48 protein-coding genes, 1 tRNA gene and 1 pseudogene (1 of these 50 cut by a window edge) are annotated in these 57,262 nt (G+C 71.3%); 26 read left to right on the forward strand and 24 right to left on the reverse strand.

Going from position 1 to position 57,262, the window contains the following annotated elements; translation table 11 throughout:
* Positions 1-246: 246 nt before the first annotated feature.
* Positions 247-426, forward strand: a complete 180-nt coding sequence (locus ACXN5W_RS19860; RefSeq protein WP_473159831.1) for a hypothetical protein — start codon at positions 247-249, stop codon at positions 424-426.
* A gap of 24 nt (positions 427-450) precedes the next feature.
* Here ACXN5W_RS19860 and ACXN5W_RS19865 read toward each other — a convergent pair whose 3' ends face one another.
* Complete coding sequence (locus tag ACXN5W_RS19865; RefSeq protein ID WP_473159832.1) at positions 451-1,098, reverse strand: peptidoglycan recognition protein family protein; 648 nt, start codon at positions 1,096-1,098, stop codon at positions 451-453.
* 309 nt (positions 1,099-1,407) lie between these two features.
* Here ACXN5W_RS19865 and ACXN5W_RS19870 point away from each other — a divergent pair, with 309 nt between their 5' ends.
* The 3 genes from ACXN5W_RS19870 to ACXN5W_RS19880 all read left to right on the forward strand — a co-directional run bounded on the left by ACXN5W_RS19870 (position 1,408) and on the right by ACXN5W_RS19880 (position 4,303).
* Complete coding sequence (locus ACXN5W_RS19870) at positions 1,408-2,844, forward strand: cellulose binding domain-containing protein (protein ID WP_473159833.1); 1,437 nt, start codon at positions 1,408-1,410, stop codon at positions 2,842-2,844.
* Between the two features lie 235 nt (positions 2,845-3,079).
* Entirely contained in the window at positions 3,080-3,487 is a 408-nt protein-coding gene (locus ACXN5W_RS19875) for a hypothetical protein (RefSeq protein WP_473159834.1), read from the forward strand.
* 423 nt (positions 3,488-3,910) lie between these two features.
* Positions 3,911-4,303, forward strand: coding sequence for a cupin domain-containing protein (locus ACXN5W_RS19880; RefSeq protein ID WP_473159835.1), 393 nt, complete (start codon positions 3,911-3,913; stop codon positions 4,301-4,303).
* Between the two features lie 25 nt (positions 4,304-4,328).
* Here ACXN5W_RS19880 and ACXN5W_RS19885 read toward each other — a convergent pair whose 3' ends face one another.
* Together ACXN5W_RS19885 and ACXN5W_RS19890 are read right to left on the reverse strand one after the other, a co-directional pair.
* Positions 4,329-5,216, reverse strand: coding sequence for a helix-turn-helix domain-containing protein (locus tag ACXN5W_RS19885; RefSeq protein ID WP_473159836.1), 888 nt, complete (start codon positions 5,214-5,216; stop codon positions 4,329-4,331).
* A 347-nt stretch (positions 5,217-5,563) separates the two neighbouring features.
* Positions 5,564-6,694: a glycoside hydrolase family 12 protein gene (locus ACXN5W_RS19890; protein ID WP_473159837.1), complete on the reverse strand. Its 1,131-nt coding sequence runs from the start codon at positions 6,692-6,694 to the stop codon at positions 5,564-5,566.
* A 300-nt stretch (positions 6,695-6,994) separates the two neighbouring features.
* On the opposite strand from ACXN5W_RS19890, the gene ACXN5W_RS19895 reads away from it, so the two are divergent.
* Both ACXN5W_RS19895 and ctaD read left to right on the forward strand, forming a co-directional pair.
* The gene (locus tag ACXN5W_RS19895; protein ID WP_473159838.1) at positions 6,995-8,101 is read left to right on the forward strand and encodes an FAD-dependent monooxygenase; all 1,107 of its coding nucleotides are present in this window, start codon (positions 6,995-6,997) and stop codon (positions 8,099-8,101) included.
* Between the two features lie 133 nt (positions 8,102-8,234).
* The gene (ctaD, locus tag ACXN5W_RS19900; RefSeq protein WP_473159839.1) at positions 8,235-9,983 is read left to right on the forward strand and encodes an aa3-type cytochrome oxidase subunit I; all 1,749 of its coding nucleotides are present in this window, start codon (positions 8,235-8,237) and stop codon (positions 9,981-9,983) included.
* 239 nt (positions 9,984-10,222) lie between these two features.
* Here ctaD and ACXN5W_RS19905 read toward each other — a convergent pair whose 3' ends face one another.
* From ACXN5W_RS19905 to ACXN5W_RS19920, 4 genes are all read right to left on the reverse strand, one after another.
* A complete protein-coding gene (locus ACXN5W_RS19905) occupies positions 10,223-11,521 on the reverse strand; it encodes an MFS transporter (RefSeq protein ID WP_473159840.1) in 1,299 nt (432 codons plus the stop codon).
* Positions 11,522-11,650: 129 nt separating this feature from the next.
* On the reverse strand, positions 11,651-12,232 hold the full coding sequence (locus ACXN5W_RS19910; RefSeq protein WP_473159841.1) for an isochorismatase family protein: 582 nt from the start codon (positions 12,230-12,232) through the stop codon (positions 11,651-11,653).
* The gene (locus tag ACXN5W_RS19915) at positions 12,229-13,527 is read right to left on the reverse strand and encodes a nicotinate phosphoribosyltransferase (protein ID WP_473159842.1); all 1,299 of its coding nucleotides are present in this window, start codon (positions 13,525-13,527) and stop codon (positions 12,229-12,231) included. The genes ACXN5W_RS19910 and ACXN5W_RS19915 overlap by 4 nt, the downstream gene beginning before the upstream one ends.
* A gap of 158 nt (positions 13,528-13,685) precedes the next feature.
* Positions 13,686-16,529, reverse strand: a complete 2,844-nt coding sequence (locus ACXN5W_RS19920) for a LuxR C-terminal-related transcriptional regulator (RefSeq protein WP_473159843.1) — start codon at positions 16,527-16,529, stop codon at positions 13,686-13,688.
* A gap of 340 nt (positions 16,530-16,869) precedes the next feature.
* On the opposite strand from ACXN5W_RS19920, the gene ACXN5W_RS19925 reads away from it, so the two are divergent.
* From ACXN5W_RS19925 to ACXN5W_RS19935, 3 genes are all read left to right on the forward strand, one after another.
* On the forward strand, positions 16,870-18,372 hold the full coding sequence (locus ACXN5W_RS19925) for a P-loop NTPase family protein (protein WP_473159844.1): 1,503 nt from the start codon (positions 16,870-16,872) through the stop codon (positions 18,370-18,372).
* 91 nt (positions 18,373-18,463) lie between these two features.
* Positions 18,464-18,754 carry an ATP-dependent Clp protease adapter ClpS gene (gene clpS, locus ACXN5W_RS19930; protein WP_473159845.1) on the forward strand — a complete coding sequence of 97 codons (291 nt, stop codon included), beginning with the start codon at positions 18,464-18,466 and terminating at the stop codon, positions 18,752-18,754.
* Positions 18,755-18,860: 106 nt separating this feature from the next.
* Positions 18,861-19,355 carry a DUF2017 domain-containing protein gene (locus ACXN5W_RS19935; RefSeq protein ID WP_473159878.1) on the forward strand — a complete coding sequence of 165 codons (495 nt, stop codon included), beginning with the start codon at positions 18,861-18,863 and terminating at the stop codon, positions 19,353-19,355.
* Between the two features lie 24 nt (positions 19,356-19,379).
* On the opposite strand, the gene ACXN5W_RS19940 is transcribed toward ACXN5W_RS19935, so the two are convergent.
* The gene (locus tag ACXN5W_RS19940) at positions 19,380-20,240 is read right to left on the reverse strand and encodes an aldo/keto reductase (protein ID WP_473159846.1); all 861 of its coding nucleotides are present in this window, start codon (positions 20,238-20,240) and stop codon (positions 19,380-19,382) included.
* 81 nt (positions 20,241-20,321) lie between these two features.
* Between ACXN5W_RS19940 and ACXN5W_RS19945 the strand changes: the two genes are divergently transcribed.
* Genes ACXN5W_RS19945 through ACXN5W_RS19955 form a run of 3 tightly spaced genes read left to right on the forward strand, consistent with a single transcriptional unit; the run spans position 20,322 to position 22,175 of the window.
* A complete protein-coding gene (locus tag ACXN5W_RS19945; RefSeq protein ID WP_473159847.1) occupies positions 20,322-20,810 on the forward strand; it encodes a M67 family metallopeptidase in 489 nt (162 codons plus the stop codon).
* A gap of 58 nt (positions 20,811-20,868) precedes the next feature.
* Positions 20,869-21,201 (forward strand): MoaD/ThiS family protein, encoded by a 333-nt coding sequence (locus ACXN5W_RS19950; protein ID WP_473159848.1) that lies wholly within the window; start codon positions 20,869-20,871, stop codon positions 21,199-21,201.
* Positions 21,202-21,209: 8 nt separating this feature from the next.
* A complete protein-coding gene (locus ACXN5W_RS19955; protein ID WP_473159849.1) occupies positions 21,210-22,175 on the forward strand; it encodes a PLP-dependent cysteine synthase family protein in 966 nt (321 codons plus the stop codon).
* A gap of 58 nt (positions 22,176-22,233) precedes the next feature.
* Here the strand turns inward: ACXN5W_RS19955 and ACXN5W_RS19960 are convergent, their stop codons facing one another.
* Both ACXN5W_RS19960 and ACXN5W_RS19965 read right to left on the reverse strand, forming a co-directional pair.
* Complete coding sequence (locus ACXN5W_RS19960) at positions 22,234-22,857, reverse strand: LysE family translocator (RefSeq protein WP_473159850.1); 624 nt, start codon at positions 22,855-22,857, stop codon at positions 22,234-22,236.
* A gap of 179 nt (positions 22,858-23,036) precedes the next feature.
* A complete protein-coding gene (locus ACXN5W_RS19965) occupies positions 23,037-23,732 on the reverse strand; it encodes a hypothetical protein (RefSeq protein ID WP_473159851.1) in 696 nt (231 codons plus the stop codon).
* A 266-nt stretch (positions 23,733-23,998) separates the two neighbouring features.
* Between ACXN5W_RS19965 and ACXN5W_RS19970 the strand changes: the two genes are divergently transcribed.
* The 4 genes from ACXN5W_RS19970 to rdgB all read left to right on the forward strand — a co-directional run bounded on the left by ACXN5W_RS19970 (position 23,999) and on the right by rdgB (position 27,415).
* Positions 23,999-24,745: an MBL fold metallo-hydrolase gene (locus ACXN5W_RS19970; protein ID WP_473159852.1), complete on the forward strand. Its 747-nt coding sequence runs from the start codon at positions 23,999-24,001 to the stop codon at positions 24,743-24,745.
* A 104-nt stretch (positions 24,746-24,849) separates the two neighbouring features.
* Positions 24,850-25,989 (forward strand): glycosyltransferase family 4 protein, encoded by a 1,140-nt coding sequence (locus ACXN5W_RS19975; RefSeq protein WP_473159853.1) that lies wholly within the window; start codon positions 24,850-24,852, stop codon positions 25,987-25,989.
* A gap of 80 nt (positions 25,990-26,069) precedes the next feature.
* Positions 26,070-26,798 (forward strand): ribonuclease PH, encoded by a 729-nt coding sequence (rph, locus tag ACXN5W_RS19980; protein WP_473159854.1) that lies wholly within the window; start codon positions 26,070-26,072, stop codon positions 26,796-26,798.
* Positions 26,795-27,415 (forward strand): RdgB/HAM1 family non-canonical purine NTP pyrophosphatase, encoded by a 621-nt coding sequence (rdgB, locus tag ACXN5W_RS19985; protein ID WP_473159855.1) that lies wholly within the window; start codon positions 26,795-26,797, stop codon positions 27,413-27,415. The genes rph and rdgB overlap by 4 nt, the downstream gene beginning before the upstream one ends.
* Positions 27,416-27,541: 126 nt before the next feature.
* On the opposite strand, the gene hutH is transcribed toward rdgB, so the two are convergent.
* From hutH to ACXN5W_RS20025, 8 genes are all read right to left on the reverse strand, one after another.
* Positions 27,542-29,128, reverse strand: a complete 1,587-nt coding sequence (hutH, locus tag ACXN5W_RS19990; RefSeq protein ID WP_473159856.1) for a histidine ammonia-lyase — start codon at positions 29,126-29,128, stop codon at positions 27,542-27,544.
* Entirely contained in the window at positions 29,125-30,294 is a 1,170-nt protein-coding gene (hutI, locus tag ACXN5W_RS19995; RefSeq protein ID WP_473159857.1) for an imidazolonepropionase, read from the reverse strand. The genes hutH and hutI overlap by 4 nt, the downstream gene beginning before the upstream one ends.
* Before the next feature lie 67 nt (positions 30,295-30,361).
* Entirely contained in the window at positions 30,362-31,807 is a 1,446-nt protein-coding gene (locus ACXN5W_RS20000; protein ID WP_473159879.1) for a formimidoylglutamate deiminase, read from the reverse strand.
* Positions 31,804-33,021: an allantoate amidohydrolase gene (locus ACXN5W_RS20005; protein ID WP_473159858.1), complete on the reverse strand. Its 1,218-nt coding sequence runs from the start codon at positions 33,019-33,021 to the stop codon at positions 31,804-31,806. Before ACXN5W_RS20005 ends, ACXN5W_RS20000 begins: the two co-directional genes overlap by 4 nt.
* 11 nt (positions 33,022-33,032) lie before the next feature.
* A complete protein-coding gene (gene hutU / locus ACXN5W_RS20010) occupies positions 33,033-34,712 on the reverse strand; it encodes a urocanate hydratase (RefSeq protein ID WP_473159859.1) in 1,680 nt (559 codons plus the stop codon).
* A gap of 215 nt (positions 34,713-34,927) precedes the next feature.
* Positions 34,928-35,773 carry a MurR/RpiR family transcriptional regulator gene (locus tag ACXN5W_RS20015; RefSeq protein ID WP_473159860.1) on the reverse strand — a complete coding sequence of 282 codons (846 nt, stop codon included), beginning with the start codon at positions 35,771-35,773 and terminating at the stop codon, positions 34,928-34,930.
* 55 nt (positions 35,774-35,828) lie between these two features.
* Positions 35,829-37,073 carry a DUF1501 domain-containing protein gene (locus ACXN5W_RS20020; RefSeq protein ID WP_473159861.1) on the reverse strand — a complete coding sequence of 415 codons (1,245 nt, stop codon included), beginning with the start codon at positions 37,071-37,073 and terminating at the stop codon, positions 35,829-35,831.
* A gap of 1 nt (position 37,074) precedes the next feature.
* On the reverse strand, positions 37,075-38,346 hold the full coding sequence (locus ACXN5W_RS20025) for a DUF1800 domain-containing protein (RefSeq protein WP_473159862.1): 1,272 nt from the start codon (positions 38,344-38,346) through the stop codon (positions 37,075-37,077).
* 503 nt (positions 38,347-38,849) lie between these two features.
* On the opposite strand from ACXN5W_RS20025, the gene ACXN5W_RS20030 reads away from it, so the two are divergent.
* From ACXN5W_RS20030 to ACXN5W_RS20050, 5 genes are all read left to right on the forward strand, one after another.
* Complete coding sequence (locus ACXN5W_RS20030) at positions 38,850-39,905, forward strand: glycosyltransferase (protein ID WP_473159863.1); 1,056 nt, start codon at positions 38,850-38,852, stop codon at positions 39,903-39,905.
* Entirely contained in the window at positions 39,889-41,085 is a 1,197-nt protein-coding gene (locus ACXN5W_RS20035) for a glycosyltransferase (protein WP_473159864.1), read from the forward strand. The genes ACXN5W_RS20030 and ACXN5W_RS20035 overlap by 17 nt, the downstream gene beginning before the upstream one ends.
* Positions 41,061-42,320: a glycosyltransferase family 4 protein gene (locus tag ACXN5W_RS20040; protein WP_473159865.1), complete on the forward strand. Its 1,260-nt coding sequence runs from the start codon at positions 41,061-41,063 to the stop codon at positions 42,318-42,320. The genes ACXN5W_RS20035 and ACXN5W_RS20040 overlap by 25 nt, the downstream gene beginning before the upstream one ends.
* An 83-nt stretch (positions 42,321-42,403) precedes the next feature.
* On the forward strand, positions 42,404-43,507 hold the full coding sequence (locus ACXN5W_RS20045) for a glycosyltransferase family 4 protein (RefSeq protein ID WP_473159866.1): 1,104 nt from the start codon (positions 42,404-42,406) through the stop codon (positions 43,505-43,507).
* On the forward strand, positions 43,507-46,269 hold the full coding sequence (locus ACXN5W_RS20050) for an O-antigen ligase family protein (RefSeq protein WP_473159867.1): 2,763 nt from the start codon (positions 43,507-43,509) through the stop codon (positions 46,267-46,269). The genes ACXN5W_RS20045 and ACXN5W_RS20050 overlap by 1 nt, the downstream gene beginning before the upstream one ends.
* Here the strand turns inward: ACXN5W_RS20050 and ACXN5W_RS20055 are convergent.
* The 3 genes from ACXN5W_RS20055 to ACXN5W_RS20065 form a co-directional block, all read right to left on the reverse strand.
* Positions 46,266-47,018 (reverse strand): hypothetical protein, encoded by a 753-nt coding sequence (locus ACXN5W_RS20055; RefSeq protein WP_473159868.1) that lies wholly within the window; start codon positions 47,016-47,018, stop codon positions 46,266-46,268. The two genes, ACXN5W_RS20050 and ACXN5W_RS20055, sit on opposite strands and share 4 nt — an antisense overlap.
* A 756-nt stretch (positions 47,019-47,774) precedes the next feature.
* The gene (locus tag ACXN5W_RS20060) at positions 47,775-49,190 is read right to left on the reverse strand and encodes a sugar transferase (protein ID WP_473159869.1); all 1,416 of its coding nucleotides are present in this window, start codon (positions 49,188-49,190) and stop codon (positions 47,775-47,777) included.
* Between the two features lie 104 nt (positions 49,191-49,294).
* The gene (locus tag ACXN5W_RS20065) at positions 49,295-50,371 is read right to left on the reverse strand and encodes an LCP family protein (protein ID WP_473159870.1); all 1,077 of its coding nucleotides are present in this window, start codon (positions 50,369-50,371) and stop codon (positions 49,295-49,297) included.
* A gap of 216 nt (positions 50,372-50,587) precedes the next feature.
* On the opposite strand from ACXN5W_RS20065, the gene ACXN5W_RS20070 reads away from it, so the two are divergent.
* On the forward strand, positions 50,588-51,448 hold the full coding sequence (locus ACXN5W_RS20070; RefSeq protein ID WP_473159880.1) for an MOSC domain-containing protein: 861 nt from the start codon (positions 50,588-50,590) through the stop codon (positions 51,446-51,448).
* Between the two features lie 72 nt (positions 51,449-51,520).
* On the forward strand, positions 51,521-52,570 hold the full coding sequence (locus tag ACXN5W_RS20075) for an expansin EXLX1 family cellulose-binding protein (protein WP_473159871.1): 1,050 nt from the start codon (positions 51,521-51,523) through the stop codon (positions 52,568-52,570).
* Between the two features lie 200 nt (positions 52,571-52,770).
* On the opposite strand, the gene ACXN5W_RS20080 is transcribed toward ACXN5W_RS20075, so the two are convergent.
* Both ACXN5W_RS20080 and ACXN5W_RS20085 read right to left on the reverse strand, forming a co-directional pair.
* Positions 52,771-54,126 (reverse strand): MFS transporter, encoded by a 1,356-nt coding sequence (locus ACXN5W_RS20080; RefSeq protein ID WP_473159872.1) that lies wholly within the window; start codon positions 54,124-54,126, stop codon positions 52,771-52,773.
* Positions 54,127-54,367: 241 nt separating this feature from the next.
* A tRNA-Leu gene (locus tag ACXN5W_RS20085) sits at positions 54,368-54,449 on the reverse strand.
* Positions 54,450-54,524: 75 nt separating this feature from the next.
* On the opposite strand from ACXN5W_RS20085, the gene ACXN5W_RS20090 reads away from it, so the two are divergent.
* Positions 54,525-54,665, forward strand: a complete 141-nt coding sequence (locus ACXN5W_RS20090; RefSeq protein WP_473159873.1) for a hypothetical protein — start codon at positions 54,525-54,527, stop codon at positions 54,663-54,665.
* 652 nt (positions 54,666-55,317) lie between these two features.
* Here ACXN5W_RS20090 and bcp read toward each other — a convergent pair.
* Entirely contained in the window at positions 55,318-55,794 is a 477-nt protein-coding gene (gene bcp, locus ACXN5W_RS20095) for a thioredoxin-dependent thiol peroxidase (RefSeq protein ID WP_473159874.1), read from the reverse strand.
* A gap of 171 nt (positions 55,795-55,965) precedes the next feature.
* Here bcp and ACXN5W_RS20100 point away from each other — a divergent pair.
* Both ACXN5W_RS20100 and ACXN5W_RS20105 read left to right on the forward strand, forming a co-directional pair.
* Positions 55,966-56,643, forward strand: a pseudogene (locus tag ACXN5W_RS20100) (energy-coupling factor ABC transporter permease); the annotation flags it as partial.
* A gap of 251 nt (positions 56,644-56,894) precedes the next feature.
* On the forward strand, positions 56,895-57,262 hold the 5' portion of the coding sequence (locus tag ACXN5W_RS20105) for a PDGLE domain-containing protein (protein ID WP_473159875.1). Its footprint extends 37 nt past the window's final position; only the first 368 of its 405 coding nucleotides appear in the window; the start codon lies at positions 56,895-56,897; its stop codon lies beyond the right edge, outside the window.

Below are 57,262 nucleotides of genomic sequence, written 5' to 3' on the forward strand. Positions count from 1 at the left end.
CCCCCCCCCCCCCCCCCCCCCCCCCCCCCCCCCCCCCCCCCCCCCCCCCCCCCCCCCCCCCCCCCCCCCCCCCCCCCCCCCCCCCCCCCCCCCCCCCCCCCCCCCCGCCCCGGTACGGCCGGTGCTACCGGCCGGCATTGAGGTGGAAGGCGCGCTCCTCGGCCTCCTGCCGCGCGGTCAGGAGCCGCGACCGCGGGGCCGTGCCATCCTGGAGGCGGATGGTCGCCCGTCTGGGAGGTGGGGTGCATGACCGGGGAGCAGGCCGGGCGTGAGCGATTCACCGACGATGAGGCCGCGTTCCTGCGGCACGTACGGTTCGGGGAGTTGCCACCCCGGGTCCGACCCGAGGACCGGGTCGAGTCGACCGAGGCCGAGGTCCGGCCGAACCAACCGGACCCCGAGCCACAGTGGATCCCCCAGGGCTGACCGGGACGGATCGCGACGTCCGGCTCAGCCGATGGCGGCGGCCACGGCGGAGCGCAGTTCGGGCAGCCGGTCGTGCAGCAGCCCCGGGCACTGGGTGGAGTTGAAATCCAGGTGGCCGTAGATCTCGCTGGCCGGGATCGCGTACTGCTGGCAGGTGAAGGCGCAGAACAGCACCAGACTGTTCCAGAGCGCGGCGGGTGGCTGCACGTCCAGATAGGTGCCCTCGTTCTCGATGCCGATCGCCTGGTTGTTCTGGCCGACGCAGTGCGCGCCCTGCACCATCGTCTGGCCGTGCAGCAGCGCGTACAGGCTGCCGTGCCGGCCCTCGGTGAGCCAACCGCCACGGCTGTTGGTGAAGTGCTGACCCGAGTCGAGCCACCCGTTGGTGTCCATGTGCAGGTTCTGGATGTCGCGGGAGTTGGCGTAGGCGTGCGCCAGGCTGTAGTCGGTGGAGTTCGGGAACGCGGTGTGATGAATGATGATCTTGTTGGGCCGGTTCTGCAGAACCGTCACGTCGGACGAGGGCGGGCGGGCGTTCCAGGTCGCGCAGTTGGCGATGGTCGGCTGGTTGACGGTCGCGAGCGCGGGTCGGGCGCTGAGCGGGACCGCCGCCGCGCCGGCCAGCAGCGCGGCGCCGCGCAGCACCGCGCGGCGGGGGAGCGGAACGGACATGGTGGCCTCCAGGAGTACGGGATGGGTGGGCCGGTCCCGTCCGCCAGCGGCGGGAACCTGGCCACCGTGCCGGCCTCGACGACGCCGGCGGCAGGTCGGCGGTTCGCAAACTTCCTACGGCTCTGATCGGTTGATTGAAGTTTATTGACGTACCAATCGCAGTCAATAGTGTCGATGTCGGGAGTGTGCTGATCGCCGCCGTTGACAGGAACCGGAGGTGGTGATGCCATAGGCGAGCGCGGATGGCCAGGTAGTGGCGCGGGCACCACTGCCACCCCTGTCGCTTCATCCTGCTCTGGAAGGCACGTCATGTCTGCGTACCCGAATCTGGCCGGCGCCCGCCGCCGGCCGCATCCGCTGCTCGCCGGCCCGGGACGTCGGTCCTATCTCCTGGTCGCGGCGGCCCTGCTGACCGTGGTGGTCGTGGTGTCCGCGCTGCTTCCGGCCCGCCGGGTCGACGCCACGGTCCCGCCACCCACCTCGCCGGTGACCGGCAACGCCACCCACTTCGACGCCCTCGGCGCGCCGTACGGAGGCTGTGGACTGCCGCAGTCCGTTCTCGACGCCCCGGACTTCGTCGCGCTCAACGTGTACAACCTGCCGGGCGACTACTCGTCGTACCCGATGCGGCCGTTGCCGGCCTCGCAGGCGGACAAGATCGGCCTGTGGGACAACGGCCGGAACTGCGGCCGGTTCGTCCAGGTCAGCATCGGCGACTACTGCACCGGCACCAACGACGGGGCGCCGGGGCAGGCGTTCTGCCGTAACGGCTCCTGGGTCGCCGACAAGTACAACGGCGCGACGCTGACCATGGTGGTGGCCGACAGCTGCGGCGACGGCAACGCCTGGTGCCGGGACGACCCCTATCACCTGGACCTGTCCACCGACTCGCTGAACCGGTTCGTCAAGAACGGCGCCCCGGTCGGTGACGTGAACCCGACCCACTGGAACAACCGGCACGTCTCGTGGAACTTCATCTCCGCGCCGAACTACACGGGCGACATCAAGGTCGGCTTCCTCCAGGGATCCCAGCCGTACTGGACCGCCGTCGCGGTGTCACACCTGGCCAACGGCATCCACGGGCTTGAGTACTTCACCAACGGGGCGTGGCAGGGCGCGCAGCTGGACAGCGACATGGGCCAGGCGTTCCTGGTCAACCCCACCACCTCGGGCGGCACCGACTACCGGATCCGGGTCCGGGACATCACCGACAGCCTGATCAACAATGGCCGCGAGTACCGGTTCAGCCTGCCCTCCTCCTGTGGCGGGCGGTGCTCGGCGGCGTACACCCCGGTCGCCTACACGACGTCGGACGGCACCGGACCGACGGCGAGCCCGACCCCGACGGCGAGCCCGACCGCGGGTCCGACCCCGACCGCGACGGTGGGTCCGACCGCGAGCCCGACCGCGAGCCCGACCGCGAGCCCGACCCCCAGTGGCCCGGCGGGTACCTGTGCGGCGAGCTACCGGGTGGTCAGCTCGTGGTCCGGGGGCTTCCAGGCCGAGGTGACCGTCGCGAACAACGGCTCGGCGGCCAGCGCCGGCTGGAGCAGCACGGTGACGTTCCCGGGCAGCCAGCGGCTGGCCAGCGCGTGGAACGCGACGGCGACCCAGTCCGGGCAGCGGATCGTGGCGGACAACGCCGGCTACAACGCTGCGATCCCGCCGGGCGGCCGGACGACCTGGGGGATGCTGCTCAACGGCACCGCCGAGTCGCCGTCGGGCCTCAGCTGCGTCCTGCGCTGAGCCCGGCCGCCGTCCCACTCGTCGTGGAGCCCTCGCCCGTCGGGCGGGGGCTCCGCGCACTGACCGGCGGGACGCGGCGGCCACTCGGGCTATGTCCATGATTGGACAGGTGTTCGAGCTATGCGTTCTGACCTGCGTTGATTACCGTGAGTAGCGCGGACGTAGCCGATTGTTCATTGAGTGGACGAGCCGGTCCGCGTCACCTCTCGTAGACGGATCAGCGAGGAGTAACACCATGTCCGAATCCAGCAAGAGCGAGAAAATCGCCGAGCAGCCCGAACTGACCGCCGCGGAGGCCGGGGAGGCCAGCCTCACCCTCGTCCCCGCGACCAGCGTCGGCATGCCGCCGACCGCGCAGGTGTTCTGGGCAGTGGTCAACTCCAACGGCACCCTGGCCCGGGGCTTCGGCGTCGTGTCCGCCACCCGGCTGGCCGTCGGCCAGTACCAGATCGTCTTCAGCCACGACGTGACCCGGTCCGCCTTCGTCGCCTCGCAGGGCTTCACCGGCAGCGTCGGGGTACCGCTGGACGGCACGGCCGTCGTGGTCGGCCGGGCCGGTCTGGCCACCGGGGTCTTCCTGGCCACGTACAACCAGGCGGGAGCCCCCGCCGACCGCGCCTTCCACCTGGCGGTGCTGTCCTGATTCCTGATTCCACCCCTGGAAAGGCGGCCCCGCGACCTCGTCGCGGGGCCGCGCCGGGTGTCCGGGCTGTCGCGCCGGGTGTCCGGGATGTCGCGCCGGCCGCAGCCGGGCGGCCTGGCGGGTCGGGGACCGGTGGGTCGAGGATGGGCGCCGTGCCGACCGTGCTCCGGTGACCGGCGGGTGGTGCCGGTTGCCACACGCAGAGCGCGCGGCGCCGCTTCCCGGGGAAACGTCGCCGCGCTCTGGCCGTCTCCCACCAACGCAGCCATCCGGCGGTACACCGATGGGGACCTGGCTCGGTCGGTACGGGTGACCCGCATCGGCCTGTTCCACACAGTCCCCGTGGGCGAGTGGGTCTAAACCTCACCGAACCAACCCGGATCGCGGGCGTGGCCGGCCGTGGGCAGGGGTATGACCGGCGTCATGGAGCATTACACGATCGCGACCGTGGCGGAGACGAGTCCGGACTTCCGTCGGGTGCTGTGGACCGGTCAGCACACCCAACTGGTCATCATGACCATCCCGCCGGGCGGTGAGATCGGCGAGGAGGTCCACGAGGACACCGACCAGATCCTGACCTTCGTCAGCGGCACCGCCGAGGCCCGGGTCGACGACGAACGGCGCCCGGTCGCGGCCGGTGACCTGGTGGTCGTACCGGCCGGACACAGGCACAACTTCGTCAACACCGGTCCCAACCCGGTCATCCTCTACACCGTGTACGGTCCGCCCGAGCACGCCGACCAGGCCGTACACCACACCAAGGAGGAGGCCGACGAGCTGGAGGCGGCCGGCCGGGACGAGCCGCCGAGTTCCTGACCCGACACCGGTCTTCGCCGTCGGTTCACTCGTACGTCTTCGCGGTGTCCGCCAGCAGTGTCCGGGACGCCGCCTCGTCCAGCGCGGCGCCACGCAACCCGGCCCACGCCGTGTCGTACGCCTCCACGTCGGCGGCCTTGTCCAGGTAGGACGCGGCGGTCAACCCCTCGTGGTACACGGTCGGCGGCTCCGCCTCGCCGGTGTCCCGGGCGGCGAAGGTGAGGATCGTGAAGGTGCCGCCGGCCGTGGCTGCCGCGTGCAGCCCGGCGTCGAGCGGCACGATCCGCACCGACACGGTCCGCCGCTCGGCCAGCTCCAGGATGTGCCGCAACTGGGCGCCCATCGCGGGCCGGTCGCGCAACGACCGGCGGAGCACCGACTCGCTGAGCACCACCTCCAGCTTCGGCGGCGGTGGGTTCCGCCGGGTCAGCGCCGCCTGCCGGTGCAGGGTGACGGCCACCATCCGGCGGATGGACTCGTCCGGCAGCGCGGGCTGGGTGACCCGCAACGCCTCCGCTGCGTACGCCTCGGTGCGCAGCAGCCCCGGCACCACCTCGGGGGCGTACGTGCGCAGCCGGTTGGCCGCCGCCTCCAGCCCGACGTACAACTCGAACCAGCTGGGAATCACGTCCGCGTACGTGTGCCACCAGCCCCGGGTGCGGGTCTGCTTGGCCAGTGCCATCAGCTCCTCGGTCACCCCACCGGGCGCGGAGTAGACCCGGCACATCGCCTCGACGTCGAGGGAACGCATCGAGACCATGCCGCCCTCGATGCGCCACAGCTTGGGCGTCGACCACTCCAGCGCGTCGGCGGCCGCCTTGACGGTGATGCCGGCGTCCTCTCGCAACTGTCGCAGTCGGCGGCCGAGCTGCCGTCGCGGCACGGTGGAGCCGGCATCCGTGACCGTCGGCATGTCGCCACCCCCGAGAAGTGAGTAACCGATTGCTCTCGCTATGTAACCGCACTTCTCGTCAGCGATCAATGGATGGCTGCGCCGATAATTGTCCACAATAAAATTTCGGAAGCTCCCGGGTCGCTTCGCCGACGCCGAGCACTGTGGATCGTGGCCACCCTCGCCGGGCCCGCGTACCGCCGGTGAAGTGGAGCGTGGCCGTTCGCACCGGCCGTGGTTTGTGGAAGACGCCCGCCCCGACCGGGTGTCGGGATGGGCGGACGGCGGCACCGGCCGGCCCCGGGTGGGGCCGGCCGGTGATTTTCGGGCGAGGCGCCGATCTGCTGCGACGCCGGTCGCTGCCGGGGTCAGCCGTTGGCGCAGGAGGTGCCGTTGAGCGAGAAGCTGCCCGGGGACGAGTAGCTGCCGTTCAGGTTCCCCTGGTAGCCGAAGCTCGCCGAGCCACCCGGCGGGATGGTGCCGTTGTAACCGACGTTCCGGGCCGTCACCGTGGATCCGTTCTGGCTCACCGTGGCGTTCCAGGCGCTGGTGACCTGCTGGCCGGAGGGCAGGTTGTAGGTCAGCGTCCAGCCGTTGATGGTGCCCGACCCGGTGTTCGCGACCGTCACGTCCGCGGTGAAGCCGCCGTTCCAGGCGTTGGCCTTGTACGTGACCCGACACGAGCTGTTGCCCGGCGGCGGGGTGGTCGGTCCGCTGGTGGGCCCGCTGGTCGGCGGGGTGCCGCCGTTGACGCTGGCCGAGAAGCTGTTGACCGCGAGCCCGACCCCGCCCTGCCACGGCTCGAAGCCGGCCTGGATGCTGGTCAGGTACCAGTCATTGTTGACGGCGCCGCGGTTGCGGACGTCGACCAGGAAGTCCAGCACGTTGAAGTTCATGCTGCTGATCGGCGACGACGCGACGTACGAGATCACGTTGTTGGAGCCGTTGCTGCCGCGCCACACCTGCCAGCTGTGCCCGGCCAGGTTGGTGTTGCCCACCACCGAGCCGATCGGCTGGATCGAACCCTGTCGGTTGAGCCAGATCATCACCTCCATCTGGTTCACCCCGTCCTTCTTGGGCGACGGGTCCAACCAGATGTCGTACGAGGCGTCGTAGATGGCCCCGCTCACGTAGTTGTAGCTGATGCTGCTGTTGGCGCTGCCGATGCTGCCCAGCCGCATCGGCAGCGGCGAGCCGGGCGAGCAGTTGGTGTAGTGGCAGCCGAGGAAGATCGACGGGTACGACACGGGTGCGCCGTTGGTGGGGGCTGATCCCTGCTGGCTGGAGATGCTGAAGCCGGATCCGGTGACGTTGATGCACTGCTGGGCCGAGGTGCCCCAGCGGTTGTTCTGCACGACGTACCGCCCGCCGACCGTGGTCGAGCCGTACTGCTCGCAGATCTGGGTGTCAGCGGATGCCGGGCCGGCGGTGACGATCCCGACGAGACCGCCCGCAGCGAGCAGGCCGGCCGCCAGGATGGCGCGAATCGGACGTCTCATGACGCTCCTGGAAGATAGAAGGTCCGAAGAGCTGGGAGCGCTCCCAACCCTTGCATACATTTACATGCTTGAAACTAGATCGCAACCGCCTGGCCCTGGTTGCGCCACCCGATCGGCCGGGCTCGATCGCCTGCCGGATTGTCCGGCCCGCCGGCCGAGGGGTGGTGACCTGGCCGAACGCCGTGACGGGTGGTCGGGGCGCGGCTCAGGGCGGCCGAACCGGCGCTATTCAGGAACGATCGCATAAAGTAGCCTCTTGCCTTCGACGAGTATCGACCCTCGCGAAAGGTGTCGGCTGCGATGATCGAGTCCACCCTGCGCGTCCTCGTCGTGGGAGCCGGCATCGCCGGACTGGCGGCGGCCCGCGCACTCCGGCTCGCCGGGTTCGATCCCGAGGTGGTGGAGCGCAGCCCCGCCCCGAACTGCGGCCCGGAGGGCATCTTCCTGCCCGGCAACGCCGACCGGGCCCTGCGGGACCTGGGACTCGATCTGCCGCTGCGCCGGCTCGGCCGGGTCATCGAGCGGCAGCGCTTCCTCGACGCCTCGGGCGGGCAGCTCTGCGAGGTCGATCTCTGCCGGCTCTGGGCCGGGGTCGGCCAGTGCCGGGCACTGCCCCGTACCGAACTGCACCGGGTGCTGCTCGACGGCGTCGGGGGAGCGGTCCGGCACGGTGCCGAGGTGTACGCGCTGTGCCCCGGCCCCACCGAGGTCACGGTCGTCTTCACCGACGGCACCAAGCAGGCGTACGACCTGGTGGTCGGCGCCGACGGGCGGCGGTCGCTGATCCGCGCTCTCGCGGCCCTCGGCGGACCGCCGCGGCCCACCGGTCAGGTCGGCTACCGCGCGGTGGTGACCGGCGGGCCGGTGGTCCGGGACTGGACCGCGGTGCTCGGCCAGCGGGCCGGCTTCCTGATCATCCCGATGGGAGCGGGCCGGCTGTACTGCTATGCCGACGAGGCCGCCACCACGGTCCCGGCCGACCCGTCGGCCCGGCTGCGGGAGGTGTTCGCCGGCTACGGCGGTCCCGTGCCGGCCGTGCTGGACGCGCTGGGTGAGGTGCGGGCGGCGGTCACCGAGGAGCTCGACCTCGGCCACTGGTCGCAGGGCCGGGTCGTGCTGGTGGGCGACGCGGCGCACGCCACCGCGCCGACCCTCTCGCAGGGCGCCGCCATGGCCGTCGAGGACGCCGTCGTGCTGGCCGCCGCGCTGCAATCCGCGCCGGGGGTCGAGGAGGCACTGCGGGCGTACGAGGCCCGCCGGCGACCCCGGACGAGGTGGGTACGGGACCGGACCCACGACCGGGACCGGACCCGCAACGTGCCACCGGCGCTGCGCGACCCGGTGCTACGCGGCAGGGGCGACCAGATCTTCCAGGCCCACTACCGGCTGCTGCTCGACCCGGCCTGACCCGGTCACCCGTCGCCCACCCGTCGCCCACCCGGCGAAACGGGGCCAGTCCCGGAGGACTATCCTCGCTGCGAGGTACGCCCAGTAGGTCCGTAGCGTGCCGAGTGGGACGAACGAGAACCGGAGGCCACTCGTGACCACCGTCGCACCGAAGCCGATCGTGACCCGGCCCTGGCCGGTCCGGCAGCAGGTCAAGGGATCTGCCCTCACGCGGCTGCTGCGTACGACGGACGCGAAGCAGATCGGGATCATGTACATGGTCACCGCTTTCGCGTTCTTCATGATCGGCGGGTTCATGGCCCTGCTGATGCGCGCCGAGCTGGCCCGGCCGGGCCTGCAGTTCCTGTCGCCGGAGCAGTACAACCAGCTGTTCACCATGCACGGCACGATCATGCTGCTGTTCTTCGCGACGCCGATCGTGTTCGCCTTCGCCAACTTCGTCACGCCGTTGCAGATCGGCGCGCCGGACGTGTCGTTCCCCCGGCTGAACAGCTTCGCCTACTGGCTCTACCTCTTCGGCGGCTCGCTCGCGGTGGCCGGCTTCCTGACTCCGGGCGGCGCCGCGGACTTCGGCTGGTTCGCGTACACGCCGCTGAGCGACGTGGTCAACTCCCCCGGGGTCGGCGCCAACATGTGGGTGGTCGGCCTGGCCATCTCGGGTCTGGGCACCATCCTCGGCGCGGTCAACATGATCACGACCATCCTGACCCTGCGCGCACCCGGCATGACGATGTTCCGGATGCCGATCTTCACCTGGAACATCCTGGTCACCAGCCTTCTCGTGATCATGGTCTTCCCGCTGCTGGCCGCCGCGCTGTTCGCGCTGGCCGCCGACCGCATCCTGGGCGCGCACGTGTACGACCCGGCAACCGGCGGGCCGCTGCTGTGGCAGCACCTGTTCTGGTTCTTCGGCCACCCCGAGGTGTACATCGTGGCGCTGCCGTTCTTCGGCATCATCACCGAGGTCATCCCGGTGTTCTCCCGCAAGCCCGTGTTCGGCTACAAGGGTCTCGTCGGCGCGACCATCGCCATCGCCGCCCTGTCGATGAGCGTCTGGGCGCACCACATGTTCGCCACCGGCCAGGTGCTGCTGCCGTTCTTCAGCTTCCTCAGCTACCTGATCGCCGTGCCGACCGGCATGAAGTTCTTCAACTGGATCGGCACCATGTGGAAGGGCCAGCTCAGCTTCGAAACCCCGATGCTCTGGGCGATCGGCTTCCTCACCACGTTCCTCTTCGGCGGCCTCACCGGCGTGCTGCTGGCCAGCCCGCCGGTGGACTTCCACGTCTCCGACTCGTACTTCGTGGTGGCGCACTTCCACTACGTGCTGTTCGGCACGATCGTCTTCGCGGTGTTCGCCGGCATCTACTTCTGGTTCCCGAAGATGACCGGCCGGATGCTGGACGAGCGCCTCGGCAAGGTCCACTTCTGGTTGACCTTCCTCGGTTTCCACACCACGTTCCTGGTGCAGCACTGGCTCGGCAACGAGGGCATGCCGCGGCGGTACGCCGACTACCGGCCGGAGGACGGGTTCACCACGCTCAACACGATCTCCACCGTCGGCGCGTTCATCACCGGCATCTCCACCCTGCCGTTCCTGTACAACGTCTGGAAGTCGTACAAGACCGGCCCGGTGGTCGAGGTTGACGACCCGTGGGGCCACGGCAACTCGCTGGAGTGGGCCACGAGCTGCCCGCCGCCGCTGCGCAACTTCGACCGGATGCCTCGGATCCGCTCCGAGCGGCCGGCCTTCGACCTGAAGTTCCCCGAGCTGGCCGCCGGCCACCAGTCGGTCGCCGGACCCCCCGAGGGTGGCGCCAAGCCGCTCAGCTCGGAGTCCGACGGCGGCGCCCGGTACGAGGAAAGCTCCCACAACGCCTGACCCCGCATGCGGCGCCGCTGACCCTGACGAGATCTTGGATTTCTGTTGCCCTGATAGGGGCACAAGAAATCCAAGATCTCGCCGTTTACGGGCTCCCGCCTGGCGTGGTCGCGTCTCGGGTCGGCCCGGGAGCCGGGTCGGGCGGGTCGAGGTGTTCGGTGGGGAGCCGGGTCGGGTGGGCCGAGGTGTTCGGTCGGGAGCCGGGTCGGGTGGGCCGAGGTGTTCGGTCGGGAGCCGGGTCAGGCGGGCGTGCCGATCTGCTCGGCCTGCCCGGCTGGGCCGGTGGTGGGCGGGTCGGCTTGCCCGGCCGGGTCCGCAGTGGTCGGGTCGGCGGTGGGTGAGTCCGCGTTGGCCGGGTCCGTGGCGGCCGGCCGGAGGCGGCGGCGCGACAGGGGGACGGCGGCCAGGGCGACCGCGAGCAACCCGACCGCTCCGGTGGCCGCGAAGCCCCAGACCGGGGCGGCGGCGTCGATGACCACGCCGGCCAGCGGGGCGCCGAGGGCCAGACCCACGGTGATCGAGGAACCGTGCAGGCCCATCGCCTCGCCCCGGACCGGGGATGGCACCAGCCGGCTCACGGCGTCCGCGCTCGCGGCCAGGGTCGGCGCGCAGAGTGCGCCGGCGGGGACCAGGGCGAGGCACAGCAGCCACCACTGGTGACCGCCGAGGCCGACCGGGATGGTGAACAGGCAGAGCAGTCCGGTCAGCAGGGCCGGCGGGAGCGAGCGGTGGACGGCGCCGTACGCGAAGCCGCCGACCAGGGAGAACACCGCCCACAGCGCGAGGACCGCACCGGTCCAGCCGACCTGGTCGGCGGCCCGCAGCACGGCCACCACGGCCACGTCGGTGCCGCCGAGCACCAGGGTGCTGGCCGCGCTCAGCACCAGCACCCCGACCAGCCGTCCGGTCAACCACTTCCGGCGGGGAATCCGTACCTCGGTGGTGGCCGGTTCGCCGGCGGTGCGGACGGGCGGGTCGAGCAGCAGCATCGCGATGCCTGACGCCACCACGCCGGCCCCGACGGCGAGCATGGTCACCCGGGCGGACCCGGCGGTGGCGAGGAGCACCGCGAGGGCCGGTCCGATCATGAACGACAGCTCGACGGACATCGAATCCAGCGCGTACGCCTGGCGGCGGTGCGCCTCGGGGGCGAGCGCGGCCAGGGACTGGCGTACCACGGAGAACACCGGCAAGCCGCACAACCCGCCGAAGAACGCCGTGACCAGCAGCATCGGGTACGGCATGGCCTGCGCGGTGGACCAGAACACCGCCTCGGCCGCCGTCGTGACCAGCAGCATGATCCGCAACCCGCGCCGGTCGACGAGGCGACCCAGCAGTGGTGCCCCGATGGCGGCGCCGACCGTCATCGCGGTGCCGACCAGCCCGGCCGCGGCGTAGCCCCGGTGCATGTCGAGCACGACGTGCAGGGTGAGGGTGACACCGGTCGCGGTGGCCGGGATCCGGGCGAACATCGCCACCAGCAGCAGTGGGCGGATCCCGGGCAGCGCGAGGACGGAACGGTACGGGGCGAGGGTCATGGTCTGTGGTTACCTCCACCGGCCATCATCGCCGCCCGGTACGACACCGGCACCGCCGGAGTTACCCAGCTCACCCGCTGTCGGCGGGTGAGCCGGGGGAGAGGTCGACGGGTGTGCCGGAGGGGGCGGTCAGCCGGCGTCGACCAGCGGCGTCCCGTCCAGGGTGACCCCCGCCGCGGCCAGTTCGGCCAGCGCCGCCTCGGTGCTGTCGGCGGCCACGCCCGCGGTCAGGTCGAGCAGCACCGTGGTGTCGAAGCCGGCCCGTACGGCGTCCAGCGCGGTGGCCCGGACGCAGTGATCGGTGGCGATACCAACCACGTCCACCGCGTCGACGCCGTGCCCGCGCAGCCAGTCGGCCATCGACTCACCCTCGGCCGTGTGCCCCTCGAAGCCCGAGTACGCGGCCGCGTACTCGCCCTTGTGGAACACCGCCTCGATCCGGCCGGTGGCCAGCTCGGGGTGGAATTCCGAACCCGCCGTGCCGACCACGCAGTGCTGTGGCCAGGACGTCCGGTAGTCGGGCGGATCCCCGAAGTGGCCGCCCGGGTCCACGTGGTAGTCCTTGGTGGCGACGACGTGCGACCACCGCTCCACCGGGGCGGTCAGCAGCCGCGACACGGCGGCGGCCACCGCCGCGCCACCCGCCACCGCGAGGGAACCACCCTCGCAGAAGTCGTTCTGGACGTCGACGACGATCAGACCTCGACTCATCGATCCACTCCCTCCGCCGGTACCACGGTGACCGGAATCGCCGGATCACCGGTGGACAACTTCAATCCCTCCCAGGGGATCGAGATCAGGCACTGCCGTAGGTGGTCCCGGGCGGCCGTGAGGTCGACCGGCGGGACCGGTTCACCGCCGATGACGTACGACCGTTGCAGCATCCGGTCGCCGGGCCGGTGCTCGGGCACCCCCTGGGACACCACGATCTCCTCGGTGGCGGTGCCGGTCGGTTTGTGCCGCCGGATGGCGACCTTGCGACCGCCGACCGTGGCCTTGTGCTCCGACCGCTTGACGACCGGCCGGCCGTCCACCTCCACCAGTTTGTAGACCAGGCTGGCGGTGGGCGCGCCCGAGCCGGTCACCACGGAGGTGCCGGCGCCGTACGAGTCGACCGGTTCGGCCGCCAGCGCCGCGATGGCGTACTCGTCCAGGTCCCCCGACACGATGATCTTGGTGTCGGTGGCCCCGAGCGAGTCGAGCAGCTCGCGGGACTGCTGCGCGATCACCGCGAGGTCGCCGGAGTCGATCCGGACCGCCCGCAGCCCCGGGCCGGCCGTCGCGATCGCGTTCCGGATCCCCTCCGCGATGTCGTACGTGTCGACCAGCAGCGTGGTGTCGGGGCCCTGCGCCTCGACCTGGGTGGCGAAGGCCGCCTTCTCGTCGTCGTGCAGCAGCGTGAAGGCGTGCGCGGCGGTGCCGGCGGTCGGGATGCCGTACCGCTGGCCCGCCGCGAGGTTGGAGGTGAAGCTGAAGCCGGCCAGGTACGCGGCGCGGGCCGCGGCCACCGCCGCCTCCTCGTGGGCTCGTCGGGAACCCATCTCGATCAGCGGCCGGCCCCGGGCCGCGGTCACCATCCGGGCCGCCGCGGCGGCCACCGCGCAGTCGTGGTTGAGCACCGACAGCACCAGGGTTTCCAGCACCACCGCCTCGGCGAAGGTGCCGGACACGGTGAGGATCGGCGAACCGGGGAAGAACAGCTCACCCTCGGCGTACCCGTCGATGTCGCCGGTGAACCGGTAACCGGCCAGCCACTCGGCGGTGCGGTCGTCCACCACCCCGGTCGCGCGGAGGTGGTCCACCTCCGACCCGTCGAACCGGAACTCGCGGATCAGGTCCAGCAACCGCCCCGTACCCGCCACCACGCCGTACCGGCGACCGGGCGGCAGCTTACGGGCGAACACCTCGAAGACGCACCGGCGGTCCGCCGTGCCGTCCCGCAGGGCGGCGGCGACCATGGTCAGCTCGTACCGGTCGGTCAGCAGCGCGGGTCGATGTGTGATCACCACCCCAGCTTAGGTCGTACCCCGGACGGTCCCGCCGGCCCGCCGGCCCCGGGGGATGATCCCGCCGCCCGCCGCCCGCCGCCCGCCGCCCGCCGCCCGCCGCCCGCCGCCCGCACGGTCGGGGTGGGTCGCGGAGCTGCCGGGTCGGGACCCACCGGCTACGCCGGGTCGGTCCGGCCGGACCGACCGTTCCGGTCGGGCAGCGCGCGCAGCGCGGCCGGCAGTTCGCCCCGACCGCCGACACCCAGCTTGCCGTACACCCGCTGGAGGTGGTTCTCCACGGTCCGGGTCGACAGGTACAGCTGTTCGGCGATGCTCCGGCTCGGGACGCCGTCGGCGGCCAGCACGGCGATTTCCCGTTCCCGGTCGGTGAGCAGCGGCTGCCGGCTCCACAGGGCGGGGGTGCGGACCAGGTCGCAGCGTTCCAGCAGCTCACCCAGGCGTACGTTGGCCTGGTTCGCCAGCGGCGACCGTTCCTCGCGCAGCCGGGCCACCCCGGCCGCGGCGGCCTCGGCGGCGAACAGGTTCAGCCCGGCGGCGGCGAAGTCGTCGGCCACGCCCAGCAGGTCCGTCCCGGACCGGTCGAGGACGGCCCGGGCGTGCCGGGCCAGCAGCGACGGCAGCGAGCCGTCCACGACCTCGGTCAGCGCCGCCAGCCGGCGGGCGACGGTCGCCCGTTGCCGCCGGGCCCGGCCCCCGGACCCGCCGTCGGCGCCGACCCGGCCCCCGGACCCGCCGTCGGCGCCGACCCGGCCCGCGGGCCCGGCGTCGGTGCCAGCCCGGTCCGCGGGTTCGATGTCGGTGCTGGTCCGGTCCGCGAGCCCGCCGTCGGCGCCGGCCCGGTCCGCGGGCCCGACCTCGGCGTCGGCCCGGCCGAGCCGGACCAGGTCGTGCAGGGCGTGGATCTCGTGCCCGGCGAACCCGTCGGTCCACAACTGGGCCACCAGGGCAGTCAGCACCTCGGCTGCGCCGTCGAGGTCACCCTCGGCGGCCAGGACGGCCGCGCGGGCCTGCTCCCGCCAGGGCCGGAGCACGGCCATGCCGGGCATGTGCGCCGCGTCCGACTCGGCCATCGCCTCGACCGCCTGTGGCAGGTCGCCGCGCAGGGCTGCGGCCTGCGCCCGCTCCGACTGCGCCAGGCTGGTGTACGCGGGGCTGTTGGCCAGCACCGCGCAGGCGCCGAGACTGGTCCGCAGCGCCTCACCGGTCTGGCCGCGCAGCCGGGCCACCTGGGCCCGCACGATCGACAGGTACCCGGTGCCGAGCCGGAAGTCACCGGCGTCGGCCAGGTCGGCGAACTCGTCCGCGGCGATGGCGTCGATGCCCGCCAGGTCGCCGGCGAGCAGCAGCCCGGTGCCCCGGGCCAGTTCCAGGGCGAGTTGGAGGTACGGCATGTCGCCGCGCCACTGCGCGGCGTCGGCCGCCACGCCGGCCACCGCCCGAGCGCTCAGCTCGAAGTGGCCCTGCGCGGCCTGCAGGTGCGCGACGGTGCACCGGGCCAGGTCCCGGGCCGCCAGGGTGGCCGCCGGCCGGTCCAGGATCGCCCGACCGATCCGCATCGCCTCGACGTAGTCCATCCGGTGCAATCGCATGATCGCCTCGAAGGAGCGCACCCGGGCCTGGTCGGCCGGATCGGTCAGCCCGGCAGCGGCGGCGGCCACCCGTTCCACGGTGGACTCGTCCCGCAGCACCCAGTAGGAGATCATGCCCCGCACGGTGATCTGCCGCGCCCGCCGTTCGTCGGTGTTGACCAGGGCGGTTGCCGCGTCGAGGACCTCGATCGCCTCCTCCGGCTGGTCGCTGAACATCAGGATGGTGGCGAGCAGTTCGGCGGCGTCGTATCCGCCGTCGGCCTCCATCGCGGCCCGGGCCAACCGGGCCGCCAGCGGTACGTCGTACTGGCCGAACGCCTGACCGGCGGCGGCCAGCAGCAGCGACGGCACCTGTGCGGTGCCGGAGTCCAGCCGCCAGACGGCCACCCGCAGCAGGTCGTCCCGCCGCCGGGCGCCGGCCGCCTCGACCAGATCCGCGAGCCGGGCCTTCAACCGGCGAGTACGGGTCACCGGGCAGCGCTGCCGGACAACCTCGCCGTAGAGCGGATGGGCGAGCCGGACGTTGAACCGTCGGTCGTGCTCGACAACGGTGATCAGCGAGCGTTCCTCGGCCAGTTCCACGTCCCGCGGGTCGGTCGCCCGGTTGAGCAGTTCGAGGCCGATCGGCTCGCCCAGCGCGACGAACTCGATCACGGTCTGCACGCCCCGGTCGAGCCGGCCGATGCGGGCGTCGATCAGGTCGTTGAGGTTCGGCGCCAGCTCCAGCCGGCCGGTCCAGCGCCAGACCCCGTACGACTGGGTCAGTTCGTTGCCACCCTGCGCGGCGATCACCAGTTCGCGCAGCAGCAGGGCGTTGCCGGCGGAGAGCCGGTGCAAACGGTCCGCGGAGGCGGTGTCCACCGGCCCGCCCAGGATGGCGGTGAGCAGCGCCTGCGTGTCGGCGAGGCCGAACGGGGCCAACTCGGCGTGCTCGACCAGATCGTCCGTCCACAGTGCCCTGATCGGCAGCGGCACCTGCTCGCCGTTGCGCAGGGTGCCGAGCACGGTGGCGTCCTCGGAACGGGCGATCAGGTAGACCAGGGCCGCCGACGACGGGTCGAGCAGATGGGCGTCGTCGATGGCCAGCACGATCGGCCGGCCGGCGGCCTGCTGGTGCAACGCGTCGACCGCCCAGCGCAGGATGCCGGCGGGGGAGAGCCCGGCCGGCTGGTCGGTGGGTAGCACCTGCGCCAGGCCCCCGAACGGCAGGCCGGCGGTCGCGATGTTGGCCGACGCCGACCACACCGCGTACTTGTCGGTGGGCAGCGCCTCGACCCCCTCGCGCAGCAGCCGACTCTTGCCGATGCCGGCGGTGCCGCTGAAGAAGATGCCCCGCCCTGTCACGCCGCTGGCGGCGGCGCTCAACCGGTCGAGTTCGGTACGGCGGCCTACGAAGCTCCAGGGTCCCACCCCGGCAGCATATCGACGAAAGTTCCGCGCTGTGCTGGTCTGATTACTCAGAAGTTGAGTAGCGCCGCAGTTACCGCTGAGTACCGGGATCGCTCGTGCGGTCGACCGGTCCGCGCATACGGTTCGGTGGTCCGGGTCCCCGCCGCGGAACTCCGCGGTCGGGGCTCCACATCCGACCGTCCACGGTGACGAGCCGGATCCGGGCCGCTGTCCGAACCACGGTGCAGCCGGCCGACCACCCGGCGGCTGCCCGAACCGGGCAGCGGCTGACCACGAAGGAGCACCGGTCCGAGCCACGGAGCGGTTGCCCGGTCCACGGCGCAGTTTCAGGGAGGCGAGTGTGCGGTCGACCCGGCCCCGGGCCGTTCCCGAGCGGAGTCTCGCGGTCGTGCCGGCGCCGCGCCGTCCCGAAGGGGACCCGCTGCGCCTCGCGGCCAAGGCGGTCGAGGCGGGGCCGGACGAGCGCATCGGCGTCGTCCTGGCCGGCCCACTCGGTGACCTCCGGTCGGCGCTGTCGGCCGCCCTGGTCGGCGAACTGCCCGCGACCACGGGCCGGAGTGGCGGCTTCCTGGTGACGAGCCACGGGGTCCGGGTGGGTGGACTCGGACACATCCCCGGTCACCGGCAGCCGTACCGGTACCACGACGACGGTGGGCCGGTGGCGGCCAGGCCGCCCCGGCGGGTGGCGGTGACCCTGCCCGATCCGTTGCTGCGGCACTTCGAGCTGATCGACACACCGGACACCGACCAACTCGGCACCGCCGGCACCCGGGTGTTGCTGGACGCCGCCCGGCGCGGTGGTGCGCTGCTGTTCGTGCTGCCGACATCCGGTCGGCTGACCGAACCGGATCTGGCGGTGCTGACCGGCGCGGCGGACACCGGGTGCGCCGTCTTCTTCGCGGTGCTGCCCGAGGTCACCGACCGGCGACCGCCGGTTCGCCGGCCCGGCGCCGAACCGGCCGAGGATCCGGTGACGGCGGCCGAACGAGGGCTGCGCGCGACGGTGGCCGCCGAGGTGCCGGCGCTGGCCGAGGCACCCTGGTTCGTGGTCTGCCCGGAGGCCGGCGACATCGCGTACCTGCGCCGGGCCCTGCTGGAATGGGCCGACCAGGAGGCGCTGGCGCGGGCCGGCGAGAGCCCGCCGCCGCCGGTCGCCACCGGTCCGGTCCCGGTCGCCGCGAACGTCGGCGGGTCCGACTGGGCGGACCGGCTGGACCGGCGGCTCCGCGCCGGAGCCCATCGGGTGCGGCAACACCTCGCCATCGAACTGGCGAACATCCACCTGCGGTGCGTCCAGGAGATCGTCTTCGGGGTCGGCCCGGCCGGCCTGCCCGAGGTGCTGGACCGCGAGGTGGAGGCGCTGTCGATGATGACGGTGCGGGACGAGGCTGCGGTCCTGGCCGAAGTGCTGGCCGGGATCCTGGGCACGGTGGTCGGGGAGGTCCCGGACGAGGGCGTGCGGAGGCGGGTCACCGCAGCCGTACGCCGGGGCCTCGCCGACCACCGGCTCGCCCGGGATCTGGATCGGGTGCTGCTCGTCACCAGTACCGGCGGCGTCGCCACGGTCACCGGCTCGGCGGCCGTGGCGGCGCTGGCCGCCTATCCCGAACCCGACAACGGGCTGCTGCCCCCGATCGGGGTGGCCCTCTCGGGCGGCTGCTACCAACTGTGGCGCAGCCCCGGCGACACCGGACCGGGCCAGGCCCGTTCCTGGCTACAGCGGGTGTTGCGCGAGGTCGAGGTGGAACTGGCCCGCGAGGTGACCCGCCGGTTCGAGGCGGTCCGGCTGTCCCTGACCGCCGTACTCGGCGAGTCGATCGACCACGGCATGCTGCTTGCCTGAGGTGCCGGCCGCCGCCCTGTGTGGTCCGCCGCACCATGGCGGTGGCGCTCCGGCTGCTCGGACCACGGACAGCGGTGGCACCATGGGGGGCATGGCGGCTCCACAGGTTGTCCCGGTCGAGACGCCGGACATCGACGACGCGCCGGTCTCGGACCGGCCCTGGGTGACGATCGTCTGGGATGATCCGGTCAACCTGATGTCCTACGTCACGTGGGTTCTGCAGAAGCTGTTCGGCTACAGCCACGAGAAGGCCGAGAAACTGATGCTGGATGTCCACAACAAGGGCCGGGCCGTGGTGTCCAGCGGCGCGCGCGAGCGGATGGAGTACGACGCCGCGCAGCTGCACTCGTACGGTCTGTGGGCGACGGTGGACCGCTCGTGAGTGAGTGGAGCGTCCGGTCCGGCCCGGTGGGAGCCCGGGAAGGGCTCCGGTCGTGGCGGGGAACCGGGACGAGCGGCCCGATCCGTGGTGAGGTGGCGCAGTGAGCATGTTCCGGCGCCGTGGCGCCCAATACGTCGCGACCTTCGCCCCGGACGAGGCCCGGGTGCTCCGGAAGGTCGCCGGCGAGGTGGTCGGGCTGCTGACCGACGGCTTCGACCACTCCGATCCGGTGGTGGGCCGGCTCTTCCCGGCGGCCTACCCGGACGACCCGGACGATACCGATGAATTCCGGCGGTACACCGAGGGTGACCTCAAGACCGGAAAGATCGACCAGGCCGGTGCGATCCTCGCGGCGCTGCCGCCCGACGCCGAGGAGGAGGTACGCCTCGACGCCGAGGCGGCCGAGGCGTGGCTGCGGGCGCTGAACGACGCCCGGTTGGCGATGGGCGTCCGGCTGGAGATCACCGACGGCACCGACCTGAGCACGGAACTCGACCGTGCCCTGATGGTCGACCCGAACTCGTCCCGGGTGTTCCAACTCTCCGTCTACGCCTATCTGGGGTACCTCCAGGAGTCCCTGCTCAACGCGATGCTCGACTGAGCACAGGCCGGGCTGGCCGGCGGATCAGGCGGCGTCGAGTGTCGCGTACTCCTGCTCGGAGAGCGTCAGTTCGGCGGCGGCCGCCGAGTCCCGGATGGTTTCCGGCCGGCTGGCCCCGGGGATCGGGATGACCCGGGGTGACCTGGCCAGCATCCAGGCCAGGCAGACCTGCTGCGGGCTGACCCCGCGCTGCCGGGCCACCTCGGCGAAGGCTCCCGGGCTGCCGGCCAACCCGGCGGCCCGGCCGGCGCCGCCGAACGGCGACCAGGGCAGGAAGGCCAGGTCCAGCTCGTCGCACAGGTCCAGCTCGGGTTCCGAGGTACGGAACGTCGGCGAGTACTGGTTCTGCACCGAGACCAGCCGGTCGCCGAGGATCTCCCGGGCCTCGCGGATCTGCCCGGGATCGGCGTTGGAGATGCCCGCCATCCGGACCTTGCCCGCGTCCACCAGATCGCGCAGGGCGCCGATCGACTCCGCGTACGGGACCCGCGGGTCGGGTCGGTGGTGCTGGTAGAGCCCGATGGCGTCCACCCCGAGCCGGCTGAGCGAGGCGTCGCAGGCCCGCCGCAGATGCTCGGCGGAACCGTCGATCGTCCAGCTGCCGTCCCCGGGGCGCAGGTGGCCGCCCTTGGTGGCGACCAGTACCCCGGAGGTGTCCCCGGCGTAGCTGGCGAGCCCCCGGGCGATCAGGGACTCGTTGTGACCCACGTCGTCGGCGTACCGGTGGTAGGCGTCGGCCGTGTCGATCAGGGTGATGCCGGCGTCCAGGGCGGCGTGGATGGTCCGCAGCGCCCGCTCCTCGTCCGGGCGGCCCTCGATCGACAGCTGCATCGCGCCGAGACCGATGGCACTTACCTCGATGTTTCCGATGGCGCGCTGGCGCATTGCCGCCCAACCTCCTCGTCTCGTGTTCCAGGGTGACCTCGCACACGTTACGGACGGCACCTTAGACGGTAGGCTGGCACCGTGCTGAGCATCGACCGCGGAATCCTCGACGCGATCGTGGCGCATGCCCGCCGGGACCACCCCGACGAGGCGTGCGGGGTGGTGGCCGGTCCGGCCGGCAGCGACACGCCCACCCGGCACATCCCGATGGACAACGCCGCCCGGTCGATGACCTTCTACGAGTTCGACTCGATGGAGCACCTGCGGGTGTGGCGGGAGATGGACGACCGGGACGAGGAACCCGTGGTGATCTACCACTCGCACACCGCGACCGAGGCGTATCCGTCGCGGACGGACATCTCGTTCGCCGGCGAGCCGGGCGCACACTACCTACTGGTCTCCACCCGGGATCCGGAGACGGCGGAGATCCGCTCCTACCGGATCGTGGACGGCCAGGTCACCGAGGAGCCGGTCCGGATCCTCGACCCAGGGGTGGACCAGCACGCCGTGCAGTCCTACATGTTCGGGCAGAGTCCCGCGACGGTCGACTACGAGTGTTCGGGCCGCTGACCCTTCCACGTCCGGCATCCGTTCCTGGTCAATCCAGTTCGCGAGGAGTATTCCCATCATGGCCATCGAAGTTCGCATCCCCACCATCCTGCGCAGCCACACCGGCGGTGCCAAGGTCGTCGAGGGCGCCGGCGACAGCCTGGCTGACCTGCTGACCGACCTCGACTCCCGGCACACCGGGCTGCGCGACCGGCTGGTGACCGACGCCGGCGCCCTGCACCGGTTCGTCAACGTCTACGTCAACGACGAGGACGTCCGGTTCCTCGGCGCGCTCGACGCCAAGTTGTCCGACGGTGACACCGTGACGATTCTGCCGGCCGTGGCCGGTGGTGCGTTCGGTTTCGCCGCCGCGGCGGCGATGCTCGGGCACCGGTCACCCGCCACCCGCTGACACCGGTCATGGCGAGGTACGACAGCCTCCTCGACGCCTGCGGCGGTACCCCGCTGGTGGGGTTGCCCCGGCTCTCGCCGGTGGTGCCCGACGGCGCGCCTCCGGTCCGGCTCTGGGCCAAGCTGGAGGACCGCAACCCCACCGGCAGCGTCAAGGACCGGCCCGCGCTGTTCATGGTCCGCGCTGCGGAGCGGGAGGGCCGGCTCCGGCCGGGCGCCACCATTCTCGAACCGACCAGCGGCAACACCGGCATCTCCCTGGCCATGGTGGCCAAGATGCGGGGATACCGGCTGGTCTGCGTGATGCCGGAGAACGTCTCCACCGAGCGGATCCAGCTGCTACGGATGTACGGGGCGGAGATCATCTTTTCGCCGGCGGCCGGCGGGTCCAACCAGGCGGTGGCCACCGCCAAACAGGTGGCCGCCGAGCATCCGGACTGGGTGATGCTCTACCAGTACGGCAACGAGGGGAACGCCCGGGCCCACTACGAGACCACCGGTCCGGAGCTGCTGGAGGACCTGCCCAGCATCACGCACTTCGTGGCCGGCCTCGGCACCACCGGCACCCTGATGGGCACCGGCCGCTACCTGCGGGAAAAGGTCGAGGGCATCGAGATCATCGCCGCCGAGCCCCGGTACGGCGAGCTGGTCTACGGGCTGCGGAACATCGACGAGGGGTACGTCCCGGAGCTGTACGACGCGACGGTGCTGACCCGGCGCTTCTCCGTGGGCACCCGGGACGCGGTGCTGCGTACCCGGCAGCTGGTCGAGGTGGAGGGCATCTTCGCCGGCTTCTCGACCGGGGCGATCCTGCACGCCGCGCTGGCCGTGGCCCACCAGGCGGTCCGGGAGGGTCGCCGGGCCGACGTGGCGTTCGTGGTCTGCGACGGTGGCTGGAAGTACCTCTCCACCGGCGCGTACGGCGGCAGCCTGGCCGAGGCCGAGGAGGCGCTCGAAGGCCAGCTCTGGGCCTGAGTGAGCGGGCCCTTCTCACCCTGAGTGACGAGAAGGGCCCGCCACCGTCAAGGGCCCGCTAGCGTTCGTTGGCCAGCCGCGCGCCGAAGCCCAGCAGCGCGGCCCCGGTGCCGACGTCCAGCGTCCGGCGTACCCACCGGCGTGCCAGGACCCGCCGGGTCCGGTGCATGGCGAGCACCAGGGCCACCAGATAGAGCAGCGACAGCACCGCGTGGCTGAGGGCGAAGACCAGCAGCACCGGGACCGGAGCGGCGTGCCCGACGAACTGGGGCAGCACCGCGAGATAGAACGCCAACACCTTCGGGTTGGTGATGTTGGACAGGAAACCCTGCCGCCAACCCACCAGCGCCTGCCCGGCGGCGGTGCCACCCTCAGGTAGCGGAGCGTAACGTCCGCGCCAGGCCGAGCGCAGCGCCTGACCGGCCAGGAAGATCAGGTAGGCCACGCCGAGCCATTTGATCGCCTGGAACAGCGGTTGGGACCGTACGATCACCGCCCCCAGGCCAGCGGCTGCGGCCGTACCCTGCACGGCGTTCGAACTCGCGACGCCGACGGCGCTCCACAGCCCGCGCGGCCGACCTGCGGCCAGGGTGTTGCGGGTGACCACCGCGAAGTCGGGTCCCGGCACCAGCACCAGGACAGTGGCGAACAGCAGGAAGCTGCCATATGCGGTCCATGACATCTTTCGATGCTAGGCGGCCCGGTACGCCGGCGTCCGGTGGCCCGCCGGTAGGCCGCCGAGCGGCATGGCGCGGCGTCGCGTCAAGCGGCGTCGCGTCAAGCGGCGTCGCGTCCAGCGGTGCCGGCGTTGACAGGGGGCCCTTCCTATACAAAAAGCGATAACAAGGTGCCCTTCCTTGCTCACAGGGCGCCGAGGGTCAGCCCCACGTTCACCAGCAGGGGCACCGTGGCCAGGCCGAGCAGCAGCCACGGCAGCCGGGCCCGGCGGACCAGGGCGAACGCCGCCACCGTGCAACCGATGCTGCCGAGCCCGATGGCGGCCAGCGTCGGCTCGTACCATCGCGGGGCGGTGTCGGCCAGGATGGCCAGCAGTCCGCGCCCGGCCGTTGCCGTGCCGACCAGCCCCAGCGCGGTGGCCCAGCCGCACAGGCCGAGCATCCGGTCGCTGGCTCCGATCGAGTCGACCCGCTGGACCGGGAAGGGCTGCTGCGCACCGGGCAGCGGCGGCGGGGGCAGTGGAACGCCCCGGATCACCGGTGTCCCGGTGGACACCTGTCGGGCCACCTCCCGGTGCCGGGCACGGTCGGGCGGACCCGGCCCCGGACCGCCCTGCCGGCGTGTGGGCCGGTCGGGCTCGGTCCGGACCAGTTCGGCACCGGTCGCGGCGCCCGCGCCCGCCGGGGGGTCGGCCTCCGGCGCGGTCCCGGCGCTCGGCGCGGTCTCGGTCTCGGTCCCGGCGCCGGTCGCGGTCTCGGTGTCGACGCTGGGTGCGGTCTCGGTGTCGGCCGGAACCGGTTGGGACGGTACGGCGGTCCGCAGCGTGGGTGCGGTGGCCGGAGCGGTGTCCGAGGCTGTCACCTGGGGCTCGGTCGTCACCACGGCTCCTTCCGCCGGTCCCGCCGGGCGGTACCTGCCGGTACCGGCTCGGTCTGCCTCACGCAATGCAAACGGGTGGCGGTAACGGGGCGTAACGGCGAAACCTGCATCGGTCCGGTGTCACCTTGGTGACATCTATGATCAGACCATTCTTGCGTCGAGAGCTTCCGGCGTAGGCTGCGCGTCGTGAACCACTCGCCGCCCCCGATGATCGCGCCGACCAACGGAAGCGACGAGATTACCTGGAGTAATCGCGGGATTGCCGGATGCGACTGACCGTCCTTGGCTGCGCCGGAAGTTTTCCCGGCCCTGAAGCCGCGTGCTCGGCATATCTGGTGGAGGCCGAGGGTTTCCGGCTTCTCGTCGATTTCGGCTCCGGGTCGCTGTCGGCCCTCCAGCGCTATGCCGCGTTGTCGGCCGTGGACGCGATCCTGCTCAGCCACCTGCACTGTGATCACATCTCGGACGCCGTGGACTACGTCGTGGTCCGCCGGTACGCGCCCGACGGACCGTATCCGGCGCTGCCGGTGTACGCCCCGGCCGGCGCGCCGGACCGGATCGCCGCGGCCTACAGCCAGGAGGGGGACAGCGTCGAGGACGTCTACACCTTCTACGGGCTGCAACCCGGGAGCTTCCCGATCGGCCCGTTCACCGTCACCGTGGACCGGGTCAACCACCCCGTCGAGACGTACGGCATCCGGTTGGAGCACGGCGGCCGGACCCTGTGCTACTCCGCCGACACCGCGCCCTGCGAGGCGCTGTTGCGGCTCGCGCACCGCGCGGACCTGTTTCTGTGCGAGGCCAGCTACCTGGACGGGGTGGACAATCCCCCGGACATCCACCTCACCGGTCGCGAGGCCGGCGAGGTCGCCACGAAGGCCGAGGTGGGTCGCCTGTTGCTGACCCACCTCGTCGCCGCCTGGGGCAGCGAGGCGATGACCCAGGAGGCCGCGGCGGCCGCCTACGCCGGTCCGATCGAGGTCGTCCGGCCCGGCGCCAGCTACGAGGTCTGACCCGGACGGCGGCGCCGCTCCGACGATTTCTTGTGCCTTACTGTTCCCCGGCCGGTCAGCCCGGGGTCGCCCCGCGCACCGGCAACTGGCCCACGGTGGGTGGCATGCGAATCGCGATCGTCACGGAGTCGTTCGCGCCGGACGTCAACGGCGTGGCGCACTCCGTGTCGCGTACCGTCGAACACCTGGTCCGGCGGGGCCACCAGCCGCTGGTGGTGGCCCCGGCTCCCGCCTCGGCCGGGCCGGTGACCGAGCCCGCGCCCTGCCCGGTGCTGCGGGTCCCGAGCGTGGCCCTGCCCGGCTACCGCGGATTCCGGCTGGGGCTGCCCAGCGGCCGGCTGGCCGAGACGCTCGCCGAACACGCCCCGGACGTCGTCCATCTCGCCAGCCCGTTCGTGCTCGGCGCGCGGGCCGCCACCGTGGCCGCGCACCGCGGCGTGCCGCTGCTGGCCGTGTACCAGACCGACGTCGCGGCCTACGCCCGGTTCTACGGCCTGGGGTGGGGTGAGGCCGCCGCCTGGCGCCGGCTGCGGATGATCCACAACGCCGCCTACCGTACCCTCGCGCCGTCGACCGCGGCGGCCACCGACCTGGTCGACCACGGCGTCGAACGGGTCTGGCTGTGGCGGCGCGGTGTCGACGCCGTCCGGTTCGCCCCGACCCGGCGGCACGAGCTGCTCCGCCGCGCTCTCGCCCTCGGGGGTGAGACGCTGGTCGGGTACGTCGGCCGGCTGGCCGGTGAGAAGCGGGTGGAACTGCTCGCCGAGACCTGCCGGCTGCCGGGCGTCCGGGTGGTGGTGGTCGGCGACGGCCCGGCCCGCCGCGAGGTGCGGCGGGCGCTGCCCGGCGCGGTCTTCCTGGGGGTACGGCGCGGAAACCAGCTCGCCCGGCTCTACGCGAGCCTGGATGTCTTCGTCCACACCGGCCCACACGAGACGTTCGGGCAGACCGTGCAGGAGGCGCAGGCGAGTGGGCTGCCGGTGGTCGCGCCGGCCGCGGGTGGGCCGCTGGACCTGGTCCGCCCGGGAGTCGACGGCACCCTCGTCCCGCCCGGTGACGGGACGGCGATCGCGGCGGCGGTGGCCGACCTCGTCGCCGATCCCGAACTGCGCGCCGCGTACGGCCGGGCCGCCCGGTCGGCGGTGGCCGGCCGCACCTGGGCGGCGGTCGGTGACGAGCTGATCAACCACTACCGGGCGGCCCGGTCGGCGGAACCGCCCGCGATCGTCGGCCCGGTGATCTGACCCGGTCGCCGCCATCACCGGGTACGGCATTGCCGGAGGGGGTCGGCGGGGTGACCGTCGGGGCCACATAGGGTGGGCCCATGGCGCGACCAGACGGACGACGACCCGACCAACTCCGCCCGGTGCGGCTGACCCGGCGCTGGAGCATGCATCCCGAGGGCTCAGTGCTGGTGGAGTTCGGCGACACCCGGGTGCTGTGCACCGCGAGCGTCACCGAGGGGGTGCCGCGCTGGCGGAAGGGCTCCGGGCTCGGCTGGGTCACCGCCGAGTACGCGATGCTGCCCCGAGCCACCAACACGCGTTCGGACCGGGAGAGCATCAAGGGCCGGGTCGGTGGGCGTACCCACGAGATCTCCCGGCTGATCGGTCGCAGCCTGCGGGCCTGCATCGACCTCAAGGCCCTCGGCGAGAACTCGATCGTGCTCGACTGCGACGTGTTGCAGGCCGACGGCGGCACCCGGACCGCCGCCATCACCGGCGCGTACGTGGCGCTCTACGACGCGGTGGGCTGGTTGGCCGGCCGGGGGTCCCTGGCCGGCAAGCCGGCTCGGGTGATGCACCGGTCCGTCGCGGCGGTCAGCGTCGGGATCATCGCCGGTGAGCCACGGCTCGACCTTTGCTACGAGGAGGACGTGGCGGCCGAGGTGGACATGAACGTGGTCTGCACCGGCACCGGAGACTTCGTCGAGGTGCAGGGCACCGGTGAGGCCGGGGTGTTCGCCCGGGACCGCCTGGACGCCCTGCTCGACCTCGGGGTGGCCGGCTGCGCCGCGCTCGCCGAGGCCCAGCGTGAGGCGCTGGCCGGATGAGCCGGCTGCTGCTGGCGACGGCGAACGCCAAGAAGCTGGTGGAACTCCAGCGCATCCTGGACGGCACCCTCGGGTCCGGCCGGATCGAGCTGGTCGGCCTCGACGAGTTTCCCGACTATCCGGACGTGCCCGAGACCGGCCTCACCTTCGGGGAGAACGCCCTGATCAAGGCCCGGGAGGGCTGCCGGCGGACCGGACTGCCCACCGTGGCCGACGACTCCGGGTTGGCGGTCGACGCCCTCAACGGCATGCCGGGGGTGTTCAGCGCCCGCTGGTCCGGGCGGCACGGCGACGACCAGGGCAACCTGGAACTCGTCCTCGCCCAGGTCGCCGACGTCCCCGACCAGCATCTGGGCGCCGCCTTCGTCTGCGCGGCGGCGCTGGTGCTGCCCGGCGGCCGGGAGCACCTGGTCGACGGGCGGCAACCCGGCCGGCTGGTCCGCGCACCGCGCGGAACCAACGGGTTCGGCTACGACCCCATCTTCGTCGGCGAGGGTCAGGACCGCACCAACGCGGAGCTGACCGCCGAGGAGAAGGACGCGGTGAGCCATCGCGGCAAGGCGCTGCGGGCGCTCGGGAAGGTGCTCGGCAAGGAACTGCCCAACCTTCCCGGCTGACCGCCAGCCGGCCCCGGCTGCGAAACAACGTCCCGGGCTGCCGGCGCCCCGGACGTTACTGCCGGCGCCCGGGCGTTAAGCGGGGGCCCTTGCTATACAAAAAGCGATAACAAGGTGCCCTTCCTTTCAGGCGAGCGGGCCGAGGTCGTGCTCGATGGCGGCCCGCAGGTCGGGCTCGGCGATCACCGCGCGGGCCGCCTCCAGCACCGGGGCGAGGAAGACGTCCGGGCCGGGCTCGCCGGCGTACCCGGTGAGCGCCGCGCACGCGGCCCGGCCGGCGGGCGACGGCCGCAGCGGCGCCCGCAACTGCAATCCGCGTACGGCGGAGAGCAGCTCGACCGCGAGCAGGCTGGTCAGGTTGTCCAGCACCGTGCGCAGCTTCTTGGTGGCCGCCCAACCCATCGAGACGTGGTCCTCCTGCATGCCGCTGGTGGGCAGCGAGTCCACCGAGGCGGGTGCCGCCAGCCGGCGGTTCTCGGCCACGATCCCGGCCGCCGTGTACTGGGCGATCATCAGTCCGGAATTCACCCCCGGGTCCGGGCTGAGGAACGCCGGCAGGTCCCGGTTGCGGGTCACGTCCAGCAGCCGGTCCACCCGGCGTTCGGCGATCGCGCCCACCTCGGCCAGCGCGATGGCCAGATAGTCGGCGGCGAAGCCGAGCGGCGCGCCGTGGAAGTTCCCGGTCGATTCCACCCGGCCGTCCGGCAGCACCACCGGGTTGTCGACCACCGACCGTAGCTCCCGGCCGGCGACCGTCTCGACGAAGTCCAGGGTGTCCCGGGCCGCGCCGGCCACCTGCGGGGCGCACCGCATCGAGTACGCGTCCTGCACCGCGTGCGCCAGATCGTCCCGGTGCGAGTCCATGATGGCCGAGCCCTGGAGCAGCCGGAGAATGTTGGCGGCCGAGGCGGCCTGCCCCGGATGCGGCCGGATGGCGTGCAGCTCGGGCCGGAACGGCCGCTCCGAGCCGAGCATCGCCTCGATGGCCAGCGCGGCCGTGACGTCCGCCATGCCCAGCAGGTGCCGGGCGTCCGCGATGGCCAGCAGCAGCATGCCGAGCATCCCGTCCGTGCCGTTGATCAGCGCCAGCCCCTCCTTGGCGGCCAGCTCGATCGGTCGCAGTCCGGCGGCGGCCAGTGCCGGTCCGGTGTCCTGCCGGGAGCCGTCCGGGCCGAGCACCCAGCCCTCCCCGAGCAGCACCAGGGCACAGTGCGCCAGCGGGGCCAGGTCACCGGACGCGCCCAGCGAGCCGTGCTCCGGCACCCACGGCGTGACATCCGCGTTGAGCAGATCCACCAGGGCCTGCGCGACCAGCGGCCGGACCCCGGAACGACCCATCGCCAGCGACCGCACCCGCAGCAGCATCATGGCCCGGACCACTTCGCGGGGCATCGGCCGGCCGACCCCGGCCGCGTGCGACCGGATCAGCGCGTGCTGCAACTCGGCCCGCCGTTCGGGGGCGATCGAGGTGTTGGCCAGCGCGCCGAAGCCGGTGGAAACCCCGTACACCGGCCGGCCGGCGCGCTCGATGTCGTCCACGATGGCCCGGCTGGTCGTCATGGCGTCCACGGTGGTCGGATCGAGCAGCACCTTCGCGTCGGTACGGGCCACCGCCAGCACATCGGCCGGGCAGATCCCGTCGGGCAGCACGGTAACCGCACCCGGCGACCCGGTCCGGTGGCGTTCGATGGTTCGGTCTTGTCGCTCACTCATAACGGCACTCCGTTGTGCAGGACCTGGCGGATCAGCGGAACACCCGGCCGGTAGGCCAGGTGCAGATGGGACGGTGCGTCGAGGATCATCAGGTCGGCGCGTACCCCCGGGCGCAGCACGCCCACGTCGTCCCGGCGCAGCGCGCGGGCGCCGCCGGCGGTCGCGGCCCAGACGGCCTCCGCCGGGGTCATGCCCAGCTCCCGCACCGCCAGCGCCACGCAGAAGGCCATCGACGAGGTGTACGACGAGCCGGGGTTGCAGTCGGTGGCCAGCGCCACGGTCACGCCCGCGTCGAGCAGCCGCCGGGCGTCCGGGTACGGCGACCGGGTGGAGAACTCGGCACCGGGCAGCAGCGTGGCCACGGTGTCGGAGTCCGCCAGCGCGTCGACGTCGGCGTCGTCGAGGTGGGTGCAGTGGTCGGCGCTGGCCGCGCCCAACTCCACCGCCAGCCGGACCCCGGGACCCGGACCGAGCTGGTTGGCGTGTACCCGGACGCCCAGCCCGGCCGCCTGCCCGCAGGTGAGGATCGCCCGCGCGTGGTCGGCGTCGAAGGCGCCCCGCTCGCAGAACACGTCGATCCACCGGGCGTACGGGGTGGCCGCCCGCAGCATCGGGCCGCAGACCAGGCCCACGTAGTCGTCGGGCCGGTCCGCGTACTCCGGCGGCACGACGTGGGCGCCCAGGAACGTCGTCTCGGTCGTCACCTCGGCGGCGATCCGCAGCGACCGCACCTCGTCGGCCACGCTGAGGCCGTACCCGCTCTTGACCTCGATGGTCGTGGTGCCCTGGGCCAGTGCCTCCGCGCGCAGGCGGCGCACGGTGGCCCGCAGCGTGCCGTCGTCGGCGGCACGGGTCGCGGCCACGGTCGTCCGGATGCCGCCACCGGTGTACGGCTGCCCGGACATCCGGGCCGCGAACTCGGCCGAGCGGTCGCCCGCGAAGACCAGGTGGGCGTGGCTGTCCACGTACCCGGGTAGCACCGCGCCGCCCCCGGCGTCGATCCGCCGGTCGGCGGCCGGGGCGTACCGGGCCGGCCCGAGCCAGGCGACCCGGCCCTCCTCGACCAGCACGGCGGCGTTCCGGCGGATCCCCAGCGGGGCGTCACCCGCGCCCCGGGGCGCGTTGGTGACCAGCTCGCCGATGTTGTCGACCAGCAGACTGCTCACGTCCGCTCCTCGCTGCGCTCGGATCCGTCCTGAGGCTCCATCGCCCTGAGCTTGCCGGTTCGCTCGCTCACGACAGGATCCTTCGGATGGCCGTGGTCAGTTCGGTGGGGACATCGATGCCGACGTGCCGGCCGTCCGCCACCACGGTCCGGCCGTCGACCATCACCCGCACGACGTCGGCGGCGCTCGCCGAGAAGAACACCCCCACCGGGGGTACGCCGGCGGTACGCGCCGAGTCCAGCCGGACGGTGACCAGATCGGCCCGCTCACCCGGGGCGATCCGGCCGGCGTCCGACCAGCCCAGCGCGGCGTGCCCGGCGGCGGTCGCGGCGGTCAGCAGCTCGACCGGGGCGAAGTGGCCCCGCCGCTCGGTGCGCAGCCGCTCGTCCAGCTCGACGGCCCGGGCCTCCTCGAACGGGTCCGCCACGGCGTGGCTGTCGCTGCCTAGACTGAGCGGGCTGCCGGCGTCGGCCAACTCCCGGGCCGGTCCGATCCCGTCCGCCAGATCGCGTTCCGTGGTGGGGCACAGACAGACCCCGGTCCCGCTGCCGCCGAGCAGCTTCCGGTCCGCCTCGCCGAGATGGGTGGCGTGTACGGCCGTGGTGGCGGGTCCGAGCACCCCGTGCTCGGCCAGCAGTTCGGTGGGGGTGCGCCCGTGCGCGACCCGGCACGCCTCGTTCTCGGCCCGCTGCTCGGACAGGTGCAGGTGCAGCGACCGACCCTCGTTCCAGTCGGCGAAAGGGCTCATCGCGTCGACCGGTACGGCCCGGACCGAGTGCAGCGCCGCGCCGATCCGGGCGTGCGGCCGGGCCGACAGCCCCCGGTGTCGCCGCGCCCAGCCGTCGAGATCACCGTCGCCGAACCGGCGCTGCGGCCCGGCCAGCGGCTGCCCGTCCACGGTGGCCGTCAGGTACAGCGTGTCCAGCAGGGTGATCCGGATCCCGGCCTCGGCGGCGGCCTCGACGAGCGCCCCGCCCATCGCGTTCGGATCGTCGTACGGCGTGCCGTCCGGCCCGTGGTGCAGATAGTGGAACTCGCCCACGCAGGTGACGCCGGCCAGCGCCAGCTCCGCGTACACCGCGCGGGCCAGCGCCAGGTAGCTGTCCGGGTCAAGCCGGGCGGCGACCGCGTACATCAGCTCCCGCCAGCTCCAGAAGTCGCCGCGACCACCGTGGGTACGGCCCCGCAACGCCCGGTGGAACGCGTGCGAGTGCGCGTTGGCGAAGCCGGGCAGGCTGAGCCCCGGCAGCCGGACCGCGTCCCCGGGCGGCGCGACCACACCCGGCGTGACCGCCGCGAACCGCCCGTCCGCCACCTCGATCAACACATCCGCCACCGGCTCTGAGGTAAGGAAGGGCACCTTGTTACCGCTTTTTGTATGGGAAGGGCCCCCTATCAACGGCTGTGCCAGGCTGGACGGTCGCGTCGGGCTCGACGGGTGGGCCGCCGCGTCGGCCAAGCCGGTCCCGGTCGGTGCGGGTAGCCAGGCGTACTCGGCGTGGTAGCGGGTCACCGGCATGCCAGCTCCACCAGCACCCGGGCCAGCGCCCGTACCCCGGCGGCGCAGTCCTGGTCGCCGGCCGACTCGGCGGGGGAGTGCGACACCCCGGTCGGGTTGCGGACGAACAGCATCGCGGTCGGCACCTGCCCGGCCAGCACCCCGGCGTCGTGCCCGGCGCCGGTGGGCAGCACCGGGGCGTCGAGCAGCCGGGCCAACCGGGCGGCCAGGTCACCGTCGAACGCCACCAGCGGGGTCACCGACTCGGTCACCACCGACACCTCGGTACGGTCCCGTCGCGCCCGCTCGGACGCCTTGGCGCGTACCGCCTCGACCAGTTCGTCAAGCGTCGCCGGCTCGGCCGCGCGGGCGTCCAGCCAGCCGGTCACCTGGCTGGGGATCGCGTTCGTGGCGTTGGGCTGCACGCTGACCCGCCCGATCGTGGCGTGCGCCCCGCGCAGCCGGGCCTCCTTGTTCGCCGCCAGCACCATGAACGCGTACGTGAGCATCGGGTCGCGCCGGTCGGCCATCCGGGTCGTACCGGCGTGGTTTCCCTCGCCGTGGAACTCGAACCGCCACCGGCCGTGCGGCCAGATCGCGCTGGCCACCCCCACCGCAGCGTCGGCGTCGGCCAGCGCGCGACCCTGCTCGATGTGCAGTTCCACGTACGCGCCGAGCCGGCCCAGCAGGTCCGGCCGGGCGCCAACGGGCGCCGCCCCGAGCGCCTCGGCGAAGCCGACGCCGTCGGCGTCGGTCAACCGCGCGGCCCGGTCCGGGTCGATCGCGCCGGTCAGCAGCCGCGACCCCAGACACGGTACGCCGAACCGGGCGCCCTCCTCCTCGACGAACGCGGCCACCCCCACCGGTCGCGACGGGCTCACTCCGGCGGCGCGCAGCTCGTCGATGGCCAGGAACGCGCTCACGATGCCCAACGGACCGTCGTACGCCCCGCCGTGCGGCACCGAGTCGAAGTGGCTGCCGGTCAGCACCGCGTCGCCGGTCGACGGCTCACCCCACCAGGCGAACACGTTGCCGTTGCCGTCCTCGGACAGCGTCATCCCGCGTGCGCCGGCCTGATCGCGGAACCAGTCCCGCAACCGCAGCTCCGGCGCGGTGAACGCGTACCGCAGGTATCCGCCACGCTCGTCGCGGCCGATCGGCGCCAGCTCGTCCCACAGCTCCCGGAACCGGTTAACAGGGGGCCCTTCCTCTACCGAATGCGATAACAAGGTGCCCTTCCTTACCGTTCGGCCATCGGGATGCGGACGCCGGTGCGCTGCGCGACCTCGCGGGCGGCGTCGTAACCGGCGTCCACGTGCCGGATGACGCCCATCGCCGGATCGTTGGTGAGTACCCGCTCGATCTTCTGACCCGCCAGGGCGCTGCCGTCCGCCACGCACACCTGCCCGGCGTGGATCGACCGCCCGATGCCCACCCCGCCGCCGTGGTGGATCGACACCCAGGACGCCCCGCTGGCCGTGTTGACGAGCGCGTTGAGCAGCGGCCAGTCGGCGATCGCGTCCGAGCCGTCGGCCATCGCCTCGGTCTCCCGGTACGGGCTGGCCACGCTGCCGCAGTCCAGATGGTCCCGGCCGATCACCACCGGCGCCGACAGCTCACCCGAGGCGACCATCTCGTTGAACCGCACCCCGGCCCGGTCCCGCTCGCCGTAACCCAGCCAGCAGATCCGGGCGGGCAGTCCCTGGAAGGCCACCCGTTCCCCGGCCAGCCGGATCCACCGGGCCAGGGACTCGTTCTCCGGGAACAGTTCCAGGATGGCCCGGTCGGTGGCGGCGATGTCGGCCGGGTCGCCGGACAGCGCCGCCCACCGGAACGGGCCTTTGCCCTCGCAGAACAGCGGCCGGATGTACGCGGGCACGAAGCCCGGGAAGTCGAACGCCCGCTCGTACCCGCCGAGCTTCGCCTCGCCCCGGATCGAGTTGCCGTAGTCGAACACCTCGGCCCCGGCGTCCAGGAAACCCACCATGGCCGCCACGTGCTGCGCCATCGAGGCCCGGGCCCGGTCGGTGAACTCGGCCGGCCTGGTCCGGGCGTACTCGGCGGCGTCGGCCAGGTCCACCCCCTCGGGAACGTACGACAGCGGGTCGTGCGCGCTGGTCTGGTCGGTCACCACGTCCACCTCGACGCCCCGGCGCAGCAGTTCCGGGAAGACCGTGGCGGCGTTGCCGACCACCCCGACGCTCAACGCCCGCCGGTCCCGCTTCGCGGCGAGCACCCGGTCCAGGGCCTCGTCCAGCGAGTCGGCCACCTCGTCCAGGTAGCGGTCGCGGACCCGGCGGTCCAGCCGGGCCCGGTCCACGTCCACGATCAGGCAGGCGCCGCCGTTCATCGTCACCGCGAGCGGCTGCGCGCCGCCCATCCCGCCGCAACCGGCGGTCAGCGTCAGCGTCCCGGCCAGGTCGGGCTGCCCGTCGCCGGCGAGCTTGGCCGCCACCGCGGCGAACGTCTCGTACGTGCCCTGGAGGATGCCCTGCGTGCCGATGTAGATCCACGACCCGGCGGTCATCTGCCCGTACATGGTCAGGCCGAGTTGCTCCAGCCGGCGGAACTCCGGCCAGGTGGCCCAGTCGCCGACCAGGTTGGAGTTGGCCAGCAGCACCCTCGGCGCCCACTCGTGGGTCCGCAGCACCCCGACCGGGCGGCCGGACTGCACCAGCATCGTCTCGTCGTCGCGCAGCGTGGTCAGGGTCCGCACCAGCGCGTGGTACGACGGCCAGTCCCGGGCGGCCCGGCCGGTGCCGCCGTACACCACCAGGTCGTCGGGACGCTCGGCCACCTCCGGGTCGAGGTTGTTCATCAGCATCCGCAGCGCGGCCTCCTGCGGCCAGCCGGCGGCGGTGCGGGCGCCGCCACGTGGGGCGCGGACGCCACCGGCCGGGGCGCGGGTCTGGGTGGACATCGGCTCTCCTCCTCGGGTACGGGCTGGTCCAGCGGGTGTCGTGCGGTCGGTGCCGGTCGGCCGGTCGGGGCCCCTCAGCCCCTCCCCGGTCCCGGGTTGGTCCGGGTCCTGGCGCCCGGTGGGATGCTGGGATCGGGTCGCGCTCCCGGGTCCGATCGTGCTCCCTGGTCCGGTGGGATTCCCGGGTCCGGTCCGGCTCCCCGGTGCGGTCGGGCTCAAACGAACAGTTGGCGGCGGGCGGCCGACGCCTCGAACGCCTCCAGCCGGGCCTGCGTCTCGGCGGGAGCCGCGTCGCAGATCGCCTGGAGCAGCACCATGGCCAGGGTCATCGGGGCGGCATGCAGGTCGAAGACGAGGTCGGTGCCGACCGCCGCCGGCAGCACCACCTCGGCGTACTCGCCGACCGGGCTGACCGGTGAGTCGGTGACCGCGACCACCGTGAGGCCCGCCGAGCGGGCCGCCCGCAGCGCGTCCAGGGTCTCCCGCGGGTACCGGGGCAGCACGAAGGCCAGCACCGCCCCGGCGCCGGCCGCGACCGCCTGTTCCAGCCGGTCGGCCAGCAGGCTGCCGCCGGAGTCCAGCACCCGCACGTCCGGATGCACCTTCGCGGCAAAATACGCGAAGTACGCCGCCAGCGGCGCCGCGGCGCGCAGTCCGAGCACCGGCAGCGGACGGCTGGCCGCCAGCACCCGGCCGGTCGCCGCGATCCGCTCCCGGTCGCCGAGCTGCTCAGCCAGCCGGCCGAGGTTGCCGGCCTCGGCGCGTACCGCCCGCTGCACCTCGTTCTCCCCGCCGGCATCATCGGCCCCGGCGGCGATCACCTCCCGCAGCCGGCGGCGCAGCGCGGGGTACCCGTCGTGGCCGAGCGCGACGGCGAACCGGGTCACCGAGGGCTGACTGACCCCGGCCAGCGCGGCGACCTCGGCGGCCGAGAAGGACGCCGCAGCCGGTGCGTGCTGCACCAGGCAGTGCGCGATGCGCCGCTGGGTTGGCGTCAGCCGGATGCCACCGACCAGGTCGAGTACCCGTTCGGTGGGTCCGGGTGCGCCCACGCTATTCATGCCAAGACTCTATGCATGAAAACTTTCACAACGCAACGGACCCGGACGGTTGGTGTCAGCTGTTGCGCAGGAACGGCAGCGGACGCGGCACGTATCCCTCGAAGTAACGGACCGGGTCGGCATGCAGCAGAGACCCGACGACGGTGCCGAAGACGTCTCGGAAGTCGACCGTGGCCTTGAGGTCGCCCTGATCCAGGTTGGTGAGACTCGGCTGTTCGCCGTAGAGGCCGCCCGCGATCCGTCCGCCCAGCACCAGCATCGGCCCGGCCGTACCGTGGTCGGTGCCGTCCGATGCGTTGGCGCGCACCCGGCGGCCGAACTCGCTGTACACCACCAGCGTGACGCGGCGCCCCGCCTCCGAGCGCGCCATCCTGGCCGTGAACGACGACAGAGCCTCGTCGAGTTGGCGTAGCAGTAGTTCCTGCGTGGCGACCTCGTCGGCATGGGTGTCGAACCCACCCAGGCTCACCGAGTACAGCCGGGTCGGAACCCCGGCCTCAACGCAACGGGCGACCAGGGCGAGTTGAGTGAAAAGAGCGTTCTCACCGCCCGTCCCGGTCGCCGGCACGGAAGGCTCAGCGGTGCTTCCGGAGTTGTCCGTCAGTTGGTGGGTGTCGTGGATCACTCGGCGCATCTCGAGCAGGTCGGCGTACGCGGACGCCGCCCTGGCCTGCATCTCCGGCTCGCCAGGCTCAACTTTCCCGAGCGCGGCAACCAGGCCCTCATCGATCCAGGGAGGCAGGTCCAAGCCGTGATAGCTGACGCAGGAGCCGATGCGTCGCCGACCCACCAGCAACGGCGGTAACACCGGCTCGAAGCTGACCGCTGTTCCGACGGGAGCCTGGGTGTCATCCAGCCAACGGCCGACCCAACCCGTGGTCGCCGGCGTGCCGGGGGACCCGGTCTGCCAGATGTCCATCGATCGGAAATGGCTCCGATCGGGTTGGGGATAGCCAACCCCGAGGACCACTGCCAAACGCTGATCGTCCCATGAACGCTTCAATCCCGTCATCACCGGGTTCAACCCCAACGCGTCATTGAGCGGTAGAACCTTGTCGGCGGGGTACGCGAGTTCGGGGCGGCCAGCCTGGTAGGCGGGATCTGAGTACGGGATGATGGTGCTGAGACCGTCGTTGCCGCCGTACAGCGTGACCAGCACCAGGATTTCATCTGGCTGCTCGGCCCGGTCGGCCGTACGCAGCAGCGTCCGAAGCCCGAGCGTGCCACCACCTGCCGCCAGCGCGGCCGCACCGGTAACCCCGGAAGCGAGCAGGAATCGACGTCGAGTGAAGGTGTCCATGTCACGTCACCGCGTATTCCGGGCTGACGAGACCAAGCGTCAACAGCATCCGGGGGTTGTTGCGCACTTCCCTCAGCACGGCATAAGTGCGATTGGTCCACCGGTCCACGCAGAGCATGACCGCGACGTCCTCCGGGGTCAGGCGACCCGGTTCCAGTTGGCTGACCAGTTTGCCGGCGAGGCTTAGTTTCAACCGGGCCGAGGACGACACCAGCCAGGTGGCGCCAGCCGGCCAGCCACCCACGCTCGGCGGCGCGAACGGTCGTTGTCCCAGCCCGCCCAGCCCGTCCAGGAGTTGAACCAGCGTGTCGCGGGGAATGCTGGCGGGGCGTACGTTCAACTGGCGCATTGCTCCGACCAGCCATTCAACTGGTTGTTTCACCAACGTACCGATGGTGGCCCGGAAGGCGTCGTCGGTGAGGAGTGCCCGGAGCATGGACATCGGCGCTGGAAACGCCGCGACCATCCGGTTCCGGGTTGCCGTCGGGATCGGCTCAGTCGACGAAGCGTAGCGAAACCACAGCCGAGTGGCGATGAACTCGGCGCAGACGGGCTGTTGTAGCAGCAGGTCAATCAGGCTGTGGGCAGTGAAGTTGCCCTGGACACCGAGAATGGTCTTCGGGCCGGTGTCGCGCGCATTCTGGTCCAGGACCGCGCGCTCCCTCCGTAGGTCGACCCGCCAACCGGTCAGAGCGCGACCAGCGGCCTTGACGTCGGCCTCGGTGTAGTGACCGATGCCGAGCATGAACAGCTCGAACAGTTCTCGGGCGAGGTTCTCGTTGGGGGCCTGTCGCGTGTTCGACTGCCCGTCGAGCCAGTAGACAAGCGCGGGGTCCACCACCATGTGGCGGGCCATGTCGGCAAAGTCCTGGGCCGAGCGCAGGGTCCGATGCTGCGCGAGCATCAGCTGAGGGCTCTTGACCTTGCGGATCGACGTGGCCCAGTGGCCGTGCCAAAAGAAGATCAGCTTCTCGACCGCCTGGTGGTTGGCTACGGTCATCCGGTCGAGCCACCACTGAGTCAACTGCTCGGCCTGGTCCTGCCTGGTCCTGTCGGCTGCCGCCCGCCGCTGGAGGTCGAGATTCGACGTGCTGGCGTACGGATCGGGTCCAAGACGCGGGAGGGAGGCCGTCGTGGCACCGATGTCGGGCCCCGGTGGTGCCGTCATCGTCAGTACCGCGTTGGCGTAGCCGGCCGCCGTCGCAGCGGCCAACTCCGCCGATGTCGGGCCGAAGGCGAGGCGGCGCAGCAGCAACCCGATGTCCTCGGACATGGGTCCACCATAGGCGATGCGGATTTGTAGGTGCGGGACCCGAGGTCATCCCTGCCGACCCTTGCCACGAAGGCGTCACCGGTTGCGATGTGGACTTACGGATTGTCGACGGTCCGGTTCTTAGCTGTCGCTCACCGTCAGGCAAGTGGGCCCCCGTCTGGCCAGCGATGATCGGCCGGATCTCCCCGACTGGCGCTCGATCGAGGAGTCAGGGGCATCCCGGCGCGAGTCGCCAGCGCTGCGGCGCTCAGCGGCACCATCGGCACCAGGGCCTTCAGCCGGAACGGCATCGATGGCATCGCCGAGATATGCTGCCGACCTGCCGGCACGGCTTCCGGGCGGGGAAAGCCGGTGGCCGCAGGTGTGCCGGTCGTAACGGGGATGGATGATTCGTGATGTCGGAGCAGGCTACGACACCAGCCGCGCTACCGGCCCCACAGCAGGCACCGGTGCCGCACGCGCCGACTCCATCGACGCGGCTGGTCGGTCGCTCCGTAGCCCTGGTGCATGAGTGGTTCGGCGCGACAGGCGGATCGGAGCAGGTCTTCCGGCGTATCGCCGATCTCGTCCCGCACGGTGAGCGGTTTGTCCTGTGGAAGGACCCCGACGTCACCGAGCCCCGGCTGCGTGAGTCATGGCTGGCCCGGACTCCGCTGCGGCACAGTAAGGCACTGGCGTTGCCGGTGATGCCACTGGTCTGGCGCACGCTCAGCCGGGAGCGCTTCGAGGTGGTCATCTCGTCCAGTCACGCGTTCGCGCATACCGTCCAACTCGGCCCACCAGAGGCCACCACACACCTCAGCTATGTACACACGCCAGCCCGGTACGTATGGAGTCCAGACTTCGACGGTCGGGGATCGAGGCCACTGCTGCGGCTTCCGCGGCGGATTCTGCAGACTGTCGACGTGCGGCTCAGCGAGCATGTGCGGGGATATGCCGCAAACTCCAGGGAGGTGCAGGCCCGGATCCGGCGGTACTGGGGTCGGGACGCCACCGTCATCAACCCGCCGGTGGAGGTGGACTGGTTCGCCGCGGCGTCAGCTGCGGACCGGACACAGTCTCGTGACTATCTGCTTGGGGTGGGACGCTGGATTCCGTACAAGAACTTCGATCTGATCATAGGCATCGCCGAGGCCGCTGGGCTGCCCCTCGTGCTGGCCGGCTCCGGGCCGGAGGAGCAGCGGCTACGCCGACTCGCTGAGCGGGTCCGTATTCCGGTCACCTTTGAGGTTCGGCCGGAACCCGAGCGGTTACGGCGGCTCTACTGGGGTGCTCGGGCGCTGCTCTTTCCCGTCCATGAGGACTTCGGCATCATTCCTGTCGAGGCCCAAGCCTGCGGTACACCGGTCGTCGGTCTGCGCCGCGGCGGGCTCCTGGAGACGGTAGCCGATGCTGAGACGGGCTTCCTGGTGGATTCAATGGATCCGCTGGCCTACGTATCTCCACTCGGCAGACTCAACGAACTATCGAACGCGCGGATCGCCTCGCACGCCACGGGCTTCTCCGCCGAGCGTTTCGAGGCCGAGATGGCCAGGTGGATCGATGATGAATGTCGCTGACCTGGACGGCACCCCCGGAGCACCGCTCAGGGTGCTGCATGTCACCCACACCGGACACCCCGGCGGCGCCGAGCTGGCTCTGGCTCGGCTGTTGACAGCCGCCCCGGCCTGGTCCGCGGGGTTGTGCTGCCCAGCTGGTGGAAATGCCTTCGATGGACTTTCGGCGTACGGGGTCACGGTCGAGCAGCGGTTACCTCCGTTACCGGTCGGTGGCACCCGTAGCCGAAGCCCGCGGCTCGCCGCTCGTTACCTGGCGGCACTGCGGGCGGGCGCGAAGGTCCTCCGGCGCAGTCCGTTGTTCGATCAGGCTCAGCTGATCCACGCGAACACCGCGCCGGCCGCGATCATCTCCGCCCTGGCTGGCCGAGGAAAACGCCCGCCCCTGGTGATTCATCTCAGGGATCTGGCCACTCCCGAGCGGCTGGGCGGGTTCGGCTACGCCGCACTGACCCGGCTGGCACTACCACAAGCTGACGGCGTGATCGCCAACTCGCAGGCCACCCTCGACGCTGTCGCCCATCGTCTGCCCACCGCCTTACCTCGTACCGTGTTGCAGAGCCCTATCGGACTATCCGACCGGGTCACCGAGCCCGTAATCCGGCCGAGGGTACGGGCAATCGGCATGGTCGGCCGTCTGCAAGCGTGGAAGGGGCAGGACGTCTTCCTACGCGCCTTCGCGGATGGGTTCCGGGGCACTGACGTCCATGCCCATCTCGCGGGTGCGCCGCTGTTCGAGGAGGAGTCATACGCGCGACAACTGCGGACGCTCGCCGTCGAGCTGGGCGTCGCCGAGCAGGTCACCTTTTTCGGGCACGTTGAGGACATAGCCGGCTTCATCGATTCTGTCGATATCCTGGTGCATGCGTCGGTTCAGGCGGAACCACTCGGACAGACCGTGCTGCAGGGCCTTGCCCGGGCAACGCCGCTGATCGCGACCGAGGGCGGTGGACCAAGCGAGTGGATCCAGGATGGGGCCAACGGTCTACTGGTCCCGCCCGGCCGTCCGGATGCGCTCGCGGCCGCGATGCGCCGTCTGGCTGACTCCAATGAGCTGCGATCGACGCTGACGATCGGCGCTGCACACACCATGGGTATCCTCTCGGACGCCGGCTGCGCGGCCGAGCATGCCGCCTTCTTCGAACGGGTGGTGCGCGATTGCTCGACCCGGCGGAGAGGCTGATTTCGGTGGGCACTCCTGGTCGCTCGCTGCGGGTCGCATACGTACTACTGAGCGAGCCGAAATACAGCGAAACATTCATCACTTCGGAAATCGCCGCGGTCCGAGCGGCCGGGGCGACCGTCGAGGTCTTCGTGGCTCGCCGCGGCAGTCGAGGTGCGGAGCTGCGGCAGTTGGCCACCACGCTGCTGCGCCATCCGCATCAGGTGCTGACCGGGGTGCGTACGCTCGGCCTGTCGTACCTGCCTCGGGCGGTGCTGGCCGGCGCGCACGCGGCGAGGTTGTCCGGCCCGGTGGCGGCCTTCAGGCCCGACGTCCTGCATGCCCACTTCGTCAACCTGCCAACCGCGATCACCGTGCTGATCGGTCGACGAATCGGCGCACCGGTGACCGGTATGGCGCACGCTGCGGACTTCTTACTTGACGGTAACGGTCGAGCACTTGATCGACGGCTCCGGTTGCTCAGCCACCTCTTCGTAATCTCTGACGCGGCCGTGGCACAGCTGACCGCGCGGGGCGTGTCGATGTCGGAGATACCTCACGGGGTGGTCCGGGCCGCGTTCAACGGTGAGGTCATGGAACGACCGAGCCATCCGACCGGTGACACCATCCGGCTGGTCACGGTCGCTCGGCTGATCGGAAAGAAGGGCCTCGACACGGGGCTGGAGGCCGTTTCCCGGCTGGACCGTGCCGGCATTCGGGTCAGCTACGACGTCTATGGCGACGGTCCGCTGCGGGCTGCTCTGATGGAGCAGGTCCGCGGGTTGGCCCTCACGGAGGTCGTCACGCTCCATGGTGCGGTCAGTCACGGGGTCGCCATGGCGGCGCTCGCCACCGCTGACGCCGCAGTCCTGCCTTGTCGTCCAGACGAGGACGGCGACCTTGATGGCATTCCCGTGTTCCTGATGGAAGCCGCCGCCCGGGAGGTACCGGTGGTAACCACGGCGGTGTCCGGCATCCCGGAGCTGATCGGATCCGATGGCGGCTGGCCGGTGAGACCGGATGATCCGGCTGCGCTGACCGACGCGCTGCGGCAGCTGATCGAGCATCCCGAGGAAGGGCGCCGACGGGCGCGGGTTCTGGCTCGCCGGCTGGGCGAGGAATTCTCTCCAGCCTTGCAGGCCCAACGGCTAGTCAACGTATGGGAACAACTCGCCAGAACCGGCGGGCGGCCGGCGCGCCTTGAGACACCTATCGCTCCCGCAACGGCGGAAGAGACGGGCGCCGCATGGACCTGACCGTCGTTGTCACGTTCTTCCCGCTACCGCAGGATCGGGGAGACCCGATTCGCGTCCTGATGATGCTCCGCGAGCTAGCGCGAGTGCGGCCGTATGAGCTGCTCGTGGTCCGTCGCCCGGAGACCACCGACCCGGATGTGGCGCGGCTACGTGCACTGCTTCCCGGGGTCACGGTACGAGACTTCGCCGCCGCGCCGTACCGGTTGAACCGGCTCGGTCCGATCGGGCGGTACCAGGAGTCCATGTTCCATGGTTTACCGCCATGGGTACGGACCCGGTACAGCCGCGACCTGCATGAGGCACTGCGCCGACGGACCGGCGTCGGACTGGCGATTGGAGAGGCGGCCGGAGCTTACGTGCGGGACACCTCGTTGCGTTGGCACTGGGACAAGGCCAACGTGCTGGCGGCGAGTAGTCAACAGGACATCGACGAGGCGAGCGGAGCGGCGCGGCGACTCCGGGCCCGGTATCTCGCACGAATCTCCGCCGCGTTCGAGCGCGAGGTGCTCGCCTGCTGCCAGACCGTATCGGTGACCAGCGCCGAGGAAGCAGACCGCCTGGCCCGCGCTTACGGTCGAACCGCAGACTTCACACTGCCGAGCTGTGTCCCACTGCCAGTTGGGCATGTACCTCGGCCAGTGGATCGGCACCTCGTGTGGCTGGGCAGTTTTTCCTACCGGTCGAATCTGCTTGGCCTGCACCGGTTCCTGGCCGAGGGGTGGCCTCGGCTCCGGGACGCCGGTTACCGCCTCGAACTTGTCGGATCCGGTCTGACCCGATCCGTCCGTGATGGCCTGACTCGATACGGCGGGCTGGAGGTGACCGGCTGGGCACCGGACTTGAGTCCCGTGCTCGCCCGAGCCCGGGCGGCGGTCGTGCCGCTGTGGAGTGGTGCGGGAGTCAAGCTGAAGACCTTGAGCCTGCTGGCCCACTCGGTGCCGGTGTTCAGTACTCCGACCGGGCTGGAGGGCGTCCCCCCGACGGATGCGACCAGACGGGCCGACACCTCGGAAGGACTGGCCGCCGCGATTCTTGCGGCTGGTCCAGCGGACCTTGATCGGATGGCTGGCGAAGCGGTACGTCTGGTGCAGGACCGCTTCTCGGAGGCGCGCTTCGGGGAGCGGCTGATCGCCTCGCTCGGTCGGACCGGGCAGCTCGGTGCCGTGGTACCGCGAGAGGATCCGTGATGTCCGCCCGGAAGCTGGCGTCTGCTTCGGTTGCGAATCTACTGATCCCGATCAGCGGACTGCTGGTCAGCCCTTTTCTCTCCCGTGAGTTGGGCCCCGACGGGCGGGGCCTGTACGCCGCGCTCACGCTGCCGATCGTGGTCTGTGGCTGGATCGGTACCTACGGTTTGCAGGACGCGCTCAGTTATCACGTTCGGGAAGGGCTGCTGTGGAGCCGGGGCGCTGCGAAGGTCAGCCTGGTGGCGATCGTGCCGCTCGGCGTGGTCGCCATCGGTTTCATGGCGGCGTTGGGCCTCATCATCTTCCCTGACGGACACCGGTACGAGCAGTTCATGACGTTGGCGCTGCTCGCGCCCCTGCACGTGTTGGCGAACCTGATAATCGGCGCGTTGACCGGCGGCGCGGACATTCGCGGGGTGAACCTGGTCAAGGTGGTGCCGGCGCTTGTCCGTACCGTTCTGGTGATCTTCGGCTGTCTGGTGTTCGATCTGAGTGCGTACCAGGCCGGCCTGATCTTCGTCGCGTCGGTGGTGACAGGACTGGCCTTTGGGCTGGCCCGGCTCCGGTTGGTGCCGGTGCGGCCAGGGGCTGCCGAGACACCAGCGGTTACTGACAGAGCGACCCAGCCGTCGCGGCAGGTGCCGGTCGGCTCGTTGATCCGGTACGCCCTGACCTGCCTGCCTGGGGTGCTCGCAGCGATCTCCAGCGCCCGGCTCGACCAAATTATCGGGCTACCACTGATCGGGTCACGGGAGCTCGGGTACTACGCGGTCGCGGTGAGTGTTGCCGAGATTCCGATGGTGCTCGCCACGGCGGCCAGAACGGTGCTGATGGGACGCCCAACGAGCGAAGACGCCCGGTCCGCGACCGGGGTTGCCCGGCTGGCTGTGCTGTCATCGGCAGCCGCCTGCGGGTTGCTGGCGGCCTGTGCCGGTTTCGCAGTACCGCTGGTCTTCGGCCCCGACTTCGGGCCGGCCGTTGCGCCGACCGTGGTCCTTTGCCTCGGCACTGTCTGCTACGCCTGCACAACCGTCTACAGCGCGGCGCTGCTGGCGGGCAACCGTCCCGGATGGTCCTCGGCGGCGCTGGTGGCGGGTTCCGCACTCGGCGTTGTAGCGCTCGTGATCATGGCACCCTGGGGTGCCATGGGCGCCGCCCTTGCGAGTCTCGCCGGTTACACCGCCGCGATGCTCATCGCGGGTATCGCAGTCCACCGGGCGCCGACGCTCGGCTCGGTGCGGATGCTTACGGTGCCCTACGCGGAAGACATCCGCGTCGTACATCAGAAGGTGACGCAGATGACGCAACGGGTACTCCGGTCGTTCACCGCGCTGGTGGCCGGGGCCGACAGGTTGGCCGCGACGGGCGGCACCAGCGGCACAGGGCCGGGTCGACGGCTCAACCGGGTGGCAACCGGCTATCGCGGGTTGGACGTCGGCACCCTCGGGGTGGCTGCGCTGATCCTGCTGGCCTGGATACGAGTGCTGGCACCTCAGGCTATGCAACTGTTCGCCAGCGGGCGTCCCGCTTTCAACTCCAGAGAGAGCCTCGTTCCACCGCTCGGCGAGGCGGTTGGTAATGGGCTGACTCTCTTGTTCCTGGTGGTGGCGGCTGGCCTGAGCGGCCACGGGCTTTGGCGTGGACGCCGAACGGACGGACGCCGGCTGGGTGTCGGCCTCGCCGCCCTGGTGGCCGTAGATGTCGCTGGTCTGGTACACGGGCAGATGCCCGGTCCGGTCGCGGTGGCCCTGCCGCTGGCGGCGTTGGCAATCTGGACGCAGCGGCCCGGGGAGGAAGCCTTCGGCCTTCTCGGCGTCCTCGGCGGGCTGACCGCCCTCGGCTCGATGCTCTTCGCCGCGATACGTCCCGATCTGGCACTGCTCTCCGGGGCGGCATCGGGGGAGAAGTCCGTTCTACTCGGTGGCCTACTCGCCGGGCCGTACCTGCACTCGAACGTGCTCGGTCTGATGCTCGCGCTCAGCGCCCCATTCGTGTTCCTGCTGCGATCCGCCGCGGTTCGTCGGACATGTCTGGTCATGATCCTCGCCGCGCTGCTGTGGACCGGGTCGCGGACCAGTCAGCTGGCCGTTGGTGCGGTACTGCTGTGTTACCTGCTGCTGCGGCTGCTCCGGGGTCGGACCCGACCGGTATCGGTGGTGCTCGCGGCCGGAGCCCTGCTCGTGGTGGTGGTTCCGTTCCTCACCACCGACCCCGAGGGCTTCAGCAAGCGGGGCCAGATCTGGACGGCACTGCTTGACCGCTGGTACGAGAGCCCGCTCGTTGGCTGGGGGCCAAAGGTCTTCCAGGAGGATCCAGAGCTGGCTGTCGACCTCGGTGGTCAGTTCAATCACGGGCACAATGTGATGGTTCAGCTGCTCGTCGTCGGTGGTCTGCTGGCCCTCGTCCCGTTCGTGGCGCTGTGCTGGCTGGCGTGGCGTCGGTCGGTCGACCTTGCCGCACACGGCCGACCGACGGCACTGCTCTTCCTCGTCGGGCTTGTGTACGTCTCGTGGCTGGAGGCGTCACATGTGTCGACCACGCTGTCCGGCTACCTTGTCTGGCTGCCGTTACTGATGATCGCGCTGGCCGAGCCGCTCTCGCCCGCCACATCGCCCGCCCGACGGGAAGCAACCGCCGCCACCGGACACGGAGAACCGGTGGCGGCATCACCCGGACCGGGTGCGTCGTTGCCGCCGGGTGGGCCGCAGTTGCCCGAGCCCGGCGGTACGACCGTGGCAACCAGTCGGGATGGAAGCCGTTAGAAGATCAGCGTGTCGCGTAGGTAGTTCACGATCCGACGCAACTGGTTCGCACCGTCCACCGGTGCCGTCATCCGGAACACGAGTTGGTGGTCGAGCCTTCCCTCTGCACCGCCGCGCCAGTAGGCGACCACCACCAGGCCGTACCGGCGCTCACCATCGATGTCGAGGGAGCTGTTCTCGGCGTAGCAGGAGTAACGGCCGCTCTGGATCCATTGCAGGCTCCACGCCTCTTCCGACTTGCGCATGGCGGCCTGCTGTTCCTTCGGGCAGCCGTTCGGGCAGTCCCGGACGATGATCTCGCCGCCGACCTGAGACTCTCCGACCATACCGAGGCCGCAGTAATAACGTGCGGAGGTCTGGGTAAGGCCGCTGGCCGTACACTGCCAGTTCTGCGGCACCTTGATCGGGAAGTCAAGCCCTTTGAGGTCGGTCAGGGTCCGTACGCTGTCCTTCTCTTGAAAACGCGACCACCTGGCCGGCCACGCCCCCGGCCTGGGAGGCTCAACTCCCGGCCTGGACGGCGGGGCTGCGCTCGCCTCTGGCGAGGGCAGGCTGCCCGGGGTCGAACTGGCGCTGCTGGACGCCGTCGTCGGAGACTCGTGACTGGACTCGAACACTTTCACCACGACCAGAACTGCGCCGGCCAGTACCACCAGGACCAGCGCGCCAAGTGCGATCCATCGGCCGTTACTGCGTGACTGCGGTGGTGAGGGCATGATTCTTGGCGCGTTCGGGTTCGGCACATCCATGCCGAATCCTTCCGGCCGAGTGGCGCGGGTAGTTGCCGGTGGCTGCTCGCTATAGGACGCCGTAACAGCGTAGGGCGGACCAGATACCGATGGTGGACCGGATACCGATGGTGGACCGGATATCGACGGCGGACCCGACACTGACGGCTGGGCCGAAACCGGTGTCCCGGAGACGGGAAGCGGAGCACCGCTGGTGGGCGAGGCGGCATCGGGCGAGGCCTGTGGGAGAGCGACAACCGGTGGAGTTGCGATGCTGGGCGGCACGGCGGGGGCTGTCTCCGGCACAGCCGCCGTCTCGGACAGGGGGATAGCAGACAGACTCACGCCGAGTAACTGGAAGATGCGTGCCGCCCGGGCACCGTTGATGGCGCTGTAGGCCACCCATGGGCTCGAAGCGGACAGGTCGGAGGTCTCTTCGGCGGCACCGGGCTGCTCGTGCCGGACGGCCGCAGCAGCGGTGGTGAACGCCTCCCGCCAGCGTGGGTCGGCCGCCGGGGCGGCGTCCAGTTGGGCGACCATGACAGGCATGCCGCGATCGTCCACTCCCGACCACAGGGTGCCGAGTGGTGAGGACGCCAGCGTCCTGACAAACTGATACGGGTTTTGCTGTTGCATCTGTGCGCCTTCTCCGCTCTCCCTGCTGGTGAATCCTAGCGCTGGCCTGGCATTCACTGGGTGGGCGCGGGCAGCAGACGACACTTCCGACGATCTTGACGGGGTCGTACCGCGCTGTTTGGTCGCAATCGCCGCTTATGGTCAGCGACCGGTGCCCCGAGACACCTCTACGACCGTGCGCAACAGCACCTTGATGTCGAGCCAGAGTGACCAGTTCTCGATGTAGTAGTTGTCGAACCGAGCCCGATCGGAAATCGAGGTGTCGCCCCGCAGGCCGCTGACCTGTGCGAGCCCGGTCAGCCCGACGGGCACTCGGTGGCGCATCGCGTAGTTCGGGTACTCGGCCGAGAACTTCTCCACGAAGTGTGGCCGCTCCGGTCGCGGGCCGACGACACTCATCTCGCCACGGAGCACGTTCCAAAGTTGCGGTAGTTCGTCCAGGGACGTGCGGCGCAGGAACCGTCCGATCGGTCCGACCCGCCGGTCGTAGGCTATCGACCAGTTCGTCCGGGACTCGTGCTCGTCAACCGGGCGCATCGAGCGGAACTTGACCAGCTTGAACGGTCGGCCGTACCGGCCGACCCGTTCCTGCCGGAAGAACACCCCACGACCTCCGTCGAGGAATGTCGCGGTCGCGCACAACAGGAGCACCGGGCTCAGAACGAGCAGTGCCACCGAGGCGAACAGCACGTCGAAGACGCGCTTGACCGCCCAGCGGGGACCGGAGAGCGTGGTGTCACCGATCTTGACGATCGGGATGGCCCCCACGTGGTCCGGGTATCCGCCCTGGGACCGGGATCCCCACAGCCGCGGTACCGCCCACAGGTCACAACGCGAGCCCACCTGCCGGAGCACGATCTCCATCAGCGTCGGTTCCGGACAATTCGGGTCGGCGATGACCAGAACCTCGCACTCCACCATGGTTACGAGCTTTTCGAGGTCGTCGAGGGTGCCGATCATCGGCGGTCCGCCGGCGCCCTGCCGCGACGAGTCGTCGACCAGACCGACGAATCGCAGGCCGTACTGGGGATAGCGGCGAAGCAACCGGGCGAGTTCGACGCCGAAGGGTCCGCCACCCACGATGATGGTGTTGTGCTCCACCCAGCGGCGTTTGCGGGCGACCAGGGTGAGCGTTCGACTGACCACCCGGCCGATGATCACCAGCCCGGCGGAGAGCGCGACGTCGTTCATGAACCCGCTGACGTACTGGACCGAGTCGTGTCGCTCGGCCGCGATGATGGCCACCGCCGCCCCGGACGCCAGCAACCGTCCGCACAGGCTCGGTAGTTCGTCCAGGATGCTGAGGTGTCGCCGAGCCCGGTAGAGCCCGCCGGCGGCGAAGATGGCTACCGTGAGCGCGGTGTTGGCCAGCGTCCCCCGCCAGTAGCTCTGGCTGATCAGCAGCGGCGCGAGCAGCGCGACCACGTCGACGGGCGCCGTCATCATCCAGGCCCGGAGTCGGCGGGTACGCTTCGAGGCTCGGGAACCGGCGTACGGCAAAACGGCCGTCGTGTCGAGACCGGCGCGTGTCCCACTCACGGCCGGATGGCCTGACATGGTCGATCCTCCCCGTGGCAACCCTTGCCGGCGTACGACGCAAGCCGAAGGCGATCGAAGGCTATGAGCGGGCTGACCGCGCCGCCAGACCCGGCTGCAAGATATTACTTGGCGGTATTCAGGATGTCGGCGACGGAATCCCGGCGAACGGCGTTGAACAGCGTCTTGGCTTTGGCCGTGTCCGCGAACACCACGCTCTCGGTGCCCACCCTGCCGGTCCCCTTCGACGGGCAGGTGAAGAAGCCCAGGTTCCCAGACCGCAGGTGACGAAGCTCCATCGCCAGGTCAAGCGGGGACAGGGATTTGTCCACCGCCACCGCGTTCGCCGTGGCCTTCATGAACGAGTTCAGCTTGCTCGGGCTGGTCAACACGCCGCCGGAGGCGGCCTTGTCGAGGATGGCCTTGATGACCTGCTGCTGGTGCTTGATCCGGGCGAAGTCCCCGTTCGCGAACGCGTACCGCTCACGGGCGTAGTCGAGCGCCATGGCGCCGTCCATGGTCTGTCGACCCTTCACGAACTCCCTGCGCCCATCGGGGTTCAGCGAATGGGTCGAGGTGAAGCTCTGTTCGACGTCGATCTCGACGCCACCCAGGGCGTCGACGATCTCCTTGAAGCCGGAGAAGTCCACCATCGCGACATGATCGATGCGGATGCCGGTGAACTCCTCGACCGTCTGGACCATCAACGGCACACCGCCCCATGCGTACGCCGCGTTTATCTTGGCGTCCCGGCCGCCCCGGCCCTCCTTGGACCTGGGTACGTGGACCCAGGTGTCCCGGGGGATCGAGATGAGCTGGGCGCTCGATCGGTCCTTCGGTAGGTGGGCGAGGATGATGGTGTCGCTCCGGGAACCCGAGGCGCTCTCCGGGTCCCGCGTGTCGCTCCCCAGGACCATGATGTTCATCGCGCCCTGTGCGACAACCGGTGGGCGGGACGCCTCGGGCACGTCATTGAAGGCATCGACGCGTTCGATCTTGTTATTGATCGAGCGGTAGTAGAGCGTCCCGGCGACCGCTCCACCCGCACCGACCAGGACCACGACCAACAACACGATCAGGGCGACCCGTCGGCCGCGCCGCCGACGGGGTGCGGGGACGATCGGACCGCCAGCATCCTCTACATTGGATGGCAAACCGGACTCGTCCGGTCCGGCGTCGAGGGTCTGATGGCGATCCGGCATGTCAACGATGCTACTGACTCACCTTCTGCCATGGTGGCCCTCGTCCGACCGGTCAGGATCGACCATCCGGTCGAGGGCTGGACATCCTCCCTTTCCCGGGCGACCGGTAGACCTGACCGCGCGGTCGGAGTACGACGGAACGGGCCAGACGGTGCCACGACCTGCCGTCCCGGCACGCCCGGCATGCCTTGCTGATAGAACCCTGCCATGGACATGATGCGGCTGACGGCCATCCACACGTACCCGGTCAAGGGTTGCCACCGGCTGGACCACGACACCGCCGCGGTGCAGCCGTGCGGGCTCGCGGGCGACCGGCGGTGGATGGTGGTCGACCCGGCCGGCATCGGCGTCACCCAACGAGAGGTCCCGGCGCTCGGATCGCTGCGGGCCGCGCCACACCCCGACGGGCTGCTGCTGGGCGCCCCCGGCCGCGACGACCTGAGGATCGTCGAGCCGGTCGGCGCCGAGACCGTACCGGTGCGGGTCTTCCCGAACCGGATGGCCGTACCGGCCCAGCCGGCCGGGCCGGTCGCGGACGGGTGGCTCGGCGACCTGCTGAACCGCGACGTGCGGCTGGTCTGGCTGGGACGGCCCGGTCGGCACCTGCCGCCCGACGATCCGCGCGACCCCGGTGACCAGGTCAGTTTCGCTGACTCGTACCCGCTGCTGCTGGTCAACGAGGCGTCGCTGGCCGCGTTGAACGGCTGGTTGCGGGATTCCGGAAGCCGGGAGGGTCCGCTGCCGATGGACCGGTTCCGTCCCAACATCGTCGTCGACGGGGCCGAGCCGTGGGCCGAGGACGCCTGGATCGGCGGGCGGATCCGGGTGGGACCCACACTGTTCCGGGTCGCCGGCGCGTGTAACCGCTGTGTCGTCACCACCACGGACCAGGAGACGGGGGAGCGGGGCAGCGAGCCGCTGCGGGTGCTGGCCCGGCACCGTCGCGGGGACGACGGCCTGCTCTTCGGGGTGCATCTGGTCCCCGAACCGGTGGCCGGCGACCTCCTCGGATCGGTCTCGGTCGGTGACCCGGTGCTGCTCTCGGCCTGCGACCCCCGGCCCGTGGTGAACGTCTGAGGAAGCCCGCCCGCTTAGGTCTTGCTTAGGTCCATTGCTTCCCGCCCGCCCGGTCCGGCAGCATCAGTCGCCGTGGATCACGTGGTCAGCCAGCAGCCCGACCGGTCGTCCGTCGCCGACCCGTATTCCGTCCCCGACCGGTCCCCGGTCCCCGAATCGCGGCGGGCGCCGCGCCGGTGGTCGGTCCGCTGGCTGGCGGCCGGCGGTGTGGCGACAGCCGCCGCGGTGGTCGGGCTCGCGGTCGCCGTCCAGGCCGGCGGGGCGCCGGCCTGCGCCGCCCTCGCCGCGCCGGCCCGCCGCGCCGCGCCGCTGGGCCAGGCCGCGCCGCCGACCGGCAGCACCGTCCACAAGGGCAAGGCCACGTTCTACGACTCGAAGGGCGCCGGCGGAAACTGTTCGTACCCGGTCGCCCCGGCCGACCACCGGTACGTCGCGCTCGGACCGAGCGAGTACGCCTCGGCCGCCGGGTGTGGTGGGTACCTCGACGTCACCGGTCCACGGGGCACCGTACGAGTGCTGATCATGGACCAGTGTCCGGAGTGCGCGGCGGGCCACCTCGACCTGTCCGCCGAGGCGTTCGCCCGGATCGCCGACCCGGTCCAGGGAATCGTTCCGGTGAGCTACCGTGCCGTGGTCAACCCGTCGCTGCCGGGCCCGCTGACGTTCCGGCTGAAGGAGGGCTCGTCGCAGTGGTGGTTCGCCGTCCAGGTCGGCAACCACGGCAACCCGTTGCGGTCGGTCGAGGTGCGCGCGGGCAGCGGCGGCTCCTGGCGGTCCGCCGCCCGGCAGGACTACAACTACTGGCTCATCGAGGCCGGGGCCGGCCCCGGGCCGTACTCCATCCGGGTGGTCGACGTGTACGGCCACCAGGCGGTCGCGACCGGCATCCGGATGGCACCCGGCCAGGTCCAGCGCAGCTCGGTCCGGATGTACGGCGCGGGCGCCCGCTCGGTACCCCGGGCCGTCCATCCCAGCCGAACCGCCGCACCCAGCCCGCGGCCGAGCCGTACCCCCACACCGACCCCGTCCGCGATCCCGGCGGACGCCGGGATCGCGACCGCTGACACCGGCGCGCTGGTCGCGTCCACCGGCGCGGTCGCGGCCCCCACCAACTGCGGCTGACCGGGCGGCGCCCCGGTCCGGTCCGCGTCCTGGCCAGCGTTACAGCCCGTGTCCTGGGCAATGTTCCGGTCCGGCCCTCGACCGGTCCGGCCCTCGACCGGTCCGGCCCTCGACCGGTCCGGCCCTCGACCGGTCTGGCCTGCGGCGGGGTCCTGCTTGGCGCCGTCGACCAGCGCCGGCCGGCAGCTCCGGGACGCCGTCTAACCGACCGTCGGTGGCGCTTGGACTGTCGGTGGCGCCGGGACCACCGGCGGCGGAGCGGGCGGCTGGCCAGGTGCTGCCGGTTGGCCGGGTGCTGCCGGTTGGCCGGGCACCGCTGGTTGGCCGGGTGCTGTTGGTTGGTCGGGTGCCGGCCGGGGTGCCCACGTCCAGGCCGGCGCGGGGCCGTCCGGGCGTTCCGGACCCGGCTCCCAACGCGGGCCGGCCAGGACCACCAGCAGGGCCGCCAGGCTGAGCAGCCCACCCACCAGAAACGTGCCCCGGGCGTCGAGCAGTCGCAGCGCGGTACCGCCACACGCGGTGCCCAGCGCCACCCCCACGTTGTACGCCACCGAGTTGGCCGCCAGCGCAACCTCGGTACGCCCCGGAGCCACCCGCAGCGTCCGGTGCTGGGCCGCCAGGAACACCGGCGTGGCCGCGAACCCCAGCAGGGTGAGCAGCACCACGGTGATGGTCCGGTTCGCCACCAGGACCGCCAGCAGGAGCATCGCCACCGCCTGCAGCAGAATGCAGCCGGCGAGCACCGTACCGGGCCGGCGGTCCAGCAGCGCTCCGACGACCGCGACGCCCAGGAACCCGGCCAGCCCGAAGACGCCGAGCAGCAACCCCACCGGGCCGTCGGCGAAGCCACCCGCGGTGCGCAGCACCTCGACCAGATAGGACAGGCTGGTGAACGTCCCGGTGACGGCCAACGTCATCACGGCCAGCGTGGTCACGAACCGGAGCGCGTCCGGGGTCGCGCCGTACGCGGCGTCGCCCATCCGGGGTGGCGTCGAGGGCAGCAGGAGACCGATCAGGACCAGGGCCACCAGCGCGCACAGCGCGAGCAGCCGGAACGGCGCCGCCCAACCCTGCTGCCGGCCGAGCCAGTTCCCGACCGGCACGCCCAGCACCATGGCCAGGGCGCCGCCGACCGCGAGCAGGCCCACCACCCGTCCGCGCGCGGCCACCGGGAACATGCCCACCGCCACGGGCGCCATGATGCTCCAGAACAGCGCCTGGGCCACCGCGGTCGCCAGGCGGGCGGGCAGCAGGACGGCGTACGACGGCAGCAGGGTCGGGATCAGGCTCGCGCAGAGCAGTACGGACAGCACGCCGAGCAGCAGGAATCGGCGCGGCACGTGCCGGGTCCAGTGGGCCAGCGGCAGCGAGACGACGGCCACGGTGAGCCCGTACCCGCTGATCAGGTGTCCGATCGAGGTGAGCGGCACGTGCAGGTCCGTCGACATGATCCGGAGCAGCCCGATCGGCAGGCTCTCCGCGGTGTTGAAGCTGAACGCGGAGAGCATCAGCGCGCCGACGAGCAGCGCCCGTCGCCGGCCGCCGACCAGGACCATCCACTCCCCTTCCGCCGACCGCCGGAGCAACCGACGTCAGTCCGCAGAAGTGGACATAACACCCTAGAATGGATTAAGACAACCCGACCTGCCGTGGCGAGGGCGGCGACGGGTACGTACGGCGCTGTGGACCCCTTTCAGGGGTACGGCGTGACGCTGTGAATCCGGGGTGACCGGGCATCGGTTCGGATCATCCGGCCTGGACCAGTCACAGGCAGGGCGCGGACGGGTGGGCATTCTGTGCGGAAGAGGGGACTTGAACCCCTACGCCCGAAGGCACGGGAACCTAAATCCCGCGTGTCTACCTATTCCACCACTTCCGCTGGCCCAAGCAGTCTAGAACGTCGTGCCTGGACCGTGTTGAGCCCTGCCGCCCGCAGAATCGTTGACACTGTGCCATGGCTGACCCCATGACCGTCGGCGGTCAGCAGCCGAGCCAGTGGCTTCGGGCCCAGCTCTGGGTGCGCGAGTGCGTACGCGATGACTCGCTCACGTCGATCTTCCGCGCGCCAACTCCGACCGCCGGTCCGTGGGCGTAGCAGACCGTCCCGTTCGAGGCGGTGGCGGAGCCGATGCAGGTGGGCGAGGCTGCAACCGGCCACTCGTGCCACCGCGGTGGCGGTCAACTCCCGGCGGTCGACCCGGTCTGGCAACTCGACCAATCGGGACTCTGTGACGGCCGGCCGGTCGCCCCGCAGCACGGATCCCGAGACCCCGGCCGCTGGGTCCGGAACTCCGAAGATCCGGCGATTGCGTCCGGCATAGGTCGGAGTCTGACTGTGACAATTGGGGCAGAGAAACCGCAGGTTCTCCAGTCGGCAGTCCCAGACCGAACCGTTGCGGTGGTCCGCCTGAAGGGTCAGCGGTCGTCCCGCCCAGACTGGTCCGATGCCGCATTCCGCGCACCGCTCGGGTATGTCGGATTCAACAAGAGCCCGGCGGAGCAACTCGGGGCGTGCCCGTCGCTGGTCACGGTCGCGGCGTACCAGGATCTGCTCGGCGGATAGCCGGGGAGGGACCCGCCCCGAACCGCCTCGTCGAGTGAAGTGTGAGGTGTCGAGGCCCAGCGCGATGATCCGTGCGATATCGGTGGCGGTGTATCGATACCTCACCATGGCGAGACCGTATCGGGTGGTACCGACACCACCGGGCCACGACAGCGCCCGCCCCGGCCTGCTCGGCTGGGGTTGATCAGTCCAGGCCGAGGTCCCGGCGCAGCTTGGCGACGTGTCCGGTGGCCTTGACGTTGTACATGGCCTTCTCGATCCGGCCCTCCGGATCGATGACGAAGGTCGAGCGGATCACGCCGGTCACCGTGCGGCCGTACATCTGCTTCTCGCCGTACGCCCCGTACGCGGTCAGCACCGCCTTGTCCTCGTCGCTGACCAGGGGGAAGGTGAGTGCGTCCCGGTCGCGGAACTTCGCGAGCTTGGCGGGCTTGTCCGGCGAGATGCCGACCACCTCGTACCCGGCGGTCTGGAGTGAGGCGAGCGAGTCACGGAAGTCACACGCCTGCTTGGTGCAGCCGGGCGTCATGGCGGCCGGGTAGGCGTACAGAAGGACCTTCCGGCCCCGCAGGTCGGCCAGCGAGAGCGCTTCACCGGTGTCGGTGGGCAGGGTGAACTCGGGGGCGGGATCACCGGGGGACAGGCGGGTCGGCTCGGTCATGGCCGTGACCATACCGTCGCCGGCCCGGGCCGGTCGGCACGGTGGCGATCCCAGGCCGTGACCTTGACCGGCTGGCCACCCTCCCGGGGCTTGTTGCAAGATATTGGCAACAGCGTCAGGTTGGCGGGACGTCGACGGGTGACCGACGGCGCCGGGCGGTAGGGAGATCGGGTGCGTACGGTCGCGATGCACATCTCGAACGGGATCATCAACGGCCCGGTCGCCGGGGTCTTCGCGGCGTTCGCGCTGGCCGTGCTGGCGCTGTGCGTCCTGCGCGGCCGGCGGGACCTGGACGACCGGCTGGCCCCGATGGCCGGCCTGGTGGCGGCGTTCATCTTCGCGGTGCAGATGCTCAACTTCCCGATCTTCACGGGCGCGGTGAGCGGTCACCTGCTGGGTGGTGCGCTCGCGGCGATGCTGGTCGGGCCGTGGGTGGGCGCGCTGTGCGTGGCGGTGGTGCTGATCGTCCAGTCGCTGGTCTTCGGCGACGGCGGGGTGGCCATGCTCGGCCTCAACGTCACGAACATGGCGATCATCGGGACCGCCGCGGCGTACCTGCTGATCGCCCTGCTGCTGCGGACGCTGCCGCGCAGCCCGGCCGGCCTCGCGGTGACCGCCTTCACCGCCTCCCTGGTCAGCGTGCTGGCCGCCAGCCAGGGGTTCGTGTTCGAGTACTGGCTCGGTGGCACCGCCGGGCTCAGCGGTGGCATCGGTGGCCTGGCCGGCACGATGGGCGGGGTCCACCTGCTGATCGGGGTCGGCGAGGGCCTGATCACCGCGACCACCGTGCTGGCCGTCGCCCGGGTCCGGCCCGACCTGGTGTACGCGCTCCGAGCCCTGCCGCCGGCCCGCGCGACGGGCCGCCGGATCGGCCGGCCCCACCCGCCCGGCTCGGCCGTGCCGTCGCCGGAGCCGGTCCTGGCGGGGCCGGTCCTGGCGGGGCCGGACGTGGCGGGGCCGGACGTGGCGAAGCCGGATCTGGCGACGGCACCATCCGGCCCGACCGTGCCGGCATCCGGCCCGGCCGGGGGAGCGCCGAGCCCGACGCCGCCGGTCGACCCGTCGACCGCTGGCGGTACGCCGGCCCCCGGCGGTACGCGGTGAGGAGGCGTTCGTGGGTCTTCGTGATCGCGGGGCTGCTGGTCGCGCTGGTGCTCGCGGGAGTGGTGAGCAACTTCGCCTCGCCGCATCCGGACGGGCTGGACGCGTCGCTGCGCGCGGGTTGCACGGTTGACGCCCACGACAACATCACCGGCGGCAACTGCCCGGCCCAGCGGGCCCGTGGTCACGAACTGGGCGGCCCGCTGGCCAACTACGGCATCCGGGGCGTGGACAACCCGTACCTGTCGACCGGCCTGTCCGGGGTGCTCGGTGTGCTGATCACGTTCGCCCTCGGCGGCGGCGTCTTCTGGCTGGTCCGCCGCCGGGGCACCACCGGCGGGGACCGGGCCGGCGGGGATCGGGCCGG

It is taken from the genome of Plantactinospora sp. A48 (genome assembly GCF_055793945.1).

Bases quoted from the DNA above. Each gene is read 5' to 3' on its own strand.
- ACXN5W_RS19975 (WP_473159853.1), top strand. From the start codon at position 24,850: ATGCGAATCGCGATCGTCACGGAGTCGTTCGCGCCGGACGTCAACGGC.
- ACXN5W_RS19860 (WP_473159831.1), top strand. From the start codon at position 247: ATGACCGGGGAGCAGGCCGGGCGTGAGCGATTCACCGACGATGAGGCC.
- ACXN5W_RS19885 (WP_473159836.1), bottom strand. From the start codon at position 5,216: ATGCCGACGGTCACGGATGCCGGCTCCACCGTGCCGCGACGGCAGCTC.
- ACXN5W_RS19955 (WP_473159849.1), top strand. From the start codon at position 21,210: ATGGCGAGGTACGACAGCCTCCTCGACGCCTGCGGCGGTACCCCGCTG.
- ACXN5W_RS20035 (WP_473159864.1), top strand. From the start codon at position 39,889: ATGATGAATGTCGCTGACCTGGACGGCACCCCCGGAGCACCGCTCAGG.
- ACXN5W_RS19865 (WP_473159832.1), bottom strand. From the start codon at position 1,098: ATGTCCGTTCCGCTCCCCCGCCGCGCGGTGCTGCGCGGCGCCGCGCTG.
- ACXN5W_RS19950 (WP_473159848.1), top strand. From the start codon at position 20,869: ATGGCCATCGAAGTTCGCATCCCCACCATCCTGCGCAGCCACACCGGC.
- ACXN5W_RS19970 (WP_473159852.1), top strand. From the start codon at position 23,999: ATGCGACTGACCGTCCTTGGCTGCGCCGGAAGTTTTCCCGGCCCTGAA.
- hutH (WP_473159856.1), bottom strand. From the start codon at position 29,128: ATGAGTGAGCGACAAGACCGAACCATCGAACGCCACCGGACCGGGTCG.
- ACXN5W_RS20025 (WP_473159862.1), bottom strand. From the start codon at position 38,346: ATGTCCGAGGACATCGGGTTGCTGCTGCGCCGCCTCGCCTTCGGCCCG.
- ACXN5W_RS20070 (WP_473159880.1), top strand. From the start codon at position 50,588: ATGCGGCTGACGGCCATCCACACGTACCCGGTCAAGGGTTGCCACCGG.
- ACXN5W_RS20080 (WP_473159872.1), bottom strand. From the start codon at position 54,126: ATGGTCCTGGTCGGCGGCCGGCGACGGGCGCTGCTCGTCGGCGCGCTG.
- ACXN5W_RS19895 (WP_473159838.1), top strand. From the start codon at position 6,995: ATGATCGAGTCCACCCTGCGCGTCCTCGTCGTGGGAGCCGGCATCGCC.
- hutU (WP_473159859.1), bottom strand. From the start codon at position 34,712: ATGTCCACCCAGACCCGCGCCCCGGCCGGTGGCGTCCGCGCCCCACGT.
- clpS (WP_473159845.1), top strand. From the start codon at position 18,464: ATGGCGGCTCCACAGGTTGTCCCGGTCGAGACGCCGGACATCGACGAC.
- ACXN5W_RS19880 (WP_473159835.1), top strand. From the start codon at position 3,911: ATGGAGCATTACACGATCGCGACCGTGGCGGAGACGAGTCCGGACTTC.
- ACXN5W_RS19875 (WP_473159834.1), top strand. From the start codon at position 3,080: ATGTCCGAATCCAGCAAGAGCGAGAAAATCGCCGAGCAGCCCGAACTG.
- ACXN5W_RS19905 (WP_473159840.1), bottom strand. From the start codon at position 11,521: ATGACCCTCGCCCCGTACCGTTCCGTCCTCGCGCTGCCCGGGATCCGC.
- ACXN5W_RS20055 (WP_473159868.1), bottom strand. From the start codon at position 47,018: ATGGATGTGCCGAACCCGAACGCGCCAAGAATCATGCCCTCACCACCG.
- ACXN5W_RS19910 (WP_473159841.1), bottom strand. From the start codon at position 12,232: ATGAGTCGAGGTCTGATCGTCGTCGACGTCCAGAACGACTTCTGCGAG.
- ACXN5W_RS20015 (WP_473159860.1), bottom strand. From the start codon at position 35,773: ATGAATAGCGTGGGCGCACCCGGACCCACCGAACGGGTACTCGACCTG.
- ACXN5W_RS19870 (WP_473159833.1), top strand. From the start codon at position 1,408: ATGTCTGCGTACCCGAATCTGGCCGGCGCCCGCCGCCGGCCGCATCCG.
- ACXN5W_RS19935 (WP_473159878.1), top strand. From the start codon at position 18,861: ATGTTCCGGCGCCGTGGCGCCCAATACGTCGCGACCTTCGCCCCGGAC.
- ACXN5W_RS19940 (WP_473159846.1), bottom strand. From the start codon at position 20,240: ATGCGCCAGCGCGCCATCGGAAACATCGAGGTAAGTGCCATCGGTCTC.
- ACXN5W_RS20090 (WP_473159873.1), top strand. From the start codon at position 54,525: ATGGCTGACCCCATGACCGTCGGCGGTCAGCAGCCGAGCCAGTGGCTT.
- ACXN5W_RS20020 (WP_473159861.1), bottom strand. From the start codon at position 37,073: ATGGACACCTTCACTCGACGTCGATTCCTGCTCGCTTCCGGGGTTACC.
- bcp (WP_473159874.1), bottom strand. From the start codon at position 55,794: ATGACCGAGCCGACCCGCCTGTCCCCCGGTGATCCCGCCCCCGAGTTC.
- rdgB (WP_473159855.1), top strand. From the start codon at position 26,795: ATGAGCCGGCTGCTGCTGGCGACGGCGAACGCCAAGAAGCTGGTGGAA.
- ACXN5W_RS20065 (WP_473159870.1), bottom strand. From the start codon at position 50,371: ATGCCGGATCGCCATCAGACCCTCGACGCCGGACCGGACGAGTCCGGT.
- ACXN5W_RS20050 (WP_473159867.1), top strand. From the start codon at position 43,507: ATGTCCGCCCGGAAGCTGGCGTCTGCTTCGGTTGCGAATCTACTGATC.
- ACXN5W_RS19890 (WP_473159837.1), bottom strand. From the start codon at position 6,694: ATGAGACGTCCGATTCGCGCCATCCTGGCGGCCGGCCTGCTCGCTGCG.
- rph (WP_473159854.1), top strand. From the start codon at position 26,070: ATGGCGCGACCAGACGGACGACGACCCGACCAACTCCGCCCGGTGCGG.
- ACXN5W_RS20060 (WP_473159869.1), bottom strand. From the start codon at position 49,190: ATGTCAGGCCATCCGGCCGTGAGTGGGACACGCGCCGGTCTCGACACG.
- ACXN5W_RS19960 (WP_473159850.1), bottom strand. From the start codon at position 22,857: ATGTCATGGACCGCATATGGCAGCTTCCTGCTGTTCGCCACTGTCCTG.